The following is a 57,437-nucleotide window of genomic DNA, read 5'->3' as shown; positions in this document are numbered from 1 at the left end:
GGCAGGACCCGCAGCGGCGGCCGGGACGGGAACTCGTGGTCCGCGGCGACGCGTGCCGGTCGGACGTCCATGGTCCTCGCCCCCGCCCCGTACCCCGCGGCCGGCCGTCAGTGCCCGGCGTCGTGCCAGGTCGGCCCGGCGCCCACGGAGACGTCCAGCGGCACGTCCAGCTGCACCGCCGAGCCCATCTGGGTGCGCAGCACGTCCTCCGCGGCCTCCCGTTCGCCCGGGGCCACCTCGACGACGAGCTCGTCGTGCACCTGCAGCAGCAGCCGCGAGGCAAGGCCCCGCTCGTCCAGCTCGCGCTGCACGCCGAGCATCGCGACCTTGATGATGTCCGCGGCGCTGCCCTGGATCGGCGCGTTGAGCGCCATGCGCTCCGCCATCTGCCGCCGCTGCCGGTTGTCGCTCGTGAGGTCGGGCAGGTAACGGCGACGCCCGAGGATCGTCGCGGTGTACCCCGTGGCCCGCGCCTCCTCCACCACGCCCGTGAGGTAGTCCCGCACTCCCCCGAACCGCAGGAAGTAGTCGTCCATGAGCGACTGCGCCTCGCTGGTGGGGATGGTGAGCTGCTGCGACAGGCCGAAGGCGCTCAGCCCGTACGCGAGGCCGTAGCTCATGGCCTTGATCTTGGAGCGCATCTGGGCCGTCACGTCCTCGGGCGCGACCTCGAACACGCGCGAGCCCACGTAACGGTGCAGGTCCTCCCCCGACCGGAAGGCCTCGATCAGGCCCTCGTCGCCGGACAGGTGCGCCATGATGCGCATCTCGATCTGGCTGTAGTCGGCGGTCAGCAGCGTCTCGTACCCGTCGCCGACCCGGAAGGCCCGGCGGATGCGTCGTCCCTCCTCGGTGCGGATCGGGATGTTCTGCAGGTTCGGGTCGGTCGAGCTCAGGCGGCCCGTCGCGGCGATCGTCTGCTGGAAGGTCGTGTGGATCCGGCCGTCCGGCGCCACCGACTTGAGCAGCCCCTCGACGGTCGACCGCAGCCGGGTCGCGTCGCGGTGGGCCAGCAGGTGCTCGAGGAACGGGTGCTCGGTCTTGACGTAGAGGTCCTGCAGGGACGCCGCGTCGGTGGTGTAGCCCGTCTTGATCTTCTTGGTCTTGGGCATCCCGAGCTGGTCGAAGAGCACCTCCTGCAGCTGCTTGGGGCTGCCGAGGTTCACCTGCCGGCCGATCACGTCGTAGGCGTCCGCCGCGGCGTCCGCGACCATCTCCGCGAACTGGCGCTCGAGCTCGGTGAGGTACTCGACGTCCGCCGCGATCCCCGTGGCCTCCATCCGGCCCAGCACCACCGTGAGCGGCAGCTCGAGGTCCGCGAGCAGCCCGGCGGCACCGCGGTCGTCGAGCTGCCCCCGCAGGGCCTCCGCGAGATCGACGACCGCCGCGGCCCGCACCGCCGCCTGACGCGCGCGCGGGTCGTCGTCCGTGCCGTCGAGCGCGAGGTCCAGCGCGCCCTGCCCGCCCGCGTCGGCTGCCTCCCCGGCGGACAGCTCCCGTCCGAGCTGGCGCACCGTGAGGTCCGCGAGGTCGTAGCCGCGCTGGTCCGGGTAGCAGAGGTAGGCCGCGAGCTCGGTGTCGAAGGTGACGCCGTGCAGGTCGAGCCCGCGCCCTGCGAGCTCGTGCCAGGCCGACTTCGCCCCGTGCACGACCTTGCGTGCCGCAGGGTCGGCGAGCCACGCCGCGAGGGCGCGCTCGTCCTCGGGCGTCGCGTCCGCGAGGTCCACGACGGCGGCCCCGCCGTCCTGGGCGTCCTCCTCGCCGTCCGCGACCGCGACCTCCCAGGCGTCGCCCGCACCGGGCGTCGCCGTCCCCGTGACCTCGACGCCCAGCGGACGGCCCGCACGATCGGCGAGCCAGGCACCCAGGCCGCCCGGCGAGAGCGTCGCGAGGGCGACCTGCACGCCCGCCAGCTCGGCGGCCTCGGCCGGCTCGGCGGCCGGGTCCGCGGCGAGCAGCCGGTCGCGCAGCGTGCCGAACTGCAGGGTGTCCGAGACGCGGTGGACCGCCTCCCGGTCGAACCCGGCAAGGCTGAGGTCGCTCACGGCCAGCGGGAGCTCCACGTGGTCGAGGAGCGCGTTGAGCTCGCGGTTGAGGCGCACCTGGTCCAGCGCGTCCCGCAGGTTCCCCGCGGCCTTCCCTTTCAGCTCGTCGACGTGCTCGAGCAGCGGCTCGAGGCCCCCGTACGTGGTGACCCACTTGGCCGCCGTCTTGGGGCCGACGCCGGCCACGCCCGGCAGGTTGTCGCTCGACTCGCCGACCAGCGCCGCCAGGTCGGGGTACTGGTGCGGGGGCACGCCGTACTTCTCGGTGACCGCCTCCGGCGTCATGCGTGCCAGCTCCGACACGCCGCGCTTGGGGTAGAGCACGGTCACGTCCTCGGTGACCAGCTGCAGCGAGTCCCGGTCCCCGGAGCACACCAGCACGTCGAGGCCCGCCTCGGCGCCCTCCCGGGCGAGGGTGGCCAGGATGTCGTCCGCCTCGATGCCGTCGCGCTGCACGAACGGGATGCGCAGCGCCTCGAGCACCTCCTTGATGAGCGGCACCTGGCCGCGGAAGACCTCGGGCGTCGCGTCGCGGTTGCCCTTGTACTCCGGGAAGCGCTCCGTGCGGAACGTCACCCGGCCGGCGTCGAACGCCACGGCCGCGTGCGTGGGCCGCTCGTCACGCAGCAGGTTCGTGAGCATCGAGGTGAAGCCGTAGACGGCGTTCGTCACCTGGCCGCTCGAGGTCACCAGCGTGTCCGGCAGCGCGAAGAACGCGCGGTACGCCATGGAATGGCCGTCGATCAGCAGGAGGCGTGGGCGGGTCCCGGTTCGCGCGGAGGTCGTCACGGGTGCCAACCTATCGCCCATGTCCGACACCACGGCCGACGTGCCGCAGTTCCCCCGCACCCTGGAGCAGTGGGTCGCCGCATCGCGCGGCACGCTCATCGAGCGGCTCGGCATCGAGCTCACCGAGGTGGGCGCCGAGCGCACCGCGGGCACGATGCCGGTGGCCGGCAACACGCAGCCGGCCGGCCTGCTGCACGGCGGGGCGACGGCGTCCCTCGCGGAGACCCTCGCGTCCGTCGCCGCACAGCAGCACGCCGGGCCGGGCCGGGCGGCGGTGGGCCTGGAGCTCAACGCGACGCACCACCGCGGGGTGCGGTCGGGGACGGTGCACGGGGTGGCCGACGCCCTGCACCTGGGCCGGTCGACGGCCGCCTACGAGATCGTCGTCACCGACGACGACGGGCGCCGCGTCTGCACGGCGCGGCTGACGTGCATGATCCTCGACGCGCCCTGACCGGCGACCCGGGTCAGGACGGGACGGACTCGCTGGCCGCGCCGCGCTGTGGCACGACGCCCAGCGCCGTGACGCCGTCCGCGTCGACCTCGGGCCGGTCCGCTGCACGCTCGGCGGCCACGCGCAGGGCGGCGTCACGCTCGGCCTGGAAGGCGCGCAGGTCGACCGGGCCGGTGGGCAGGCCCGCGGCGCGGGCCCGGCGGCGCCGGGCGACCAGGTCCTCGATCGCGGCGCGGGTCGCCTCCCGGCGGCCCGCCCGCGCGACGACGCGCGACGCGCGAGGGTTCTCCTGCGCCAACCGGCGCTGCAGCGTCGCCGTGGCCACCACGCGGTGACCCGACGTCGGGGCGAAGCCGAGCCGGGCGAGGAACCGGTGCATGCCGCGCGCCCCGGGGGCCGGCGCGCAGTACACGTTCTCCGCTCCCCGCTGCCCGGCCACGGCAGCAGCCGCGGCCACCAGGGCGTGCCCGACGCCGCGGCGTCGGGCGGACGGCGAGACGAAGACCGCGTCGACGTACAGGCTCGTCGTGGTGGCGAACAGCATCGGATCGATGACACGCAGCACCGCGAAGCCGCAGATCTCGCCCTCGTGGGTCGCGACGAGGACCTGCCCGCCCGCGCCCACCAGGACGCTCAGGTGCTCCAGGAGGCGCGAGGCGTCCGCACGCGTCCCCTGCACGGCGGTCGGCGACTCCTCGACCGCGCGCTCGGCCAGGTGCGCGACGTCGACCATGTCGGCCTGCTCGGCCGGCCGGACCTCGACCGCTGCACGCATCGGCACCTCCTCGACGAAAGACCGTCTCCCGGCCCCGGTCCGCGGCAGGAGCTCTCCCCACCCGGCCTCGCAGGACCCCGTCCGGGACAGCCCCGGACTCACGATCGTTGAAGCATGAATATCACAGATTGGTTACGGCACCCAGGCGACGATAGCGACCCGCAGGCGCCCGCACAATGGGCGGTGGCCCGGTCGCAGGACTTCTCCTGCGACCGGGCCACCGGTGCTGCGGGTCAGGCCCCGCCGACCTGCTCGATCACGGCGTCCGCGACCTCGCGCATCGTGAGACGGCGGTCCATCGACGTCTTCTGGATCCAGCGGAAGGACTCCGGCTCGCTCAGGCCCATCTTGGTCATGAGCAGGCCCTTCGCACGGTCCACGCGCTTGCGCGTCTCGAACCGCTCGGCGAGGTCGGCGACCTCGGCCTCGAGCGCCCCGATCTGCTGATAGCGGGAGATCGCGATCTCGACCGCGGGCAGCAGGTCCGCCGGGGTGAACGGCTTGACGACGTACGCCATCGCGCCGGCGTCCCGCGCCCGCTCGACGAGCTCGGTCTGCGAGAACGCGGTGAGCAGGACCACGGGCGCGGCGTGCGCCTTGCCGATCCGCTCGGCCGCCGAGATGCCGTCCAGCTCGGGCATCTTGACGTCCATCACGACGACGTCGGGCTTGAGCTCGGTCGCGAGCCGCACCGCGGTCTCGCCGTCGCCGGCCTCGCCGACGACGTCGAAGCCCGCCTCGCGGAGCGTCTCGACGACGTCCATCCGGATGAGCGCCTCGTCCTCGACGACGACCGCGCGACGCGCGGGTCGCTCCGGCGTCTTCGGGGCTTCGGGCTCCTGGTCGATCAGGGGCGGCAGGTCGAGCGGCACCGTCGCCTCGGGCTTCGCGTCGTGGGGCTTCTCGTCGGTCACCCGTCCATCCTAGTGGCCGTGACGGGGCGCCGCGTCCCGTGCCCGGTGTGACGCGTGCGACGCACCCCTGCCGACCGCGTCGGCGAGCGCCCGGCCCGACGTCCCCGGCCCGCTCGAGACGGTTCGGTGCCCTCCCCACCCGTGTGGTTCGATGGGCCCCGCGCCCCGGTAGCCCAACCGGCAGAGGCAATCGGCTCAAACCCGATCCAGTGTGGGTTCGAATCCCACCCGGGGCACCTCTCGTCCTCGCGGCCTTTCCCGCCGCCCCGCTTTCGCCACCTCCCTTGCCGCCGACCACGGGTGTCGGTAACTTTCAGGAGCACGGCCCATCAGGGCAACCATTGACGAAACCGCGACGTGTCCGGCGCCGCTCGGTTCCCGCGACGAGGCGAGGACCCCGCGGCCCCATCGCGACGGCGACGACGCCGGCGCACCCCCGCAGGACGGTCTGTCGCCGACGACGAGGTCGGCCCGCCGTCCTGCCACCCGCACCGAGGCAGGAAGGACCCTGACGATGCGCAACGACCACCCCGAGGCCCGCGCCGCGGCCACCCGGGGACCCCGGCTCGACCGGCGCCAGCTGCTCACCGGCGCCGCCCTGGGCGCGGCAAGCGTCCCCCTCGCCGCGCTGGGCGCCCAGGCGCTCCCCCGCGGCGGCGTCCCGACCGCCGCCGACTACCCCGCCCGTCCCGTCGTCCCCGGCGCCGACCGGGCGCACGCCGCCGGGTGGGCCGAGCTCCGCGGCGACCGGGTCGGCGTCATCACCAACCCCACCGGCGTGCTGCGCAACCTGCGCAACGTCGTCGACGAGATGCACGAGTCCGGCGCTGTCGACCTCGTCGCCGTCTTCGGGCCCGAGCACGGCTTCCGTGGGACGGCCCAGGCCGGCGGATCGGAGGGCACCTTCGTCGACGAGCGCACCGGCCTGACCGTCTACGACGCCTACGGCGCAGGCGTCGCCAAGACGACCGAGCTGTTCCGCGCCGCGGAGGTGGAGACCGTCGTCTTCGACATCCAGGACGTCGGCGCCCGCTTCTACACCTACATCTGGACGATGTGGACGGCGATGCAGGCGGCCGTGGCGACCGGGGCGCGCTTCGTGGTCCTCGACCGGCCCAACCCCGTCGGCGGGACGGCCCGCGGGCCGATGATGACCAGCGGGTACACCTCGGGCGTCGGCGCCAAGGAGATCGTGCAGGCCCACGGCATGACGGTGGGCGAGCTCGCCCGTTTCTTCGACGGCGAGTTCCTCCCGGACGTCGCCGGCGACCGGCTGTCCCGCCTCGACGTCGTCGAGGTCGGCGGCTGGCGGCGCGACGTGGTGTTCGGCGCGACCGGCCTCGACTTCGTCATGCCCAGCCCCAACATGCCGACCCCCGACACTGCGCTGGCCTACCCAGGGACGTGCATGTTCGAGGGGACCAACCTGTCCGAGGGGCGCGGCACCACGCGCCCGTTCGAGCTGATCGGCGCGCCCTACGTCGACCACCGCTGGGCCGCGGCCCTGGGCGACGCCGGACTGCCCGGCGTCATCTTCCGGGAGGCCTACTTCAACCCGACCTTCTCCAAGCACGCCGGCACGGCGTGCGCCGGCGTGCAGGTCACCGTCGACGACCCGGCCCGCTTCGACCCGGTGCGCACGGGGGTGGCCATGCTGGTGACGGCCGCGTCGTTGTACCCCGAGTTCGCCTGGCGCCAGGACGCGTGGGACCCGCAGCGACCGTTCTGGATCGACAAGCTCACGGGGTCGCCCCGCCTGCGGCAGCAGATCGACGCCGGGGCCGGTACCGACGACGTCGTCGCGGCCTGGCAGGACGAGCTGGCCGCCTTCGACCGGCGCCGACAGCAGTACCTGATCTACCGCGGGCCGCGGGCATGAACGCCCGGGTGCGGCCCACGCCGCGCGGGCGCGGCCTGCTGACGGCGGGGCTGGCGGCCGTACTGGCGGCGGGGCTCGTCGCCGTCCCGCTCGTGCACGCGACGTCGGCCACGGCGGAAGGAGGGCCCGCCGTGCGGTTCATGCCTCCGTCGACCACGCTCGGCCTCGCCGAACCCTCGGACCTCGGCCTGGACCCGGGACCGATCGAGGCCGCGGTGGCGCAGGTGCGATCCCACGAGACGCCGGTGCCGGGCGCCGCCTACCCGATGTACCCCGGGGCCGTCGGCCTCCTGGGGTACCGGGGGAAGGTCGTGGCCACCGATGCCAGCGGCTGGGCCGTGGCGTACGGGGACGCCGGCGTTGCGCTGCCGGAGGACCAGCGCGTCCCGATGCGCGAGGACACGATCTTCGACCTCGCGTCGGTGACGAAGCTCTTCACGTCGATCGCCGTGGTGCAGCTCGTCGAGGAGGGCCGCGTCGGGCTGGACCAGCCCGTCGCCACCTATCTGCCCGAGTTCGCCGCCGGGGGCAAGGAGCAGGTGACCGTCCGGCAGCTGCTCACCCACACGTCCGGGTTCGTGGCGTGGCTGCCGCTGTGGAGCCGCTATCCCGACCCCGAGTCCCGTATCGCCGCGGTGATGGCGCAGCCCCTCGACGCGCCGCCCGGGACGCGGTACCTCTACAGCGACCTCAACCTCATCAGCCTCGGCGTGCTGGTCGAGCGGCTGCGCGGGGCTCCGCTCGACCAGGTCGTGGCGGACCGGGTCACCGGGCCGCTCGGCATGGGCGACACCGGCTTCAACCCCACCGCCGTGGACCGCACCGCCGCGACCGAGTACCAGGCCAGCCCGCCCCGGGGCGTGGTCCGCGGCGAGGTGCACGACGAGAACGCGTGGTCCCTCGGCGGGGTGGCCGGGCACGCGGGGGTCTTCTCGACCGCCGGCGACCTGGCCGTGCTCTCCCAGGCACTGCTCAACGGCGGCCGCTACGGGACGGCGCGCATCCTGTCCCCCGCCTCGGTGCGGCTCATGGTCACCGACTTCACCACCGCGTTCCCGGGCGACAGCCACGGCCTGGGGTTCGAACTCGACCAGCGGTGGTACATGGACGCCATGTCCGGCCCGCGGACCGCGGGCCACACCGGGTACACGGGGACGTCCCTCGTGATCGACTTCGAGTCGCACTCGTTCGCGATCCTGCTGACGAACCGTGTGCACCCCTCGCGGAACTCCGGCAGCATCAACGTCGCGCGCCGCGAGTGGGCGCACGGCCTGGCCTACGCCCAGGGGGTCGAGGCCCGGCGGGGCACGGACGCCTGGTTCTCGGGCGACGCGAACGCCACCACGTCCACGCTGACCACGGCGCTCGACGTGCCCGCCGCCGGCGGACGGCTCGCGTTCGACCTCTACCTCGACACCGAGGAGACGGACCTGCTGCACCTGGAGACCTCCGCCGACGGCGGGGCCACCTGGGCGCCGCTGCCGTTCGAGGTGCGCGACCGCGGGCCCGCGGTGGAGTGGGACGGCGTCGCGTCCGGGTCCGGCAACCGCCGGTGGGCGCAGGCAAGGGCCGACCTGCCTCCGGGCGAGCTGCTCGTGCGGTGGCGCGTCGTGACCGACCCGGGCTACCTGGGCCGCGGCGTGCTGGTCGACGGCGTCGTCGTTCGCGGACAGGGCGGTCTCCTGCTCGACGGCGAGGCGACGCCGGACGCGTTCGCGGCCGACGGGTGGCGGCTCGTCGAGCGCTGACCGGCCCCGCGCGCCCGGCCCGGAAGCCCCGGGCCGGGACCACGACGCCGGGGGCGTCCCGCAGGTCCGGCCTGCGGGACGCCCCCGGCGTCGTGGGTGGTGCGGGCGTCCGCCGCGCGGCCCGGTCAGACGTCCGAGTGGCTGCCCACCTGGTGCACGAGGATCGAGTTCGTGGTGCCGGGAACGCCCACGGGGGCGCCCGAGACGATCACGACGCGGTCGCCGGGCTCGGCGAGACCGTTCGCGCGCAGCGTGGAGTCGACCTGGCCGACCATGGCGTCGACGCTGTCGACCTTCGGCACCTGGTAGGTGGTGGTGCCCCACGTCAGCGCGAGGACGTTGCGCACGCTCTCCTCGGGGGTGAAGGCGAGCAGCGGGATCCCCGAGCGCAGGCGCGACATGCGCTTGGCGGAGTCGCCCGACTGGGTGAACGTCACGAGGTACTTCACGCCGAGCGAGTCGCCGATCTCGGCCGCCGCGCGGGTGATGATGCCGCCGCGGGTGTGCGGCGTGGAGCCGAGCGGCGCGATGCGCTCGCGCCCCGCCTCCTCCGTCGCCTCGATGATGCGGGCCATCGTCTGGACCGTGATGATCGGGTAGTCGCCGACGCTCGTCTCGCCGGAGAGCATCACCGCGTCGGCACCGTCCAGGACGGCGTTGGCGCAGTCGGAGGCCTCGGCGCGCGTCGGCGTCGGGCTGGTGGTCATCGACTCCAGCACCTGCGTGGCGACGATGACCGGCTTCGCGTTGCGGCGGGCCAGCTCCACGATGCGCTTCTGCACCAGCGGCACCTGCTCGAGCGGCATCTCCACGGCGAGGTCGCCGCGGGCCACCATGAAGGCGTCGAACGCGGCGACGACCTCCTCGAGGTTCTCCACCGCCTGCGGCTTCTCGATCTTCGCGACGACCGGGACGGTGCGCCCCTCCTCCGCCATGATCTGCGCGACGTCGTCGTAGTCCTTGGCCGACCGCACGAACGACAGCGCGATGATGTCCGCGCCCAGGCGCAGGGCCCAGCGCAGGTCGTCGGTGTCCTTCTCCGACAGCGCCGGCACGGAGACCGCGACGCCGGGAAGGTTCAGGCCCTTGTTGTTCGAGACCGGGCCGGGCACCTCGACGGTCGTCACGACGCGCGGGCCCTCGACGGCGGTGACCCGCACGCGGACCTTGCCGTCGTCGATGAGGATCGGGTCGCCGACGCGTGCGTCGTGCGGCAGGCCCTTGTGGGTGGTCGAGACCAGCTCCTTGGTGCCCTCCACGTCCTCCGTCGTGATGGTGAACGTGTCACCCTCGTTCAGGAAGTGCTTCTGGTCACCGGCGAACCGGCCGAGCCGGATCTTCGGCCCCTGGAGGTCGACGAGGACCGCGACGTTGCGACCGGAGTCCTTCGCCGCCGCTCGTACACCGTGGTAGACGGCCTCGTGCTCCGCCTGCTCCCCGTGGCTCCGGTTGATCCGGGCCACGTCCATGCCCGCGTCGACCAGCTCACGGAGCTTGGTCGGGGACGCGGTCGCGGGTCCGATGGTGCACACGATCTTCGCTCTGCGCATGTCTCCAGCCTCGTCGTCGATCCGCCCCGGCGCGAGCCGGGACGGGCACCGGGTGCCGATCGGCACCCGGTCTTCATACTTATCCTCGCAGCGCGACGGTCCGCGGGCCCACCGGCGCGGGCAGCTCGGAGCCGCCCTGCAGATAGGCGTCGACCGCGGCCGCCGTCGCGCGGCCCTCCGCGATCGCCCAGACGATCAGCGACTGCCCACGGCCCGCGTCACCCGTCGCATAGACGCCGGGCAGGCTCGTCGCGTAGTCGTCGCCACGCCGGACCAGCCCGCGGGTGGTGAGCTCCACGCCGGTCTGGGTCACGAGCTCGCCGGTCTCCGGACCGGTGAACCCCATGGCGATGAGGACCAGGTCCGCCGGGATCTCCCGCTCGGTACCTTCCTTGGGTGCCCGGCGGCCGTCCGCCAGGTACTCGGTCTCCGCGACCTTCAGGGCCCGGACGTTCCCGTCCTCGCCGCCCACGAACTCTACCGTCGAGGCCAGGTAGCTGCGCTCCCCGCCCTCCTCGTGGGACGTCGAGACCTCGAACACGATCGGGTCGGTGGGCCAGGGCTGGCTCGCCGGGCGGTCCAGCGAGGGCTTCTTGCCGATCGCCAGCGTCGTGACGCTGGCCGCACCCTGCCGCAAGGACGTGCCCAAGCAGTCCGAGCCGGTGTCGCCGCCACCGATGATCACGACGTGCTTGCCCTCGGCCGACGGGGCGCCGCCGACCGGGTTCCCCGCCGCGGCCTTGTTCGCCGGCGTCAGGAAGTCCATCGCGAAGTGGACGCCGCCCAGCTCGTGCCCGGGCACCGCGAGCTCGCGCGGCACTGTGGCGCCGGTGGCGACCACGACCGCGTCGAACCGGCGGCGCAGCGCGTCCCAGGTGATGTCGCGCCCGATGGCGACACCCGGGCGGAAGCGGGTGCCCTCGGCCTCCATCTGCTCCAGGCGGCGGTCGATGTGCATCTTCTCGAGCTTGAAGTCGGGGATGCCGTAGCGCAACAGGCCGCCGATCGCGTCGTCGCGCTCGTACACGACGACCGTGTGGCCGGCGCGCGTGAGCTGCTGCGCGGCGGCGAGGCCGGCAGGGCCGGAACCGACGACGGCCACGGTGGAGCCCGTGAGCCGCTGCGGCACCTGCGGCGTGACCAGGCCGCGCTCGAACGCCTCGTCGATGATCGAGACCTCGACGTTCTTGATCGTCACGGCGGGCTGGTTGATGCCCAGCACGCAGCTCGTCTCGCACGGGGCCGGGCAGACGCGACCGGTGAACTCCGGGAAGTTGTTGGTCGCGTGCAGGCGCTCGACGGCGTCGGCCCACTGGCCGCGCCACACCAGGTCGTTCCACTCGGGGATGAGGTTCCCGAGCGGGCAGCCCTGGTGGCAGAACGGGATGCCGCAGTCCATGCAGCGGCCCGCCTGCTCCTTGAGGAACGCCTGCCCCTCCTCGCGATGGGCGTGCGTGTCCTTCCAGTCACGCAGCCGCACCTCGATCGGGCGGTTCGGCGGGAGCTCGCGCTCCCGCACCTTCAGGAATCCGCGGGGGTCAGCCACGCGCCACCTCCATGATCTGCTCCCACATCGCCGGGTCGAAGTCGTCGCCCTCGCCCAGCGTCTTCCCTGCGGCCTCGGCGTCGGCCAGCGCGGCGCGCACGCGGGCCCAGCCCGCGGGCAGGACGCGCGAGAACCGCGCTCGGGCACCGTCGTCCTCGAGGAGCTCGGCCGCCACGGGCGAGCCGGTCTCCTCCAGGTGCCGCTCCAGGAGGCCGCGCACGCGGTCCCAGTCGGCGTCGTCCAGCGGGCCCACCTCGAGCTCGCCACTCGCCACCGCCTGGGTGTTCATCGCCACGTCGCGCAGGTTGAGCACGTACGCGACGCCGCCCGACATGCCGGCGCCGAAGTTGCGGCCCGTCGGGCCGAGCACCAGCACGGTGCCGCCCGTCATGTACTCGCAGCCGTGGTCGCCCACGCCCTCCACCACCAGCGTCGCACCCGAGTTGCGCACACCGAAGCGCTCGCCCACCCGGCCGCGCAGCAGCACCTCGCCCGACGTCGCGCCGTAGCCGATGACGTTGCCGGCCACCACGTTCGCCGCCCCCTCGAGCACCGCGGAGCGGTCCGGGCGGACGACGATCCGGCCGCCCGACAGGCCCTTGCCGACGTAGTCGTTGGCGTCGCCGAACAGGCGCAGCGTGACGCCGCCCGGCAGGAACGCGCCCAGCGACTGACCGGCCGAGCCCGTGAGGGTCACGTCGATCGTGTCGTCGGGCAGGCCGGCCCCCCGGTACCGCTTGGTCACCTCGTGGCCGAGCATCGTGCCGACCGTGCGGTTGACGTTGCGCACCGGCAGCTCGATCCGCACCGGCAACGCGTCCTCGAGCGCGGGGCGCGCCATCTCGATCAGGTGGTTGTCGAGCGCCTTGGCCAGGCCGTGGTCCTGCGTCGCCACCTGGTGCAGCGTCGTGCCCGGCGTGATCTCGGGCGTGGCGAGCACCGGGGCCAGGTCGAGGCCCTGCGCCTTCCAGTGGTCCACGGCCTTGCGGGTGTCGAGCGCCTCGACGTGGCCGACCGCCTCCTCGATCGAACGGAAGCCGAGCGACGCGAGGTGCTCGCGCACCTCCTGCGCGATGAACTCGAAGAAGTTCACGACGAACTCCGGCTTGCCCGTGAACCGCTTGCGCAGCTCCGGGTTCTGCGTAGCGACGCCCACCGGGCACGTGTCCAGGTGGCACACGCGCATCATGACGCAGCCCGAGACGACCATCGGCGCGGTGGCGAAGCCGAACTCCTCGGCCCCCAGCAGCGCGGCCACGACGACGTCGCGCCCGGTCTTCATCTGCCCGTCGACCTGCACGACGATGCGGTCGCGCAGGTTGTTGAGCACGAGGGTCTGCTGGGTCTCGGCCAGGCCGATCTCCCACGGCGTGCCCGCGTGCTTCAGCGACGTGAGCGGGCTCGCGCCCGTGCCGCCGTCGTGGCCCGAGATGAGCACGACGTCCGCGTGCGCCTTGGACACGCCCGTGGCCACGGTGCCGACGCCGAACTCGGAGACGAGCTTGACGTGCACGCGCGCCGCCGGGTTGGCGTTCTTGGCGTCGTGGATGAGCTGCGCCAGGTCCTCGATCGAGTAGATGTCGTGGTGCGGCGGCGGCGAGATGAGGCCGACGCCCGGCGTCGAGTGCCGGGTCTTCGCGACCCACGGGTAGACCTTGGGCCCGGGCAGCTGGCCGCCCTCACCCGGCTTGGCGCCCTGCGCGAGCTTGATCTGGATGTCGTCCGCGTTCGTGAGGTACTCGCTCGTCACACCGAAGCGGCCGGAAGCGATCTGCTTGACCCGCGAGCGGCGCTCCGGGTCGTACAGGCGCTCCGGGTCCTCGCCGCCCTCGCCGGTGTTGGACCGGCCGCCGAGGCGGTTCATGGCGATCGCGAGCGTCTCGTGCGCCTCCGCGGAGATCGAGCCGTACGACATCGCCCCGGTGTTGAACCGCTTGACGATCTCGGCGACCGACTCGACCTCGTCGATCGGCACCGGCTCCCGGTCGGGGGTGAACCGCAGCAGGCCGCGCAGCGTCATCAGCCGGCGCGACTGCTCGTCCACGCGCCGCGTGTACTGGCGGAAGATGTCCATCCGGCCGGTGCGGGTCGCGTGCTGCAGGCGGAAGACGGTCTCGGGGTCGAAGAGGTGCTCCTCCCCGTCCCGGCGCCACTGGTACTCGCCGCCGCTCGTCAGCCGCTGGTGCGGCGCGTGGTTGCCCGACGCCGGATACGCCTCGGCGTGCCGTGCCGCCACCTCCGCCGCGATGACGTCGAGGCCGACGCCGGCCAGGCGGCTCGTGGTGCCGGTGAAGTAGTCGTCGACCAGCTCGTGGGAGAGCCCGACGGCCTCGAAGATCTGCGCACCGCGGTACGACATGATCGTCGAGATGCCCATCTTGCTCATGACCTTGAGCACGCCCTTGCCGAGCGCCTTGATGAGGTTCGCGACCGCCTGCTCGGGGGTGACAGCCAGGTAGCCGCGCAGCGCGAGGTCCTCGACCGTCTCCATGGCGAGGTACGGGTTGACCGCGGCCGCCCCGTAGCCGATCAGGAGCGCGACGTGGTGCACCTCGCGCACGTCGCCCGCCTCGACGACGAGCGAGATCCGGGTGCGCGTGCCCTGGCGCAGCAGATGGTGGTGCACCGCGCTGGTCAGCAGCAGCGACGGGATCGCCGCGAGCTCGGAGTCCGAGTCGCGGTCGGACAGCACGATGTGCGTGACTCCGTCGGCGATCTCGGCGTCGACCTGGGCGAAGATCTCCTCCAGGCGGGCCTGGAGCGCGCGGCCGCCGCCGGACACCTCGTAGAGGCCGCGCACGATGCCGGCGCGGAACTCGCCCTCCAGGCGCGGGTCACGGTCGATACGGACGATCTTGGCGAGCTCGTCGTTGTCGAGCACCGGGAAGGGCAGGTCCAGCTTGCGGGCGTGGCCCGCGACCTCCTCGAGGAGGTTCGGCTCCGGGCCGATCGTGCTGTCGATCGCCGTGACGAGCTGCTCGCGGATCGAGTCCAGCGGCGGGTTCGTCACCTGGGCGAACATCTGCGTGAAGTAGTCGAACAGCAGCCGCGGGCGGCTCGACAGGACGGCGATCGGCGTGTCCGACCCCATCGCGCCGAGCGCCTCCGCCCCCGTGTCCGCCATCGGCGTCAGGAGGACCTTGAGCTCCTCGGTGGTGTACCCGAACGCGCGTTGCCGGCGCTGGACCGACGCGGCCGAGTGCGCCACGTGCTCACGCTCGGGCAGCGAGTCCAACGTGATCGTGTTGCCGGCGACCCACTCGCCGTACGGGCGCTGGGCGGCGAGCTGCGACTTGAGCTCGTCGTCCTCCACGATCCGCCCCTGGGCGGTGTCGACGAGGAACATGCGGCCCGGCTCGAGGCGGCCCTTGCGCACGATCGTCGCGGGGTCGATGTCCAGGACGCCGGCCTCCGACGCGAGCACGACGAGCCCGTCCTCGGTGACCCAGTAGCGGCCGGGCCGCAGCCCGTTGCGGTCGAGGACCGCGCCGATGAGGGTGCCGTCCGTGAACGTGAGGCAGGCGGGCCCGTCCCACGGCTCCATGAGGTTGGCGTGGTACTGGTAGAACGCGCGGCGCGCCGGGTCCATCTCGGCGTGGTTCTCCCACGCCTCGGGGACCATCATCAGCACCGCGTGCGGCAGCGAGCGGCCCGACAGGTGCAGCAGCTCGAGCACCTCGTCGAAGCTCGCGGAGTCGCTCGACCCCTCCGTGCACACGGGCAGCAGCGGGGACAGGTCGCCGAGCACCTCGCTGGCCATGGTGCTCTCGCGCGCGGCCATCCAGTTGCGGTTGCCCCGCACCGTGTTGATCTCGCCGTTGTGCGCCACGAGGCGGAACGGCTGCGCCAGTGGCCACGACGGGAACGTGTTCGTGGAGAACCGGGAGTGCACCAGGGCGATCTCCGACGCGTAGCGCGGGTCGCTCAGGTCGGGGAAGAACGGCTCGAGCTGCGCCGTCGTGAGCATGCCCTTGTACGTCAGGGTGCGGCTCGACAACGACGCGAGGAACAGGTCCAGCTCGTTCTGCGCCCGCTTGCGCAGGCGGTACGTGCGGCGGTCCAGCTCGAGCCCGGACAGCTCGCGCGACGGGTCCGCCACGACGACCTGCCGGAACAGGGGCATCGACGCGCGCGCCGTCGGGCCGACGAGGTCGGCCGTGACGGGAACGTCGCGCCAGGCGAGCACGTCGAGCTTCTCCTCCGCGGCGATCGCCTCGAACCGGCGCGCGCACGCGTCGGCCTCCGCGAGGTCCTGCGGCAGGAACGCCATGCCGATCGCGTAGTGACCGGCGGGCGGGAGCTCCGCGGCCACGACGTCACGGACGAAGGCGTCCGGGATCTGCGTGAGGATCCCGGCCCCGTCACCGCTGTTCTCCTCCGCACCCACCGCGCCGCGGTGGTCGAGGTTCAGCAGGGCGGTCAGGCCCGCGTCCACGATGTCGCGGCCGGGCGTCCCGCGCAGTGTCGCGACGAAGGCGACACCGCACGCGTCGTGCTCCGACGCAGGGTCGTAGAGGCCCTGGGCCGAGGGCCGCGCGACCCGATGCTGCGGCGTGGTCATCAACACCGTCCTCCTGCACGCCCGCACGCGGGCGCGTCATGCTCAAAGGTGGTCGGGACGTCGTCGGCCCGTCGGAAACATCAGGCGGCCCCGCCCGGGAGGTGTCCCGGTCGGTGTCGCCTCAGGCGCGGTCTGCCGGCCCCTGGTCGGGTCCGGCAGCGTCCGCGTCCGCACGTCTCGGTCCGCCGCCGCTGTCGCGGCCGTCGTCCCGGCCGGGGGCGCCTACGGCGGCCCCGGCGTGCGCGGTGCTCGTGGTGTCAAGCTCGGTGTCGTGCCGGTCGTCCCCGGCTTCCCGACCCCCCGCCTGCCCCTCGCGGGTGCGACCGGGCAGCTCGACACCGTCCTCGCGGTCCGGGTAGCGCCTGCCGATCACGACGAAGGCGACGAGGGCAGCAAGGCCCACGACGATCGACGTCCACACGTTCAGACGCAGCCCGAGCACGTGCTCGGCGGTGTCGATGCGAAGCATCTCGATCCACACCCTGCCCAGAGTGTAGAGCGCGACGTAGGCCCAGAATACCCGCCCATGACCGAGCCTGTACCGGCGGTCGAGCCAGACGAGAAGCGCGGCGGCCCCGAGGTTCCACAACAGCTCGTACAGGAACGTCGGGTGGAACAGCGTGCCCGCCACGAACGACGTCCCCGTGTCCGCGTTGAGCCGCTCGATGACCTCCGGAGAGATCTCGAGGCCCCAGGGCAGCGTGGTCGGGGCCCCGAAGAGCTCCTGGTTGAACCAGTTGCCGAGCCGCCCCACCGCCTGCGCGACGAGCAGCCCGGGGGCGAGCGCGTCGGCGAAGGAGCTCAGCCGCACGCCCTTGCGGCGGCAGCCGATCCAGGCGCCGACGGCGCCGAGCGCGACGGCGCCCCAGATGCCCAGGCCGCCCTCCCAGACGTACAGGGCGCGCACGGGGTCGCCGCCCTCGCCCCAGTACGGCTCCGGCGTGCTGATCACGTGGTAGAGCCGGCCGCCGACGATGCCGAACGGCACGGCCCAGAACGCGATGTCCAGGACGTCGTCGGGGTCGCCGCCACGGGCGACCCAGCGCTTGGTCGTGATCCAGATCGCGACGGCGATGCCCGCGAGGATGGCGAGCGCGTAGGCGCGCAGCGGCACGGGACCGAGATACCAGGTGTGCTGCGACGGGCTCGGGATCGCCGCCTGGACGGACGCGAGGATCGTCGGCGTCACGAGGCGGCCCCCGGGACCGCCCGGCGCGATCGCCGCACGCCGTCGGCGAGCTCCGCCACGGTGGACCGCAGACCGTCGAGCCGGTCGGCCCAGGGCCGGTCGGTCAGCAGCGGGCGCACGAGCGCCGAGCCCACGATCACCCCGTCGGCGAACCGGCCCACCTCGGCGGCCTGGTCGCCCGACGAGACGCCGAGCCCGACGCAGACGTGCTCGGCCCCGGCCGCGCGCGTGTCGGCGACCAGCTGCTCGGCCCGGTCGCCCACCTGGTCGCGGGTGCCCGTGACGCCCATCGTCGAGGCCGCGTACACGAAGCCGCGCGACGCCCGTGCCGTGAGCGCCAGGCGCTCCGGCGTGGAGCTCGGCGCGACGAGGAACACCCGGTCGAGGTCGTGCTCCCGCGAGGCCGCGATCCAGTCGGCGCCCTCGTCGGGGATGAGGTCGGGGGTGATGAGACCCGCACCGCCCGCGCCGGAGAGGTCGCGCGCGAACGCGTCCACGCCGTACCGCAGCACCGGGTTCCAGTAGGTCATCACGAGGGCGGGCACGCGCCCGCCGGAGCGCTCGGCCACGGCCTCGACGACGCGCAGCACGTCGCGCACGCGGGCGCCGCCCGCGAGCGCGGCCTCGGCGGCGCGCTGGATGACCGGGCCGTCCATCACGGGGTCGGTGTACGGGACGCCGATCTCCACGACGTCCACGCCGGCGTCGACCATGGCCAGCACGGCCTCGATCGAGCGCTCCACGTCCGGGAAGCCGACGGGCAGGTAGCCGACCAGGGCGGCGCGCCCCTCGGTGCGCAGCGCGTCGAGGCGCGCGCCGGTGGGCGAGGTGTCGGTCGCGGTGCTCACTGGTCCCCCTCCGGCGCGGTCGCCTGCTCGGTCGTGTCCTGCTCGTCGAGCAGCCCGAACCACGTCGCGGCGGTGGCCACGTCCTTGTCGCCGCGGCCCGAGAGGTTGACGAGGATCACCTGGCCGGTGCGCCCCGCCTCGGCGGCCTCGCGCCCGAGACGCTGGGCGCCGGCGAGCGCGTGCGCCGACTCGATCGCCGGGATGATCCCCTCGGTGCGGCACAGCAGACGGAACGCCTCCATGGCCTCGTCGTCGGTCACCGGCTCGTACGTGGCGCGACCCAGGTCGTGCAGCCAGGAGTGCGCGGGCCCGACGCTCGGGTAGTCCAGGCCCGCCGAGACGGAGTGGCTGGGCAGCGTCTGCCCGTCGTCGTCCTGCAGCAGGTAGGACCGGGCGCCGTGCAGCACGCCCGGGGCACCGCCCGAGAAGCGGGCCGCGTGCCGGCCGGACTCGATGCCCTCTCCCCCGGCCTCGAAGCCGTGCAGGGTGACGCCCTCGTCGTCGAGGAACGCGTTGAAGATGCCGAGCGCGTTGGACCCGCCGCCCACGCACGCCGCGACGGCGTCCGGCAGCCGTCCGGTGCGCTCGAGGATCTGCTCGCGCGCCTCCTCGCCGATGATGCGGTGGAACTCGCGCACCATCTCCGGGAACGGGTGCGGCCCCGTGACCGTGCCGAGCAGGTAGTGCGTGCTCTCGACGTTCGCGACCCAGTCGCGCAGCGCCTCGTTGATGGCGTCCTTGAGCGTGCGTGACCCGATGGTCACGGGCACGACCTCGGCGCCGAGCAGGCGCATCCGGGCCACGTTGAGAGCCTGGCGCCGCGTGTCCTCCTCGCCCATGTACACGACGCACTCGAGGTCGAGGAGCGCGGCGGCGGTGGCCGTCGCGACGCCGTGCTGGCCGGCCCCCGTCTCGGCGATGACGCGCGTCTTGCCCATGCGCTTGACCAGCAGCGCCTGGCCCAGCACGTTGTTGATCTTGTGCGACCCGGTGTGGTTGAGGTCCTCGCGCTTGAGGAACACCCGGTGCCCCGCATCGGCGCCGCCGCAGTGCTCCGCGAAGCGCGGCACCTCGGTCAGCGGCGACGGGCGGCCGGTGTACTCGCGGTGCAGGCGCGCCAGCTCGTCGGTGAACGCGGGGTCGCCGAGCGCCTTGCGGTACTCGGTCTCGAGCTCGTCGAGCGCGGCGATGAGGGCCTCGGGCACGAAACGGCCGCCGAACTGCCCGAAGTACGGGCCCTCGACGTCCGCGAGCCGGCCGAGCACCTGGTGCGCCAGGGTCTCGGTCAGCGCCTCCCGTACGGGCTGTTCGGGCACGGGTCCTCCGTCTCTCGTCGGCACCGCTCGGCGGGTCCGCTGCTGGGTCGTGGCGAGGGTACCGGTCGTCGGCACCTCGGCCGCCTGCGATGCCGTGTGGTGGTGTGCTGTGCGGTGTGTGTGTCGCCGGCGCGGCCCGACCTGGGCCGCCCGGGAAGGTCTTACGGCTGGGCCGCCGGGCGGACCGACCACAGGGCCGGGTGCTGCCCGGCCGCGACGAGGTCCGCCACCGACCGGCGCGGCGCGCCGTCGGTCACCAGCGCCTCGCCGACGAGCACGGCGTGCGCGCCGGAGCGGGCGTAGTCGAGCACGTCGTGCGGACCGCGCACGCCGGACTCCGCGACGCGCACGACGTCGTCGGGGATCAGGGGAGCGAGCCGCGCGAACGTCGTGCGGTCCACCTCGAGGGTCTTGAGGTCGCGGGCGTTGACGCCGACGACGCGCGCCCCGGCGTCCAGCGCCCGGCGCACCTCGTCCGCCGTGTGGGCCTCGACCAGCGCCGTCATACCGAGCGAGTGCACCCGCTCGATCAGGGAGGTCAGGACGGTCTGCTCCAGGGCGGCCACGATGAGCAGCACCAGGTCCGCACCGTGGGCCCGCGCCTCCCACACCTGGTACGGCGTGACGACGAAGTCCTTGCGCAGCACCGGGACGTCCACCCGGGCGCGCACCGCGTCCAGGTCGGCGAGCGAGCCGCCGAACCGCCGCTGCTCCGTGAGCACGGAGATCGCGCTGGCGCCTCCCCGGGCGTACTCCTCGGCCAGTGCTGCCGGGTCGGAGATCGGCGCCAGGTCGCCCTTGCTCGGGCTCGAGCGCTTCACCTCGGCGATCACGGCGACGCGATCCTCCGAGAGCAGGCGTCCGCAGCACTCGAGGGCCCCGGGCACGCGCGCCGCGCGCTCCTTGAGCTCGTCGAGCGACGTCCGCGCCTGGCGCACCGCGAGGTCCTCGCGGACTCCCGCGACGATGTCCTCCAGGACCGTCATGGTCTGCCTCCCCGTCCCTGACGCCGCACCGACGTCTGCCTGCCATCGTAGGCCCGTCCGCGAAGCGGTCCGGACACGTCTCCGACCGTGAGACGACGCCGCCGGAACGGCCCGGGCACGGCGACGGCGCGCCCCCGGTGGCGGGAGCGCGCCGTCGTCGTGGCGGCCGGTCGGCCAGGGCCTTCGCGGCCCGAGGGTCAGTGCCCGGAGGAGGTCCGGCGGGGCGTCACGCCGTCCTTGGTCTGGCCGAATCCCATGTTGCGCAGCACGAGGCCGAGCACGAGCGAGGCGGCGACGATCACGGCGCCGACCCAGACGACCGCGTCCGGGACCTGGGGCAGCATCCCGACGGCGCCGACGGCCACGCCCAGCATGATGCCGATCATCGCCGACCACGCGGCGGTCGTGTGGCCGTGGTTCGTGGGCGGGACGGCCGGGGGCAGGTAGGCGACCTCGGCGTTGCGGTTGTCGGTCATTGGAATGTGATGCCCTTTCGTGACGTGGTGCGCGGTCCAGCCTAGCGGTCCGCCGACGGGTCCGTTCCCCGGGAGAGCGCGTCCCACGCGTCGTGGGGGTCGTGCTGACCAGGAGCGGCGGACCCGCCCCCGGTCGCCGCCGGCCCGGCGCCCGGGTCCTCCCCGTCCGCGGGGAGGACGGCGTCGGCGCGCTCGTGCCGCCCGGACGTGGCACCCCAGGCGGGCGCCCCCACCACGGCGAGCGCCGCGACGACCACCGCCGCCGCGCCGAGCACGGCCGTCAGCCACGGCCACACCGCGACCACGACGGGCGACGTGAGGTCCGTCACCCCCGCGGTCTGGGAGGCCCCCGACGTCGCGGCGGGGAGCGGGTCGAGCAGCACGGCGGCGGCGGAGGCGGTGGCGAGCGCCCCCGCGAGCGCCACGACGACCAGAGCGACCCAGCGCGCCACGCGCCCGGCGATGGCCAGGGCCGCGCCTCCCGCGACGACCACGAGCGCGGCCGCGCCGACGGCGGGGGCCGCGGTCGTCCCGGTGACCGCGACGTCGACCGTGGGCTCCAGGGCCGTCGACACCGTCGTGCTCACCCAGGTGGGCGACGCCGTCGCGAGCGTGAGCCCGCCGACCGCCACCACCGACCACACCGCGCGCGACCGCGTGCGCAGCGGCCCGCGGCCCGGGGTGCGGCCCTCGCCCGGCGCCGTCCCGCGACCGGTCGCGCGGTCCCCGGTGCCCTCGCCGGCGTCGTGCGTGCTGCCTGCTGCGTCGTCGTCCATCGATCCGTCCTGCCCGTCAGTCGTGTGCACGGCTCACAGCGCCCGGAACCGCGCGGCCAGCTGCACGGCGCGCACCGCCGCGGCCGCCTTGTTGCGCGACTCCTCGTACTCGAGCGCGGGTACCGAGTCCGCGACGATCCCGCCGCCGGCCTGCACCCACGCCCGACCGTCGCGGATGCATGCCGTGCGGATCGCGATCGCCATGTCCATGTTGCCGCCGAAGTCGAAGTAGCCCACCGTGCCGCCGTAGATCCCCCGCGATGCCGGCTCGAGCTCGTCGATCAGCGCGATCGCCCGCGGCTTGGGCGCCCCCGAGAGGGTCCCCGCGGGGAACGTCGCACGCAGCGTGTCGAGCGCCGTCGCGCCCGCCCGCAGGCGGCCGACCACGGTCGAGCACAGGTGCATGATGTGGCTGAACCGGCGGGTGGCCATGAACTCGACCACCTCGACCGACGTCGGCTCACAGACCTTGACGAGGTCGTTGCGCGACAGGTCGACGAGCATGAGGTGCTCGGCGCGCTCCTTGGGGTCGGCCAGCAGCTCCTCCCCGAACGTCACGTCCTCCTCCACCGTCGCCCCGCGCGGCCGCGAGCCCGCGATCGGGTACGTCGTGACGTGACCGTCGGTCACCTTGACCAGGGTCTCCGGGCTGGACCCGACGACGGAGAACTCGCGCTCGTCCGGACCGGTGAGCCGGAAGTAGTACATGTACGGGCTCGGGTTGATCGTGCGCAGCGCCCGGTAGACGTCCAGGGGCGCAGCCGGGCAGTCCAGGCCGAGGCGCTGGGACAGCACCACCTGGAACACCTCGCCCTCGCGGATGGCCTCCTGGCCGGTGCGCACGGCGGCCTCGAACTCGTCGCGGGTGGACCGGAACTCCAGCGCCGGCTCGGCCACCTCGTCCGGCCCGCGCAGCACGGTGGGCTCGGGCGGGGCCGGCGACGCGAGCCGCGCCTGCATCGCGTCGAGCCGGGCGACGGCGTCGGCGTGCGCCTGGTCCACCCGCTCGTCGGTGCCGTCGCCGTTGATCGCGTTGGCGATGAGCCACGCGGTCCCCGTGTGGTGGTCGACCGCCACGAGGTCGGTCGCGAGGCTCAGCGCCACCTCCGGCACCCCGAGCTCGTCCGGGGCGTTCGCGGGGAGCGTCGGCTCCCAGTGCCGCACGACGTCCCAGCCCAGCGCACCCGTGAGCCCGCCGGTCAGCGGCGGCAGACCCTCGATCGGCGGGGTGCGCAGCGCCTCGAGCGCCGCGCCGAGCACGTCGACGACGTCGCCCTCGCGCGGGATGCCGGCGGGCACGTCGCCGTGCCACACGGCCCGACCGTCCTGCGCGGTGAGGGTGGCCCGCGAGTCCACGCCCACGAAGGACCAGCGCGACCAGCCGCCCGACGACTCCGCCGACTCCAGCACGAAGGTGCCCGGGCGGTCCTGGGCGAGCGTGCGGTACAGGCCCACCGGGGTGACGTCGTCGGCCAGCACGCGCCGCACCACGGGGATCACGCGGCGGTCGGCGGCCAGCGCCCGGAACGTGCCGAGACCCGGCCAGGTCGCGCCCCACGCCAGGTCCTCCGCCGAGGGGCCCGCCACGGTGCGCGGGGTCTCCGGGGCCGCCTGGTCGGCGGGCACGGCGGTGTCGGGGGGCGTGACGGCGGGGGTGGTCACCGGTCCTCCTGGGGAGCGTCGGGGCTGGTCGGGTTCGGGCTCACGGGCTTACGGGGTCGGCGCGTCGGGGCCGACGACGGCCCCCAGGTCGCCGCCCGCCTCGAAGCAGGTGCGGGTGCCGGTGTGGCACGCGGCGCCCACCTGGTGCGCGCGCACGAGCAGTGCGTCGCCGTCGCAGTCCAGCGCGACGGACCGCACCAGCTGCACGTGACCGGACGTGTCGCCCTTGCGCCAGTACTCCCCGCGCGACCGGCTCCAGAACGTCACCCGGCCCTCGGTGAGGGTGCGGTGCAGGGCCTCGTCGTCCATCCAGCCGAGCATGAGCACCTCGCCGGTGTCGTGCTGCTGCACGATCGCGGCGACGAGACCGTGCTCGTCGCGCTTGAGCCGGGCCGCGAGCGCGGGGTCGAGGGGCGAGCCGGGAAGGGCGGGCGTGGTCACCCGAGCATCTTGACACGTCGGCGGCGGCCCTCGGGCACGGGTCCGGCGGCGGGCGGGCGGGCGGTGCGGGTCATCGGGTCTGCGCCACCCAGCTCGCGTGCATCCGCGCGTACACGCCGCCCGCAGCGGCGAGCTCAGCGTGGCCCCCGACCTCCACCACGCGTCCCTCGTCGACGACGATCACGAGGTCGCTCGCCTCCGCCGTCGAGAGCCGGTGCGCGATCGTGATGGTGGACCGGCCCGAGGTGAGGGAGTCCAGCGCCCGCGCGATCCGCACCTCGGCCGCCGGGTCGACGGCCGACGTGGCCTCGTCGAGCACCAGCAGGTCGGGCGCCGCGAGGTAGGCGCGCGCAATCGCGACCAGCTGCCGCTCCCCCGCGCTCAGCGCCTCGCCGCGCTGCCCGACGGGCGTGTCCAGGCCCTGCGGCAGCCCGGCCACCCAGTCCGACAGGCCGAGCGACGCGACCGCCTGCGCGACGCGGGCCCGGGTCTCGACGGCGCCTGCCGACGGCTCCGGCCGCAGCCCGTAGGCGACGTTCTGCTCCACCGTGCCGTCGAAGAGGAAGCCCTCCTGCGGCACGAGGACGACGCGCTCGCGCAACGAGCCGAGCGTCAGGAGGCGCAGGTCCACGCCGTCGAGCAGCACCTGCCCCGCCGTGGGGTCCATGAGCCGGGCGACCAGCTTGGCGACCGTCGTCTTGCCCGACCCCGTCCGCCCCACCACGGCGACCTTGCGCCGCGCGGGCAGCTCCAGGTCGACCCCGTGCAGCACCTCGGGCCCGTCGGGGTAGGCGAACCGCACGCCGCGCAGCGTCACCGCGGCCGGGCCGCGGGGGCTCGCCGTGGCGTCGTCGGCCTCCGCCACGTCGACCGGCGTCTCGAGCACCGCGAGCACGCGACGCCAGCCCGCGACGGCGTTCTGCAGCTCGTTGAGGATCTCGGTGGCCTGCTGCACCGGCCCGGTGAACAGCTGCACCAGGAACAGGAACGCGACCACCTGCCCGGCCGTCAGGCCGCCGCCCACGCCGAGCAGCGTGCCCACCACGACCACCACGGCGAGCACCAGGTTGGCGACCAGCACCCCGCTCGAGAACACGGACGAGACGAGGAGCTGGGCACGGGCCTGCGTCGCCCGCGTGTGCTCCACCGCCGCGTCGACGCGCCGCCCCGTGCGACGGGCCACGCCGTAGGCGCGCACCGTCTCGGCACCCACCACGGCCTCGGAGATCGCGCCGAGCATCGCGCCGACGGCCTGGCGGACGGCTGCGTAGGCCCGGTTCACCGACCCCTGCGCGCGGCGCAGCACGAGGAAGAGCGGCACGAAACAGGCCCAGACCACGACGGTCAGCTGCCACGAGTACACGGCCATGAGCCCCGTGGCGACCAGCACCTGCAGGGTGGACACGAGCAGCTGGATGCCGCCCCACTGCACGAACAAGGAGATCGTGTCGACGTCGGAGGTCACGCGTGACACCAGCGCGCCGCGTCGTTCGGTGCCCTGCGCCAGCGTGGACAGGTCGTGCACGTGCCGGAACGCCTGCACCCGCAGGGCGGCGAGCCCCGCCTCGGTACGGCGGAACAGGCGCACGTTGACCACCGCCGTGCACAGCCCGGCGATGACGACGGCCCCCGCCGCGAGGCCCGTCAGCAGGGCCACCTGCCCGGCGTCGGGGCCGCCCGCAGCGAGGATGCCGTCGTCGATCGTGCGCTGCACGGCGACCGGCACGACGACGCGGCCCGCGGCCGCCAGGACGGCGAGCGCCAGGGTGAGCCACATGCCGTCGACGATCTGCGGGGAGATCTGCACGCCACGGCGCAGCGTCGCGAGCACGCCGAGCTCGCTGGCGGCGGCGATCCGGGTGGCGCTCACGGCGTGTCCTCCAGCGACGTCTCGTCCGGCACCAGGTCGTCCGCGGTCGTCAGGCCCGGCACCGCTTCCCCCGCGGCCGCCTCGTCCGCGAGCTCGCGCGCCCGGCGCGCGGTCTCCCGCTCATAGGCCGTGGCGAGGGCGCGGTACCCCGCGTCGCGGGCCAGCAGGTCCGGGTGCGGACCGACGTCCACCACGCGACCGCCCTCGAGGTGCACGACGACGTCCGCCAGCGCCACGGAGGACATGCGGTAGGCGACCATGACGACGGTCGTGGCGCCGCGTGCCCCGTCGCCGCGCGCCGCCGAGAGGGAGCCGAGGATCTCCCCCTCCACCCGCGGATCGACCGCCGACGTGGCGTCGTCGAGGACGAGCAACCGGGGGCGGCGCACGAGCGCCCGCGCCACGGCGAGCCGCTGCCGCTGCCCGCCGGACAGGTTGGCGCCGCGCTCCCCCAGGGGCGCGTCCAGCCCGCCCGGGAGGTCGCGCACGACGTCGTCGACCCGGGCGACGCGCAGCGCGTCCCAGACGGCGGCGTCGTCCGGGGCGCCGTCGTCGCCGGGGTCGGCGAGCGTGACGTTGGAGCGCACCGTGTCCTCGAAGACGAACGTCTGCTGCGTCACGAGCGCCACCTGCGCGGGGATCTCCCCCGCGGCCAGGTCGCGCACGTCCACGCCGTCGAGCAGCACGCGGCCACGGGTCGGGTCGCTGAGCCGGGCGAACAGCGAGACCAGCGTCGTCTTGCCGGCCCCCGTGCTCCCGACCACGGCGACGGTGGCCCCCGGCGCGACCTCGAGGTCGATCCCGTCGAGCAGCGTGGCCGTCGCGCCGGCCGCAGGGACGTCGACCCCGACGCCGTCGAGCCGCAGCGCCAGTCCGCCGGCGCCGCGCGGCAGCGCCGCCGCGCCGGGTACGAGCGACGCCGGGGCGTCGAGGATGCCCGCGATCCGGTCGTAGCCGACCAGGGCGCGCGGCAGCTCGCCCAGCACCCAGCCGAACGCGCGCACCGGCACCGCCATGAGCGTCAGCAGGTACGCGGCCGTCACGACGTCCCCTGCGTCGACCGCGCCCGTGGACGCCCGCCACGTGCCCACGCCCAGCACGGCCAGCGTGCCGAGGGAGGGCAGCAGCTCGATGACGGGATCGAACACGGCCCGCACGGTGCCCACGCGCACGTTGGCCGCGCGCAGCGCGTCCGTGCGCTCGGCGAACCGGCGCTCCTCGCGGTCGGCCGTGCCGAGCGACGTCACCAGGAGGGCGCCCTCGAACGACTCGTGCGCCACGTCCGCCACCTCCGCGCGCAGCTGCTGGGCGCGCGTCACGGCGGGCGTCATGTGGCGCTGGAAGACGACGTTCGCGGCGACGGCCGCGGGCACGACCAGCAGGGCCGCGACGGCGAGCCAGACGTCCACCGCGAGCAGCATTCCCGTGGCCACGGCGATCATCACCACGACCCCGAGGGCGAACGGCAGCGGGTTGAACACGCCGGTGGCGGCCTCGACGTCGGCGCTCGCCGCCGACAGCAGACGCCCCGCCGGGTGGGCGCGGTGCCACGAGACCGGCAGGTGGAGGTACTGCCGCGACAGCCCGCGCCGGTGGTGCGCCTGGATCGAGGCGAAGCCGTATCCGGCCCAGATGCGCCGGCCGGCCACGCCGAGCGCGAGCGTGAACGCCACCGCGGCGAGCACGAGGCCGGCGACCCAGATGCGGTCCTGCGCGGCCGGGTCGCCCGCGATCGCCGGGACGACGACCGCGTCGGTAGCCCAGCCGACCGCGCGGCTCACCGCCACCGTGGCGGCGCCGAACACGGCCGACGCGCCCACGGCCAGCACGTACAGGCGCGGCTCGGAGCGCATGCCGCGCCACACGAGCGTGGCCGAGCGGCGCAGCCTCGACCCGGTGAGGGTCGTCTGGCCGGTACCGGCCCGGCGGGCGCCGCCGGGGGCGGGTCTGCCGCTCATCGACAGCCGCTCACTGTCGCACCTCGATGCCCGCGGCGGCGAGGGCCTCTTTGACCTGGCCGATCGACAGCGCGCCGAAGTGGAAGACGCTCGCGGCGAGCACGGCGTCCGCACCCGCCCGGGCCGCGGCGACGAAGTGCTCCGGGACGCCCGCGCCACCCGACGCCACCAGCGGCACGTCGACCTTCTCGCGCACGGCGGCGAGCATCTCGAGGTCGAAGCCCGACGTGGTGCCGTCAGCGTCCATCGAGTTGAGCAGGATCTCGCCCGCGCCCAGGTGCGCGGCCCGCGCCGCCCACTCGACGGCATCGATCCCGGTGCCGCGGCGGCCGCCGTGCGTCGTGACCTCGTAGCCCGACGGAGTGACCGTCTCCCCCGTGACCCGGCGGGCGTCCACCGACAGGGTGAGCACCTGGCGCCCGAACCGCGCCGCGATCTCCGCGACGAGCTCCGGCCGCGCGATGGCGGCGGTGTTGACGCCGACCTTGTCCGCGCCGGCGCGCAGCAGGCGGTCGACGTCGTCGGTCGAGCGCACCCCGCCGCCCACCGTGAGCGGCACGAACACCTGGTCGGCGGTGCGTCGCACGACGTCGACCATCGTGGCGCGGTCGCCCGAGGACGCGGACACGTCGAGGAACGTCACCTCGTCGGCGCCCTCGCGGTCGTACCGGGAGGCGAGCTCCACGGGGTCCCCCGCGTCGCGCAGGTTCGTGAAGTTGACCCCCTTGACGACCCTTCCGTCGTCGACGTCGAGGCACGGGATCACGCGGACGGCCACGGACATGCGGGACTCACCCTTCCTTCTGCTGCTGTCGTCGCTGCTCTCGCCGGCTACTCGCCGGTGGTCTTCTCCGGGTCGCCGCCGTCGTCGCCCTTGCCCTGGCCGGTCGACTCGTCCTCGGTGACCTGGAAGTGCGCGTCCAGGATGTCCACGACGTAGACCAGGGTCTCGTCGGCGAGGTCGCTGCTGGTGCCACCGTAGCCGAGGCTCGGGGGCACCACGAGAAGCACCTGCGACCCGACGGTCTGCTCGACGAGCCCCTGGTCGAGGCCGTCGACCAGCTGGCCGATCCCGACCGTCGCGGACTGCGGCCGCGTGCCGGGCGTCCAGGTGGTGTCGAACTGCCGACCGTCGCTCCACCGCACCGCGGTGAAGCGCATGGTGACCACCTGACCCACCTGCACCTGCTGCCCCGTGCCCCGCAGCAGGGGTTGCACCTGCAGGTCCGAGGGCGGGTCGGACTTCTTCGGCACCCGGACCCGGGGCGCGCCGTCGTCGGCCCGCTCGACCGTCGGCAGGTCGTCGGCCACGGCCACCTCGGCGCCCGCGGCGTGCGTCGGCAGCACGTCGACGACGAGGATCACGGGCACGCCGTCGTCCTCCTCGAGCAGGAGCATGCGCGCGCCCACCTTCTGGCCCCGCAGCGTGTCGTAGAGGTTGGAGCCGAGCGACTCCGGCGACATCGTGTACCACGCCGGGGCGTCGATGTACGTGGAGGAGATGACGGAGCCGTCGCGCCCGTCCTCCGCGTACATGTTCAGCAGCACGGGCTCGCCGTCCACCACCGGCTCGCCGGATCCCGGCCACACGGTCCGCGCGCCCTGGCGCGTCACGTCGTACGGCTGGTCGTAGTGGAGGGACGGCGGCTCCCCCACCGCGCCCGACACCTGCACGGGAGTCGCTGACGGCGCCGTCGTCGGCACGTCCCCCAGCAGCGACGAGCCGCACCCGCCGAGCACGAGAGCGCCGCCGAGCAGCAGCGAGATCAGGAGGGTGAGACGGCGGAGCACCGCGTCATCTTGCCATGCCCGCCCGACGAGAGAGGTGCCGGTCCGTCCCCGCTCGCCCGGCCCGCCCGACGCGGCCCGACCGACGCGGCCCGACCGACGTCACATCGACTCGATCAGCCGATCCACTCTCTCGTCGACGTTCTTGAACGGGTCCTTGCACAGCACCGTCCGCTGCGCCTGGTCGTTGAGCTTCAGGTGCACCCAGTCCACGGTGTAGTCCCGCCGCGCCTCCTGGGCGGCGCGCACGAAGTCGCCGCGGAGCTTGGCGCGCGTGGTGGGCGGCGGCACGGCCGTGGACTCGAAGACCTCCAGGTCGGTCACTACGCGCTCCACCATGCCGCGGGCGGCGAGCAGGTTGTACAGCCCCTCGGTGCGCGAGATGTCGTGGTACGCCAGGTCGAGGCGGGCGATGCGCGGGTCGTCCAGCGCCAGGTCGTGCTTGGCCTGGTAGCGCTCGATGAGCCTGAGCTTGATCACCCAGTCGAGCTCGCGGTCCACGAGCGTCAGGTCGCCCGACTCCAGGGCGCGCAGCCCGCGCTCCCACAGGTCGAGGACCTGCTTGACGACGGGCGTCGCCCCGGCGTGGGCGTCCACGTGCTCGCGCACCCGGTGGAAGTACTCCCACTGGATGTCGACGGCCGTGGCGGTGCGCCCGTTGGCGAGCTGCACGGGGTGCAGGCCGGTGCGGTCGTGGCTGATCTCGCGGATGGCGCGGATCGGGTTCTCGAGCGTGAGGTCGCGCATCGGCACCCCCGCCTCGACGAGCCGCAGCACGAGGTCGGTGGCGCCGACCTTGAGCATCGTCGTCGGCTCCGCCATCGACGAGTCCCCCACGATGACGTGCAGCCGACGGTAGCTCTCCGCGTCGGCGTGCGGCTCGTCGCGCGTGTTGATGATGGGCCGGGACCGGGTGGTGGCGCTGGAGACCGCCTCCCAGATGTGGTCGGCGCGCTGGGAGAGGCAGTAGACGGCGCCGCGCGGCGTGGCCAGGACCTTGCCGGCCCCGGTGAGGACCTGCCGGGTGATGAGGAACGGCACCAGCACCTCGGACAGGCGGGCGAAGTCGCCCTGCCGGCGCACGAGGTAGTTCTCGTGACAGCCGTAGGAGTTGCCCGCGGAGTCGGTGTTGTTCTTGAACAGGTGCACCTTGCCCGACAGACCCTCGTGCTCCAGCCGCTGCTGCGCGTCCGCGACCAGCCCTTCGAGGATGCGCTCCCCGCCCCGGTCGTACGCCACGAGCTGGTGCACGTCGTCGCACTCCGCCGTCGCGTACTCGGGGTGCGACCCGACGTCGAGGTACAGGCGGGAGCCGTTGCGCAGGAAGACGTTCGACGACCGCCCCCACGCCACGACCTTGCGGAACAGGTAGCGCGCCACCTCGTCGGCGGACAGGCCGCGCCCGTCGTCCGCCGCGCACGTCACCCCGTACTCGGTCTCCAGCCCGAAGATCCTGCGGTCCACGGTGCCCTCCACTCTGCTCGGCCCTGCTCACGACCCGTCTTGCTCAGCCCTGGTCGGGCCCGTTCCCGCCGTCCGGCCGCTCGAGCAGGCCGGCCAGCGTGGCGCCCTGCAGCCGCCGGAACGCCCGTCGCCGGCCCGCACGCTCCAGCACCGCCACCTCGAGGCCGGTGGGCGCGATCTCGCGCTCCTCGCCCTCGGCGGCCACCGAACCGTCCGTGCCCACCGCGCCGAGCGTGCGCACCGCCAGCGCGAGCACCTCGGTCAGCGACATCCCCTCGTGCCAGGCCGCCGTGACCCGCGCGCCCAGCTGCTCTGCCTGCCCGCCCATCACGACGTGCCCGTGCTCGTCCGCCACCGACCCGTCGTACGACAGCCGGTAGATCTGGTCGGCGGCGGGGGTGGCCCCGACCTCCGCGACGACGAGCTCCACCTCGAGCGGCTTGGACTCCGTGGTGAACACGGTGCCCAAGGTCTGGGCGTAGGCGTTCGCGAGCCCGCGCGCGGTGACGTCGGTGCGGTCGTAGGAGTACCCGCGCAGGTCCGCATAGCGCACACCGGCCACGCGCAGGTTCTCGAACTCGTTGTACTTGCCCACCGCGGCGAACGCGATGCGGTCGTAGATCTCCGAGATCTTGTGCAGCGCACGCGACGGGTTCTCCGTGGCGAACGCGATCCCGCCCTCGTAGGCGAGCACGACGACGGACCGGCCCCGGGCGATGCCCTTGCGGGCGAAGTCCGCCCGGTCCTTCATCAGCTGCTCGGGCGAGACGTAGAACGGCATCGTCATGCGCGCGCACCTCCTTGCTGTCCCGAGCGGACGCCGCCGCCGGCCGGGCGATCACCGTGGGCGGCGCGGTGGGCCGCCCCACGCTCGGCGACGATCCGCTCGACCGTCGCCGCCAGCTCGTCGTCGTCCGTCCGGCGCACGCCGTCGGCGGTCACCACCGTCACCACGGGCCAGATCTGGCGCACCGGGTCCGGTCCACCGGTCGCGCTGTCGTCGTCCGCCGCGTCGTACAGCGCCTCGACGGCGACCGCGACCGCGGCGTCCGCGTCGAGCCCGGGACGCCACAGCTTCTTCAGCGCGCCGCGGGCGAAGACCGAGCCCGAGCCCACCGTGTGGTGGTCGTGCTCCTCGTACCGGCCGCCGGTGACGTCGTAGCTGAACAGGCGCCCGTACCCCCGGTCGAGGTCGTAGCCGGCGAAGAGCGGCACCACCGCGAGCCCCTGCAGGGCGAGCGGGAGGTTGCCGCGGATCATCGTCGACAGGCGGTTCGCCTTGCCGTCGAGGGACAGCAGCGAGCCCTCGATCTTCTCGTAGTGCTCCAGCTCGAGCTGGAACAGCCGGACGAGCTCGATCGCGACGCCCGCCGAGCCGGCGATGCCGACCACGGAGTAGGCGTCCGCGGCGAAGACCTTCTCCATCTCCCGGCTGGCGATGAGGTTGCCAGCGGTGGCCCGGCGGTCGCCCGCCATGATCACGCCCCGGCCGCCCTCGTCGGTGCCGAACGTCAGGGCCACGATGGTGGTCGCGTGCGGCGCCAGGCCCTCGGCAGACACGCCGGCGCCGCCGATGTCCCGGCGCCCGGGCAGCAGGTCGGGCGCGTGCCCTGCGAGGAAGTCCACGAACGAGGACGAGCCGGGACGCAGGAACGCGTCCGGCAGGCGTCCCGAGGTGTCAGCGCTGGTCATGGGCGATCACTGACCGCCCTTCTGCACGAAGCCCCGGACGAACGACTCGGCGTTGGTCTCGAGGACCTCGTCGATCTCCTCCAGCAGGGCGTCCACCTCGGCGTCCCGCTCCGTCGCCGCGGGGGCCACCGGGGCGGGGGTGTCCGCGTCGTCGTCGGGTGTGCGGTCCTCGTGCTGCGGGTTGATCCGTTCCTGACCGGCCATGGTCCGCCTCCTTTGCTGCTGCGGAGCCCCCGACGGGAGGTTCCGGGAGAGTCTCGCGACGCCAGCCTATGCGCTGCGGGCGACACCGCGCGGCGACGTCCACGCCGGTTGCGCCGAGGGCTGAACGAGTCCACCCGCGGACCCTGCCCGGTGTCGTCGGAGGGCGTCTTTGCCGGTCAGCCGCCGTCAGCCGCCGATCAGCCACCGGTCGGGCGGAGGCCGGCCCGGATAGCGCGCGCTCAGCCCCCGCCGCGGAGGCCCTTGAGCAGCGCCGCCGCGTCGGGGCTGGCGTCCAGGAGCGCGCCGATGTGCGCCCGCGTGCCGCGCGACGGGTCGAGCATCGGCACCCGCTGCAGGGCGGCCGCACCCGGGACGTCGAAGATCACCGAGTCCCAGCTCGCCGCGGACACCTGGTCCGCGTAGCGGGCCATCACCTCGCCGCGGAACCACGCCCGCGTGTCCGCCGGCGCATGGTGCACCGCGTCCGCGACGCGCTCGTCGTCCACGAGCCGCTCGACGGCCCCCGACGCGACGAGGCGGTGGTAGATGCCGCGCTCCGGCCGCACGTCGGTCCACTGCAGGTCCAGGGTGTGCAGCCGGGGGTGGTCCCAGGCCAGGCCGTCCCGCGACCGCATCCGCTCCAGCAGGCGCCGCTTCGCCACCCACTCGACCTCGCGGGCGCACGTCGCCGGGTCCGTCGCCAGCCGGCTCAGCACCGAGCGCCAACGGTCCAGCACGTCGCTCGACTCGTCGTCGACCGTCCCCTCCGTGCCCGCGAGCGCCGCGAGCGACCGGGCCGTCACATCGGCGTACGCCTCCTGGACCTCCAGGGCCGTGAGCCGGCGGCCGTCGGCGAGCTCGAGGGTCGCGGCCAGGCTCAGGTCGCGCGACACCCGCTGGACGTCCGCCACCGGGTCGGCCAGCCGCAGGGCGGCCAGCTCGGACCGCGCGGGGACGCCCGCCTCCGCCAGCTCGTCGAGGTGCTCCAGCATCCAGAGCACCAGGGAGGTGGTACCGAGCTTGAGGAAGGTCGCGACCTCGAAGAGGTTGGCGTCGCCGATGATGAGGTGCAGGCGCCGCCACCGGGTGCGGTCCGCGTGCGGCTCGTCGCGGGTGTTGACGATCGGGCGGCGCAGGGTGGTCTCCAGCCCCACCTCGGCCTCGATGTAGTCGGCGCGCTGGGAGAGCTGGAACCCGGGCTCCGCGCCCGTCGCCCCGAGCCCGACCCGGCCGGACCCGGTGAACACCTGGCGGGTGACGAGGAACGGGGTCAACAGCTCGACGAGCGTGCCGAACGGCAGCGCGCGGTCCACCAGGTAGTTCTCGTGCGTGCCGTAGCTGGCGCCCTTGCCGTCCACGTTGTTCTTGTAGAGCACCACCTCGCCGCCGGGCACCTCGGCGAGCGCCCGGACGGACGCGAGCATGACGTGCTCTCCCGCCACGTCCCACAGGACCCCGTCGCGCGGCCCCGTGACCTCCGGGGAGGAGTACTCGGGATGGGCGTGATCCACGTAGAGGCGGGCGCCGTTGGTGAGGATGCAGTTCGCCGCGCTCGGGTCGTCGTAGTCGTCGGCGGCGGGCCGCTCGACCTCCTCCGGCTCCTGCCGGGCCGGGCGCGCGGCCCGGCCCCGGGCGGACCCGCCCGGGATGCCGGCCGCGGACGCCACCTGGGCCGACGCCGGCCCGTCGCCCGCCGGACCGGGTCCCGGGCCGGACGACGTCGGACCGGACGGCGCCGGACGGGACGGGTCGTCGGTGAGGAGCGACGGATGGGCGGAGGCGCGCTGCAGGTGGAACCCGCGCGCGTCCTGCAGCGGGTCCTCGTCGTCGTAGTCCCAGCGGGCGGGCGGGCGGGCGCCGGCACGCGCCACCAGGGCGCGGTACGTCATGACCACCTGCGAACTCATGAGCATCGGGTTGGCCATCGGCCGCCCCGGTGCCAGCACGCCGTACTCGGTCTCGATCCCCATCACGCGACGAACGCTCACGCCACCACCCTAGGTGTCGACACACGAGATCGAGGTACCCGTCTCGGATCCAGCGCGGGTGGACCGGTGCCGGGTACCTCGATCTCGCGGGGCTCTCGGGGTCGCGCGCGTGCGCTACAGGTACTGCCCCGTGCTGGTCACCGTGTCGATGGTGCGCGGCGTGCCGTCGCCGCCCTTCTTCTGGACGATCGTGCGGATGAAGACGATGCGCTCGCCCTTCTTGCCACTGATGCGCGCCCAGTCGTCGGGGTTGGTGGTGTTGGGCAGGTCCTCGTTCTCCTTGAACTCGTCGACGCACGCGCTCAGCAGGTGCTCCACCCGGATGCCCCGCTGACCGGTGGCCAGGAGGTCCTTGATCGCCGACTTCTTGGCCCGGTCCACGACGTTCTGGATCATCGCACCGGAGTTGAAGTCCTTGAAGTAGAGGGTCTCCTTGTCCCCGGAGGCGTAGGTGACCTCGAGGAACTGGTTCTCCTCGTCCTCGGAGTACATCCGCTCCACGACGCTGTCGATCATGGCGGTGATCGCGGCGGACTCGCTGCCACCGTGCTCCGCCAGGTCGTCGGGGTGGATGGGCAGCGCAGGGGTGAGGTACTTGCCGAAGATCTCGGTGGCCCCCTCGGCGTCGGGCCGCTCGATCTTGATCTTCACGTCCAGCCGGCCGGGGCGCAGGATCGCGGGGTCGATCATGTCCTCGCGGTTCGAGGCGCCGATGACGATGACGTTGTCGAGCCGTTCGACGCCGTCGATCTCGGCGAGCAACTGCGGCACGATCGTCGTCTCGACGTCCGAGGAGAGCCCGGTGCCGCGGGTGCGGAACAGCGACTCCATCTCGTCGAAGAAGACCACGACGGGCATCCCCTGCGTCGCCTTCTCGCGGGCGCGGGCGAAGATCAGGCGGATGTGCCGCTCCGTCTCCCCCACGTACTTGTTGAGCAGCTCGGGGCCCTTGACGTTGAGGAAGAAGCTCTTGGCGGCCGGGTCGCCGCCCCGGGCGGTGGCGACCATCTTGGCGAGCGAGCTCGCGACGGCCTTGGCGATGAGCGTCTTGCCGCACCCGGGCGGGCCGTACAGCAGCACGCCCTTGGGCGGGCGCAGCCCGTGCTCGCGGAAGAGGTCGGGGTGGGAGAACGGCAGCTCGACGGCGTCGCGGATCTGCTCGATCTGCGGCCCGAGCCCACCGATGTCCTCGTAGGCGATGTCCGGGACCTCCTCGAGGACGAGCTCCTCGACCTCGGACTTGGGCACCACCTCGTAGACGAAGCCGCTGCGCACGTCGACCGTGAGCGCGTCGCCGACCCGCAGCGCGGCGTCCGCGACAGACCCCGCGAGGCGCACGACACGCTCCTCGTCGGCCCGTCCGACGACGAGCACCCGCTCGGCGTCGAGCACCTCCTTGACGGTCACCAGCTCGCCGGTGCGCTCGTAGCCGCCGGCCTCGACCACCGTCATGGCCTCGTTGAGCTTGACCTCCTGGCCCGGCCGCAGTCCCTCGACGTCCAGCCCGGGGCTCGCCTGCACGTGCATCTTGCGGCCCGCCGACGAGATGTCGACCGAGCCGTCGTCGTGCGCGGCGAGGAACGTCGCGTACGTGCCGGGGGGCTTGGCGAGCTCGTCGATCTGGCCCTTGAGCTCGACGATCTGGTCGCGGGCGGCGCGGAGGGCCTCGGCGAGCCGTTCGTTCTTGGCGGCGAGGAGGGCGAGCTGTGCGTCGTGGCTCGGTCCGGTGGGCAGCGCCGGCTGCTCCGGTCGAGACTCCGGGCGGACAGGGTTGTCGGACATCGCATCCCCTCTCGTGCGGCCCGGGTGACCACCTCCCCGGGCGGGAAGGAATCCCCGGAGTACAGCACCCTAGACATCAACGCGGGCGTCCGGGGGTTCATTTCACGGAGCGGTCGCGAGGTTCACACGACCGAGACCTCCCGGTGACCTGCCGCGACCCCGCAGGGCCGTCCGCGCGCCGCGCCGTCGGGCCCCGGCGTCTCAGCCCTGCGCGTCCTCGGGCGCGACGCCGAGGTCGCGGCGCACGCGGCGGATCTTCTTGTCCGACACGGCGCGCTCGCCCAGCTCCTCCTCCGACCAGTCGGCGTCGGGTGCCGGGTAGGAGCCCTTGGCGGGGCGGCGGGTGCGCTCGGGCGGGGTGACGCCGTCCGCGAGGCGCCGCGCGGTGATCAGGAAGCCGGTGTGGCCGATCATGCGGTGCTGCGGGCGCACCGCGAGGCCCTCCAGGTGCCAGCCGCGCACCATCGACTCCCACGCCTGGGGCTCGGCGAACCGGCCGTCGGCGCGCAGGTCCTCGGCGGTGCGCGACAGCTGGGTGGCGGTCGCGACGTAGCAGACGAGGACGCCGCCGGGCGCCAGCGCGCGGGCCACCGGGTCGACGTTCTCCCAGGGCGCGAGCATGTCGAGCACGACACGGTCCACCGTGCCGGGCTCGGCGACCGTGGGGAGCACGTCCGCGAGGTCGCCGACGGACAGGCGCCACGCCGGGTGCTCGCCGCCGAAGAACGACTCGACGTTGCCGCGCGCGATGGCGGCGAAGTCCTCGCGGCGCTCGATGGAGTGCAGGTCGCCCGCGTCGCCGACGGCGCGCAGCAGGGACATCGTCAGCGCGCCCGAGCCGACGCCCGCCTCGACGACGCGCGCGCCCGGGAAGATGTCGGCCATCTGCACGATCTGGCCGGCGTCCTTCGGGTAGACGACGGCTGCGCCACGCGGCATCGACAGCACGTAGTCGCTCAGCAGCGGCCGCAGCGCCAGGTACTCGATCCCGGCGGTGTTGGTCACCACCCACCCCTCGGGGCGGTCGATGAGGTCCTCGTGGCGGAAGTAGCCCTTGTGCGTGTGGAAGGTGCCACCGGGCTTGAGCGTGATGGTGTGCAGACGGCCCTTGGGGTCGGTGAGCTGCACGCGGTCGCCCTCGCGCAGCGGGCCGCGGCGCAGGTCCGCACCGGTGGCGCCGCCGGTCGGCGCGGGGGCCGGGTCGGCGGTCGGGCGGTTCTCGGGCACGGGGGCGTCGGCGGAGGTCACGACCGGCGAGTCTACCGGCCGTGCGTCGACGCCGGCCGACCCGTCGAGACGTCCTGCCTACTGACGCAGTGCGGCGGCGACGCGTGCGACGTCGAGCACCCCGGTGAGCCGGCCGGCGTCCACGACCGGGACCACGCGCGCCCCTGAGGATCCCCGGGCGAGGCGGTCGAGCAGCTCGTCACCCTCGAGGTCCGGGGTCACGGCGGACCCGGGCGGGAACGGGACGACGACGGCCTCCACCGGGGTCGTGCCTGCCTGGTCGGCGGGCACGCTCGCGACCGCCCCGGGGTCCACCCAGCCCACGGGCTCGCCGGACGGCCCGACGACGGCCACGACCGCCCCGGCGTGCCGCGCGGCCGCGTCGGACACGCCCGCGACCGACGTGGACACGGGGACGACGACGGCCGGCACGGCCAGACCGCGCGCCGTCAGGCCCGCGACCCGGGCCCGCGCCCGGGCGCCCTTGATCGCGTCGCCCGCACCCGACCACAGGAACGCGCCGATGAGCGCCGCCCACATCGCCGTCACGAGCGACGGCGACCGGCCCTCGAGCAGGGGCCACAGCAGGGCCCACGCAAGGACGCCGACCGCCACCGCACGGCCCACCCACCCGGCGGCCAGCGTGCCCCGGGCGCGCGAGCCGGTGGCGCCCCACACGATCGACTCCAGGACCTGACCGCCGTCCAGCGGAAGGCCGGGCAGCAGGTTGAAGATCCCGACGAACGCGTTCGAGAACGCGCCCGCGAACAGCAGCATGGAGGGCACGGTCGCGGCCGGCTGCAGCTGGTAGGCGACCCAGAACGCGGCCGCCAGGGCGAGGTTGGTCAACGGCCCGACAACGGCGACCAGCGCGCCGTCGAGCGGGCGGGCCCCCGACCCCGTGTAGGCGGTGTGGCCGCCCCAGAGCGTCACGGCGAGCTCGGTGACGCGGTGCCCCCGGGCGCGGGCGACGAGCGCGTGCGCCACCTCGTGCAGGAAGACGGACGCGAACAGCAGCAGGACGAAGGCGAATGCGACGAGGACGACGCTCGCCCCGGGCAGGAGCGGCGCGAACGCCCGGACCGTCGGGGTGAACAACGCGGTGAGCACGACGGCGCCGAGGAACCACGAGGGGGTGACGAGGACCGGTGCGCCCGCGATGCGGCCGACCACCCATCCCCGGGAGCGAGAGGTCACGCGGTCAGGCTATCCGGCGCCGCCGCGCTGAGGGTCGTCCCGGGCCTGTCCGAGCCCGCCCGTAGGGTGGCGCGCATGACGACGACCACCGCGCCCGACGCGTCTCCGGCGGCGCTGCGGGCCCCGGCGCTGTCGCCGTCGCGGGCGAGCGACTTCATGCGCTGCCCGCTGCTGTTCCGGTTCCGCGTCGTGGACCGCCTGCCCGAGCCGCCGGCGTCGGCCGCCGCGCGGGGCACGCTGGTGCACGCCGTGCTCGAGCGGCTCTACGACGCACCGCGCGGCGAACGGTCCCGCGAGGCCGCCGAGGCGCTGCTGCCCGTCGAGTGGGACCGGCTCGTCGAGGCGGAGCCACGGTATGCCACGCTGTTCGACGAGGGCGGCGACGCCGCGGGCACCACCCCGGCCGCGTGGCTCGGGCGCGCCCGTCGGCTCGTCGGCACGTACTTCACGCTGGAGGACCCCAACCGTCTGGAGCCCGCGGCGCGGGAGCTGCGCGTCGAGACGCCGCTCGACGACGGCCCGGTGCTGCGCGGGATCGTCGACCGCCTCGACGTCGCGCCCGACGGCGCGCTGCGGGTGGTCGACTACAAGACCGGCCGCGCGCCCGGGCCCGGGTTCGAGGCGTCGGCCCTGTTCCAGATGCGGTTCTACGGCCTGGTGCTGTGGCGCGAGCGGGGCGAGCTGCCGCGCATGCTGCAGCTGCTGTACCTGGGCGACGGGCAGGTGCTGCGCGCCGAGCCGGGCGAGCGTGAGCTCGAGGCCACGGAGACCAAGGTGCGGGCGCTGTGGTCGGCGATCCAGGACGCGGCCCGGACGGGCGACTGGCGCCCGCGGCGCAGCCGCCTGTGCGGGTGGTGCGCCCACCAGGCGCTGTGCCCCGAGTTCGGCGGCACGCCGCCCGTGATCCCGCCGGGCGCGCTGCGCGAGCGGCTGGGGGTCGACGAGCGCGCGCCCGGCCCGTCCACCGCCGAGCCCGCGGACGGGCCGGCCGTCGGAGCCGTCAGAGCGTGAGGTCCACGACCTCGCCGGCGCCGATGCGGGCGATGGTCGCCACGTCGACCTTCTCCAGGGACGCCGCCCGGCTGAGGCCGTCCAGGTACGGCACGGGGACGACCGCCTCGACGCCGAGCGTCGCGATCCCGGCGGCCCGCGCCGAGGCGATGCCGGTGGGCGAGTCCTCGATGGCCACGCAGGCGCCGACGTCGACCCCGAGGCGTTCGGCGGCCGTCAGGTAGGGCTCCGGGTCCGGCTTGCCGCGGGACACCTGGTCGCCCGTGACCATCGTGACGAACGCGCCCGCGGGGCCGCGCGAGACGACCTCCTCGGCGAGCGCCGCGTAGCTCATCGTGACGAGCGCGCACGGTACGCCCGCGTCCGCGAGACCGGTGAGCAGCTCGAGCGCGCCGGGCTGCCACGGCACCTCCCGGCGCACCTGCTCGACGACCCGCCCGAGCAGGCGGTCCACGATCGCGTCGAGCGGCAGGGCCACCCCGCCCTGGTCGCGCAGGATCGCGGCGGAGACCGTCAGCGCGTTCCCGACGAGCTGGAGAGCCTGCTCGTGGCTCCACGTGCCGCCGTGCTCCGCGACGAGCTCCTGCTCGGCCTGGATCCAGTACGGCTCGGTGTCCACGAGGGTGCCGTCCATGTCCCACAGGACGGCCGCAGGCAGGGTCGGCGTGGTGGTCTGCAGGGCGGGGGCGAGGGTCTCGGGCACCCGTCCATGGTACGGACCGGCCGCCGGGAGCCGGTGCGCGGGACCCCGTGAGATGGGGCACGCGGCCTCCCGCCGCACGGGCCCGCGCTGTATACGCTGGACGAATGACGACCGAGCCGGAGACCACCGGGCGCCACGCCGCGCGGCAGACCGTGATGATCGCCGCGTTCGAGGGGTGGAACGACGCCGGCAGCGCCGCCACCGCAGCCCTCACCCACCTCGCCCACGTGTGGGACGCCCGCCAGGTGCGCGAGCTCGACCCCGAGGATTACCACGACTTCCAGGTGAACCGGCCCGTGATGGAGACCTCCCCGGACGGGGAGCGCACCATCACGTGGCCCACGACCACGGTGTCCGTCGCCGAGCTGCCGGACCGCACGGTGGTGCTGGTGCACGGCATCGAGCCGTCGTTCCGCTGGCGCTCCTACTCCGCCGAGCTCTTGGACCTGGCCGCCGAGCTCGACGTCCGCACCGTCGTGACCCTGGGCGCGCTGCTGGCCGACGTACCGCACACCCGCCCCATCCCCATGACGGCGACGACGGAGAGCTCGGGGCTGCAGGCCGTGCTCGACGTCGAGCCCAGCACGTACGAGGGCCCCACCGGCATCGTCGGCGTGCTGCAGCACGAGGCCGCCCGGCGCGGGTTCCAGGCCGTGTCCCTGTGGGCGGCCGTGCCGCACTACGTGGCCAACCCGCCCTCGCCCAAGGCCACGCTCGCGATCCTCACCCGCGTGGAGGAGCTGATCGCCGCACCGGTCCCCCTCGGCGACCTGCCGGAGGATGCCGAGGCGTGGCAGCACGGCGTCGACGAGCTCGCGTCGGACGACGCCGAGATCGCCGAGTACGTGCAGCAGCTCGAGGAGGCCAAGGACACTGCGGACCTGCCCGAGGCGTCGGGCGAGGCGATCGCGCGGGAGTTCGAGCGCTACCTGCGCCGGCGCGACGTCGGCGGCGACAAGGGCGGCGACAAGGGCGGCGACAAGGGCGGCGACAAGGGCGACCGCGGCTAGGCACTGCCGACGTCGCCGCCGTCCTCACACGGCGAGCACGGTACCGGCGAGCGCCTCCAGCTGCCCCCAGACCCGCGCGGCGAGGTCCCCGCCAGGGGCGGCCGTGCGGGGCAGCGGGGCGATGCGCACGGGCCGGCCACGCAGCGCGCCGGTGGGGGCGTAGTACTCGCCGCCGCGCGCCTCCGGGTCGCTCAGCGCGCGGACCCCCGACCAGGCGGCGGTGTCCTTGCCCTGCGCCCACGGCGCGGAGGGGTTGCGCTGGTACGGCGTCGTCGCGTCGCGCACGCCGGCACGCTCCGGCGTCTTCGCGTCGACCCCGACCCCGGGCCTGCTGACGATCGACGCGACGGGAAGCGCCTGGGCGCGCAGCCGCCGGTCGAGCTCGAACGCGAAGACCTCCGTGACGGTCTTGGCCTTGACGTACGCGGCGATGGCTGTCCGCGGGACGGCCGCCACGTCGTCGACCCGGGCCCTGGCGCGCGCGACGAATCCCGTCGAGGCGTGCACCACGCGCGGGACGGTGCCGTGCTCGCGGCCGGCGGTGGCGAGGGCGGGCAGGACGCTCGCGACCAGGGCGAAGGCGGCGACGGTATGGGTGCCGAGCATCATCGGCAGGCCGTCGTCCGTGAGATCGCTGCGGCCCATCGCCATGCTGCCGCCGTTGAGGAACATCCCGTCGATCCGAGGCAGCCGGGCGAGCTCGCCGGCGGCGCGACGCACCGACGCCAGGGACGCGAGGTCGAGGCCGACGACGCTCGCCTCGGCCCCCGGCACCGTGTCGCGCAGCGTCCGCAGGACGCGCTCCCCCTTCGGGGCGGAGCGGGCGGTGAGGACGACGCGGGCGCCGGCAGCGGCAAGCTGTTCGGCCGCGAAGTAGCCGATGCCGGCCGTCGCGCCGGTGATGACGAACGTCCGGCCGGTCAGGGCGGGCAGGCGACCGGGGTCCCAGGGCATGGTGCTCCTTCGATCGGATAACCTATCCACTTGACGGTATCACTCAACCGGATAGGTCATCCTCTTACTCCCCTAAGGTGGACGCGTGACAGCCAGACGCTCGGACGCCGCCCGCAGCCGCGAACGCATTCTCGAGGTCGCCCGTGGCCGCGACGCCGGCGAGCTGCGGCTCAACGAGGTCGCCCGCGACGCCGGCGTCGGCGTGGCCACCGTGTACCGGCACTTCCCGACGGTCCACGCCCTGGTCGAGGCGCTCTCGATGGAGCGCCTGGAGCTGCTCCGGGACCTCGCACGACGCGTCTCCGCCCAGCAGCCGGCGATCGACGGGCTCGATATGTTCGTGCAGGGAGGGCTGGCCCTTCAGCTCGAGGACGGGGGGCTCCAGCAGGTCCTGCTCGCGTCGCACGACGACTCCGACCGCGCCCGCGACCTGAAGCGGGAGATCCGGGCGTCCTTCACGGACCTGTTCGAGCGTGCTGCGTCCGACGGCGCCCTGCGGCCCGGGCTCACCACCGAGCATGTCCAGCACCTCGTGTGCGGGGTCGAGCACGCCGTGCGAATCGGGCAGCCCGAGGACCGCGGACCCCTCCTGGCCGTCGCTCTCGCCGGGATCCGCGCGCCACGCTGACGGCTGCCGACGGCTGCTGACGGCTACAGGCGGACGCCGAGCAGCGCGTTCACCGCGCGGGCCAGCACCCCCGGCGCACCCTCGTGGTCGGCGTCCGTGTCCCGGCCGGGCTCGAGCGCACGGTCGGCCCAGGCGTCCACGGCGGCCAGAGCCGCCGGGCCGTCGAGGTCGTCCGCGAGCGCGGCGCGCAGCGCGGCCAGGGTCGATGTCGCGTCCGGGCCCCCGTTGCCGGAGAGGGCGGTGCGCCAGCGCTCGAGGCGGGCGATGCCGGCCTCGAGGTCGGCATCGGTCCACTCCCACTCGGTGCGATAGTGGTGGGCGAGGAGCGCGACGCGGATCGCCATCGGGTCCACCCCGGCGCGGCGCAGCGCGGAGACGAACACGAGGTTGCCGCGCGACTTGCTCATCTTCTCGCCCTGGTAGGCGACCAGGCCGGCGTGGACGTGCACGCCGGCCCCGCCGCCGCCCAGCAGGCGGTCGTGGGACGTGGACATCTCATGGTGCGGGAACAACAGGTCCGCTCCCCCGCCCTGCAGGTCGAACGGCAGGCCGAGCCCGTCGCGGGCGATGACGGCGCACTCGATGTGCCAGCCCGGACGGCCGGTGCCGAGCGTCGCGCCGTCCCACGCCGGCTCGCCGGGTCGCTCGCGCCGCCACAGCAGCGGGTCCAGCGGGTTCTTCTTGCCCTCGCGCTGCGGGTCGCCGCCGCGCTCGGCGAACAGCTCGGTCATCGCCACCGGGTCGAGGCGGGCGACCTGGCCGAAGTCGGGGTCGGCAGACAGATCGGCGTACACGTCGCCGAGACACGGGTCGTCCCCGCCGGCGCCGGGTTCGACCGGCACCCGGTAGGCGGCGCCGTCCTCGAGCAGCCGCTCGACGGCGGCGACCACGGCGGGCACGGACTCGACGGCCCCCGTCCAGGTGGCGGGGGGCACCATGCCGAGCGCCGTCATGTCCTCGCGGAAGAGCGCGACCTGGTCGGCCGCCAGGTCCCGCCAGTCGACGCCGGTGGCGTCGGCGCGCTCCAGCAGGGGGTCGTCGACGTCGGTGACGTTCGAGACGAACGTCACGTCCATGCCGGCGTCCAGCCACGCCCGGTGCAGCAGGTCGAACGCCAGATAGGTGTTCGCGTGCCCCAGGTGGGTCGCGTCGTACGGCGTGATGCCGCAGACGTAGTAGCGGGCGGTGTCCCCCGGGGCCGGGTCCACGAGCCGTCCGGTGGTGCTGTCGTACACCCGGACGGGCGTGCGACGACCGTCGGCCGGTGCGGGGAGCTCAGGGATCTGCGGGGCGGGCCAGGAACGCACGCGCCCAGGCTACCGGCCGTCTCACCCGGTCAGGTCACCCGTTCAGGACGGCGTCCGGGTCTCCCGGGTCCCGCGACCCGGTCAGACGACGATCCCGCCGTTCGCCGTGAGCACGCCGGTCAGCAGCAGGACCACGACCACGGCTGCCAGGCCGAGGCGGTACCAGACGAACGGCATGAACGAGTGCGTGGTGATGAGCTTGAGGAACCCGATGATGACGACGTACCCGACGACGAACGCGACGAGCGTCGCGACAAGGGTGGCCCCGGCCCCGGGCGACCCGGGCGCCGGGTCCTCGCCGACCGACTTGGCGAGCTGGTAGAAACCCGACATCAGGACCGCGGGGATCGCGAGCAGGAACGAGTAGTCCGCGGCGGCCTTGCGGGTGAAGCCCATGAACAGCCCGGCGGTGATCGTGCCGCCCGAGCGCGACACGCCCGGGACGAGCGCGAGCGCCTGCGCGAACCCGAACCCGATCGCCCGCTTCGGGTTGAGCTCGTCGAGCCGGCGCGAACGGCGGCCGATCTTGTCCGCCCAGCCGAGCAGGAGGCCGAAGACGACCAGCGTCGTCACGGTGATCCAGAGGTTGCGCAGGTACGTCTCGATCTGGTCCTGGAAAAGCAGCCCGAGCACGCCGATCGGGATCGAGCCGAGCGCGATGTACCAGGCCATGCGCGCCTGGTCGTCGTGGGCGCCCATCCGGGAGCGCCAGTCGCTGCCGTGCGTGCCCACGAGGGACTTCCACCAGGCGACGCAGATGTCCCGGATCGTGCGGCGGTAGTAGAGCAGCACGGCCGCCTCGGTGCCGATCTGGGTGATCGCGGTGAACGCGGCCCCGGGGTCCGTCCCGCCGAGCAGCTCCCCGACGATGCGCAGGTGCGCGCTCGAGGAGATCGGCAGGAACTCGGTCAGGCCCTGGACCAGGCCGAGCAGGATCGCTTCCCAGGCATTCACGGGCGGTCACACTACCCGGACCAGCAGGGTTTCCCGGTAGCCTGGCCCGCCATGGAGCGTCGTCAGGTGGGCCGTACGGGCCTGCGCGTGTCCGAGCTCGGCCTGGGGACGATGACCTGGGGACGGGACACCGACGACCTGGACGCGGCGGAGCAGCTGCGCGACTTCGTCGACGCCGGCGGCACCCTCGTCGACACGGCCGCGACATACGGCGACGGCGACGCCGAACGCGTCATCGGCTCCCTGCTGGAGGGCAAGGTCGCGCGCGACGACGTCGTGCTGTGCACCAAGGGCGGCGTCCGCGCCGGACGGTCCGGTGCCCGCGTCGACGCGTCGCGGGCGGGTCTGCTCGCCGACCTGGACGCCTCCCTGGCGCGGCTCGGCACCGACCACGTGGACCTGTTCCTCGTCGCGTGCCCCGACCCGGCGACGCCGCTCGCCGAGACGGTGTCGGCGCTACGCCTCGCGGTGACGTCCGGGCGGGCCCGCTACGTCGGCCTGTCGAACCATCCCGGCTGGGCGTCGGCGCGGGCCGCGACGCTCCTGGAGGCGGACGGGACCGGGCTGAGCGCCCTCGAGCTGGAGTACTCCCTGTTGCAGCGGGGCGCGGAGCGCGACGTCGCGCCCGCCGCGGACGCCCTCGGGCTCGGGATGCTGGCCTGGTCCCCGCTCGGACGCGGCGTGCTCACCGGCAAGTACCGCCGCGCCATCCCGGCGGACTCCCGCGCGGCGTCGGCGCACCTGGCGGCCTTCGTCGATCCCTACCTGGATGCCACCGCGTCGTCCGTGGTCGAGGCGGTGGCCACCGCCGCCGACGGCCTCGGTCGCGCGCCGCTCGAGGTGGCGCTCGCCTGGCTGCTCGCCCGCGACGGCGTCGCGAGCGCGATCGTCGGGGCGCGCACGCCGGCCCAGCTGCGCGCGTCGCTCGCGGCCGTCGACCTGGACCTGCCGGGCGAGGTGCACGCCGCGCTCGACGACGTCTCGGCCCCGGAGATCGGCTACCCCGAGCGCTGGTAGGCCTGCCCCGGGGGCTCGGCGTCCGCCGACCGCTCGATGGCCGGACCGTGACCCTCGAGATCGGTGTCCAGCTCCGCGTCGAGGTCGTCCTCGTCGTCCCCCTCGTCGCCGTCGTCCTCGTCGTCCTCGTCGTCGCCGTCGTCGAGGAAGAACGGCGTGACCTCGGAGTAGACCTGGGCGAGCGCGTCCTCGTAGACCTCGAACGCGTCGGCCAGGACCTCGTAGGCGTCGTCGACCGCGGGGTCGTCGTCGCCCCGACGGGTCGACACCGCGTGGTAGTGCGCCTCCAGCGCGGCGACGAAGCGGTCCAGCGCGGCACGCGGGTCTGCGGTCATGCTCTGACGGTAGCGCCCCGAGGGGCACAATGGGCAGACGAAAACCGCCCGCCAGCACTTCGGGAGGACAGCGGATGGCTTCGATCTCGTCGACGACTCAGGCAGGGGCGCGCTCCGGCGCCCCGTCCGCCTGGCGCAAGCACGGACAGTACGAGTACCGCGTGCTGACGATCGACCGGGACACCAGCGTCCCGGACGCACGCAAGATGCTCACCGACGAGGCCGAGTACGGCCGGTGGGAGCTCGCCCGCAGCCGCCTGTACCTGGGCGGCGAGCGTCGGGTGTGGCTGCGCCGCAAGATCATCAAGGTCAACCCCACGTTCTGATCCGGCCGGGCACGGTCGGAACGAGCACGCAGAGAGCACGCATGGTCGACGCCTTCCGCAAGTCCCGGCCGGACGCGCCGCCCGGGTTCTTCGCCACCGAGGCCGCCGGGCTGCGCTGGCTCGCCGTGCCCGGGGGCCCGCGGGTCGCCCGGGTGCTGGACGTCGGCGCGGGGCACCTCGACCTGGAGCGCGTCCCCACGGCCCGCCCCACACCCGACGCCGCACGCGACCTCGGCCGCCGGCTCGCCGTCCTGCACGGCGCGGGCGCGGACGGGTTCGGCGTCCTTCCGCCGGGGGCGGCCGCCGGCTGGTTCGGCCCGCTCGACGACCCCCTGCCGCTGGTCGCGGGGACGTGGGGCGACTGGCCGGCGTTCTACGCCCACGCCCGGCTCCTGCCCGTCGTCTCACAGGGCCGCGAGCGGGGCGTGCTCACCGGGCGGGACGCCGCCGCCGTCGACCGCGTGTGCGGCCGCCTCGGTGCCCTCGCCGGCCCCGCGGCCCGCGAGGCGCCCGCCCGCGTGCACGGCGACCTGTGGTCCGGGAACGTGCTGTGGGGGCCCGGCCCGGCGGGTTCCGCCGAGGCGGTGCTCATCGACCCCGCGGCCCACGGCGGCCACCGGGAGGCCGACCTCGCCATGCTCGCCCTCTTCGGGGCCCCGCACCTGGACGAGATCGTCGCGGGCTACGACGCCGCGCGGCCGCTGGCCCACGGCTGGCGCGAGCGGGTCGCGCTGCACCAGCTCTACCCGCTCGCGGTGCACGCCGTGCTGTTCGGCGGCGGCTACGTCGAGCAGACCCGCCGACTGCTCGCCCGGCTGGGCGGCTGACGCCGGCGCGTCCGCCGACGCCGTTCAGCAGTCGTTCAGCAGGCGGTCAAGCACCCGGGTGCCGAAGCGCAACGACTCGGTCGGCACCCGCTCGTCCACCCCGTGGAACATGCCGGAGAAGTCGAGGTCGGCGGGCAGGCGCAGCGGCGCGAACCCGTAGCCGGTGATGCCGAGCCGCGAGAGCGACTTGTTGTCGGTGCCGCCCGACAGCGTGTACGGCAGCACCGCGGCTCCCGGGTCCTCCGCGAGGAGGGAGGCGACCATCGAGTCGACGAGGTCGCCGGAGAACGGCACCTCGAGCGCGGTGTCCTGGTGGATCGGCTCGATCCGCACGGCCGGGCCGGCCAGCTCGCGCAGCGTCGCCATCCCCTCCTCCTCGTGCCCGGGCAGGAGGCGCACGTCCACGGTGGCCTCGGCGCGCCCCGGGATGACGTTCGCCTTGTAGCCCGCGTCGAGCTGGGTCGGGTTGGACGTGTGCCGCACCGTGGCGCCCACGAACTTCGCCGCCGGCCCCAGCGCCGCGACGAGCGCGTCCACCGCGGCCGGGTCCTCGCCGTCGAAGGGCAGGCCGGTGAGGTCGGACACCCCGCGCAGCAGCCTCTCCACCGTCGGGGTGAGCGTGTACGGCCAGGGGTGCCGCCCGATCCGCGCGACCGCCGCGGCGAGCTCGGTGACGGCGTTCTCCGCGTTCACCTGGGAGCCGTGGCCAGCGCGCCCGTCGGCGACGAGGCGCAGCCACGCCAGTCCCTTCTCCGCGGTCTGCAGCAGGTACGCGCGACGCCCGCCGACCTCGACCGAGAAGCCGCCCACCTCGCTGATCGCCTCGGTGGCGCCCTCGAACAGCTCCGGCCGGTGGCGCACCGCCCACTGCGCGCCGCGCACGCCGCCCGCCTCCTCGTCCGCGAAGAACGCGACGACGACGTCCCGCGCCGGACGCCGCCCCTCGCGGACCATCTGCCGGACGACGGACAGGATCATCGCGTCCATGTCCTTCATGTCGACGGCGCCGCGACCCCACAGGAGCCCGTCGATCTCCTCGCCGCCGAACGGGTCGACCGACCAGTCGGCGGCCGCGGCCGGCACCACGTCCGTGTGCCCGTGCAGCACCAGCGCTGGACGCGTCGGGTCCGTGCCCTCGAGCCGGGTCACGACCGACGTGCGTCCGGGCTCCGACTCGAACAGCTCTACCTCGAGACCCACGTCGGTGAGCAGCCCGGCGACGAGCTCCGCCGCGCGCCGCTCCCCCGGGCCCTCGCCGTTGCCGTAGTTGGACGTGTCGATCCGCAGCAGGTCGCGGCAGATGCCCACGACCTCCTGCTCGGCGGTCGGCGTCGTGGGCGGCGTGCTGGGGCGCGGGGCGATCGGCTGTGACGTCACCGGGACACCGTACCGGCGCCTCCGCGCGTGGCACCGTGCCCCGGCGGCACCGTCCGCAGGGTGGACGACGCCCGGTCCGCGGCTACCGCCGCCGCTCGGAGAACGCCCCGTCGGCGGCCAGCACCAGCTCGGTGTCGAGGCCCAGCCGGTCGAGGAACGCCCGGTCGTGACTCACCACGAGCAGCGCCCCGCGGTACGCCGACAGCGCCTGCACCAGCTGGTCGGTGCTGGCGAGGTCGAGGTTGTTGGTCGGCTCGTCGAGCACGAGGAGCTGGGCGGGCGGGTCGCCGAGCAGCAGCCGCGCCAGGGTGACGCGGAACCGCTCGCCGCCGGACAGCGTCGCGACCGGGCGGCCGACCTGGTCGCCGCGGACCAGGAAGCGCGCCAGCCGGTGGCGCAGCTCGCCCGGCGCGACGTGCGGCGCGCCGGCCTGCACGGCCTCGAGCACCGTCTGGTCGTCGTCGAGCACGTCGAGGCGCTGCGGCAGGTACCCGACCCGGTCGGTGAGCGCCTCGGCACGTGCACCGGTGCCGACGCCGTCCGGGAGCCCCGGGACCGGTCCGTCGGGCGCCGCCCCGACGAGCCGCTCCAGGAGCGTCGTCTTGCCGACGCCGTTGGGGCCGGTCAGGGCCACGCGCTCCGGCCCGGCGAGGACGACCTCCCGCCCGTCGGTGCCGCGCAGCACGGCGAGGCGGCGGCCCGCGGGCACGCCCGGGTCGGGCAGGTCGACGACGATGCGGTCGTCGTCGCGCACCGAGTGCCCGGCCTCCTCGACCGCCGCACGCGCCGCCGCCTCCTTGTCGGCCGCGGCCCCGCGCCGCGTGCCCTGCGCCTTCTGGGCGGAGTTGCGCCGGTCGTTGACCACGGCCTTCACGTACCGGCTGTTGGCGGCGTCCTTGCGCCCCTGCCGCTCGGAGTGCGCGATGCGCTCCTCCGCCTCGATGCGCTGCCGCTTCTCGCGGCGCAGGGTCTGCTCGGCGTCGCGCAGGGCGGCGCGGGCCGCCTCCTGCTGCGTGGCCAGGTACTCCTCGTACTGCGTGTAGGTACCGCCGAAGGTCGTGAGGCCGCCCGTACGCAGCTCGGCCGTGTCGTCCACGAGCTCGAGCAGCTCCCTGTCGTGGGAGACCACCACGAGCGCCCCGCGCCAGGTGCGCACGATCTCGTGCAGGCGCTCGCGGGAGTCGCCGTCGAGGTTGTTGGTGGGCTCGTCGAGCAGCGCGACGTCGGCGCCGCGCAGCCGCACGCCGGTGACGGCGACCAGCATGGCCTCGCCCCCGGAGAGGGTGCCGACGCGCCGGTCGAGGACGCCGTCCGAGGCGGGCAGGCCGGCGGTCGCGAGCTCGGCGAGGGCGCGCTCCTCGACGTCCCAGCCGTCGCCGACGACGTCGAACAGCGGAGCGAGCTGCTCGGGCGGCACGTCACCCCCCGTGATCGCGCGCACGGCGTCGACGACATCGCGCACGCCCAGCAGGTCGGCGACGGTGGCACCGGTGTCGAGGGTGAGGCGCTGCGGCAGGTAGTCCGCGACGCCGGACACGCTGATCGACCCGGACGTCGGGCGCAGCCGGCCGGCGACGAGCCGCAGCAGGGTGGACTTGCCCGCGCCGTTGAGGCCGACCAGGCCGGTGCGGCCGCGGGAGAACGCGCCGGAGACGTCGGAGATCGGGGTGGCCCCGTCGGGCCAGGAGAAGGTGATGTCGTGCAGGACGACGGAGGGGTGGGTGACAGGCACTGAGGACTCCAGCGGGGTGGGGTACGGCGGACGGCGGGTGCGTCGACGCCGCTCCCCCGGGCCGGTTCGTGCCGGCGGGGAGCCTCGGGGTCGACGCGGTCAGGCGGTCGTCCGGATACCCGTCATCGCTGTGGTGCGCCTCTCGTCCTGGGGCCGTCCCCTCTCACGCGCGGCGGAGGCCGCGGGGACGGCGACGACGATGTCACGTCCCCGCGGGGCTCGGCAACCCGAATCCCGGAGGAGTCAGGCGGCGGGGGCCTCGGCGGGCCACGGCTCGCTGGGATCGCGCGGGTCGCCGGGCACGTAGGACGCGACCCACGAGTCCTGCAGCACGCCCCGCTGCGCCCCGAACCGGCGCAGCAGCCCCTCGTACCGGAAGCCGAGCTTCCACGCGACGCGGCGCGACGCCCAGTTGCCGACGTTCGCACGCCAGCGCACGACGCCGAGGCCCAACCCCTCCGGGTCGACAGCCCAGTCGACGACGAGGCGCGAGGCCTCCGTCGTCAGGCCCCGACCGCGTGCGTCCGGGGCGCACCAGAAGCCCAGCTCGCCGGCCGGCTGCACGCCCGGCGCGCCCTCCCGCGACATACCGACCATGGCCAGCACCGGGCCGTCGACGTCCCCGGGGGCGCGCACCGCCCAGGTGAAGTCCTTCTCCTGCGCCCAGCCGCCCGCGACGAACGTCTCGACGAAGCCCACCGCGTCGTCGCGCGTGTACGGCGACGGCACCGTGGTCCAGCGCGCGACGGCGGGATCGGCGCAGACCTCGGCGATGCGGTCGACGTCGGCAGCGGTCGGGACGGACAGGCGGACGCGGTCGGTGGCGAGGACGAACGGCTCCATCGGGGCATCGTGGCACGTGGCCGCGCCGGGCCTCACGCTATTTGTCCGGCGTCTCCTCGGATGCGTCGGAGGGCGTGCGACCGCCCGGCGCGGGATCGGCGGGGGGCACGTCGACCACCGGGGCGACGGCGAGCGGACCGTCTCGGAGCCCGGACGGCTCGTCGTCGAGCTCGGGGTGCGGCCGGTCGCCCCGCAGCGTGGAGAAGACCGTCCACGCGACCGCCATGAGCGGGACGGCGATGATCGCACCGAGGATGCCGGCCAGGACGGTGCCGGCCGTGACGCCTAGGCCGATGACCAGCGGGTGCAGGGCGACCTGCTTCCCCATGATGAGCGGCTGGAGCACGTGCCCCTCGAGCTGCCCGATGAGCGCGATGCCGATCGTGACGATGAGCGCCGTGACGATCCCGTTGGCCGCGAGCGCCACGACCGCCGCGATGATCATCGCCAGCGGCGCGCCGATCAGCGGGATGAACGCACCGATGAAGACCAGCACCGCCAGGGGCGCCGCGAGGGGCACGCCGAGGATGGTCAGCAGCACGAACGCCAGGACGCCGTCGACGAAGGCGATGATCACCGTGCCGCGCGCGTAGCCCGAGAAGCTGTACCAGCCGGCGCCGGCCGCCGCCTGCCACCGGGTGCGGTGCTGCGACGGGATCTGGTCCAGGAACCAGCGCCACATCTTGCCGCCCGACGCGACGAAGAAGACCGTGCAGAAGATCGAGAGGGCGAAGATGGCGAAGCCCTCGAACACCGAGCCGGCGCTCTGCGCGGCCTGGCTGACGAGCGAGTCGGCGTTGTCGGTCAGCCACTGCCGGCCCTGGTTGATCCACTCGTTGATCTGGTCGACGGTGACCGACAGCCCGAACGGCCCGCTCTCGAGGTACTGGAGGATCTGCTGCACGCCGGTGTCGAACTGGCCGGCCAGCTGCTCCCACTGCCCGGCCACCGACGCGACGACGTAGGTGAGCAGGCCGCCCAGCACCAGGAACGCGCTGAGGATCGCGAGCGCGGTGGCCAGCGGGCGCGGCATGACCTTGGCGTAGAAGTCGGCGACGGGGTTGAGCACCGACGCGAACACCAGACCGAGGAAGACGGCGACGAAGACGAGCTGCACCTGCACAGTTGCCCAGAACACGAGCGCCACCGCCGCGGTGAGGGCGATGAGCCGCCACGACCACCCGGCCGACGTCCGCAGCCACGCCGGGACGTTCTCGTTCGCCCGCTTCGCCACCCGTGCACCCCTCTCGCGATCGTCCGCCCAGTCTGCCGCACCGCACCCGCCCGGCGAGGGAGGACGGGGCCGCCGGTCGACGGGGTGAATTCCGCACTCCCGGTGACCGGCGCGATGCGGGGCGGCCACCACCGCCCGAGGATGAGTGCACCTCGACCGGCGACAGGAGGAGCCCACCATGGACGGGACGTCCACGCAGCCCCGCGACCCGAGCGGGTCGTCGCCGTCCGCGACGGTGCCGTCGACGCCTGTGCCCGCCTACGACGCGGACACCCTGGTCGCCGTGCTCGCTCTCCTGCCGGGCGTCGACGACGTCGAGCTCAAGCTCACCGTGCCGGCGGCGGACCACCGGCGCGTGCTCGCCCGGCTGGGCATCGACGCGCTCGACGCGACCATCCGGCAGGTCGCCTTCCTCGACACGCCCGCGCTCGACCTGTCCGCCGCCGGACTCGTCGTGCGCGCCCGGCGCACCCAGCGCAAGGACGGCGACCTCACGGTGAAGGTGCGCCCGATGCTCCCGGCGGACGTCCCGGCACGCGTCCGGCGCGCGGACGGCTTCAAGGTCGAGGTGGACGCCTCGCCCGCCGGGTTCACCTGCTCGTGCTCGTCGACCCGCCGCGTGCCGGACCGCGACGTCCGGGCGCTGCTGGACGACGTCGGCCGGCTGCCCGACCTCCTCGACCGGTCGCAGCGAGCCCTGCTCGAGCCGCGGCTCCCGGCGGGCGTCGCGCTCGCGGACCTGCACGCGCTGGGCCCGACGACCCTGCTCAAGGCCCGGTTCGCGCCCGCCGGGCTGCCCCGGCGCATGACCGCCGAGCTGTGGTTCCTCCCCGACGGCGACCGCATCCTCGAGCTGTCGACCAAGGCCGCGCCCGGCGCTGCGTTCCAGGCTGCGGCGGAGACCAAGGCGTTCCTGGCGAGCCGGGGCGTCGACCTCGGTGCGCCGCAGGAGACGAAGACGCGGACGGCGATGGCCGCGCTCGTCGCTCGTTCCGCCGAGCCGCGTTGACACCTCAGGACACGACGAAGGCCCCCCGTTGTGGACCGGGGGGCCTTCGTCGTCGCTGTCTCAACGAGTGTCCGGAGGGGGACCTATCCGAAATCCTCACGCCTGATTCACGTCCCACATGCCGCCTGACCTGCGAAGACGCTGGCAGAGCGATCGCTCCGTTCGCGTCCATCGCGGGGGTCGTGGGGGTTCTTCCACCTTCGAGAGTAAACACGATGACAACCCCGGGAGCGGGTCTCCGGCCGAGGCTGTGAAAGGCCTGAGACAGCGAGACGCCCCCGCGTTGTGGAGGTCGCGGGGGCGTCTCGATCCGCTGTCTCATTCGGATCCCGCCGGCGCTCTCGCACCGGAAGTCTTCATCGATCCTACCTGGCCCAGCATCCGTCCCGCGCCCCGCGGGGTTGCAGCCGAGGACCTCCAACGCGGGGATCTCAACCCGACCGCCTAGCGGCCCTGCACTAGGCGATCGAGGTCAAGTCCCCGGTAGTGGTGTAGCGCTCGGTGATCCTGGTGAGTTCAGGCGCTGAGTTCGAGGACGGGGTCGGTGTTCACCTCCGTTCCCGGCTGCGTGACGGTGGTGAGGCGGCAGCGGTTCAGGACCTCGAGGCCGAGGTAGCGGCGGCCTTCGGCCCATTCGTCGGTCTGCTCGGCCAGTACGGCACCGACGAGTCGGACGATCGCGTCGCGGTTGGGGAAGATGCCGACCGAGTCGGTGCGGCGGCGGATCTCCTTGTTCAGGCGTTCGGAGGGGTTGTTGGACCAGATCTGGGTCCACACGTCCTTCGGGAACCCGGTGAACGCGAGGATGTCCGCTCGTGCGGTGTCGAGGTGTTCGCCAACGGCGGGCAGCTTGCCCGCGACGTAGTCCAACAGCCGGTCGAACTGCGCGTCCACGGCGGCGGCCTCGGGTTGGTCGTAGACGCTGTGCAGCATCGCCTTCACGGCGGGCCACAGGCTCTTCGGGGTGATGCTCATGAGGTTCGCCGCGTAGTGGGTGCGGCAGCGTTGCCAGGTCGCCCCGGGCAGGTTCGCGGCGATGGCCTCCACCAGGCCGGCGTGGGCATCGCTCGTGACGAGACGGACTCCCGCGAGGCCGCGGGCGACGAGGTCGGCGAAGAACTCGTTCCACGCGGTCTTCGTCTCGGCGGTCGCGACCCGCATGCCCAGCACCTCGCGGTGCCCGGGATCGACGCTCGCAAGGCATTGACCGACACCCAGATCCGCACAATCGCCGACTCGCGCACCAGGGCCTCCGACGACGCGCCGACAGCGACGATCCGCAGTGAAGCCAGGCGCCTGGCTAGATCCGTTCTGGCAGCCACCGAGGACCTCATCACCAACCGCCGCGCGTTGGCAGCTCACTCAGGTGAGCTGATGCCTGGGCTGCTGGAGATCCCCGGAGTAGGGCCGGTCACCGCTGCGATCATCCTGAGCGCGTGGTCACACCGCGGCAGGGTGCGCTCCGAGGCCGCGTTCGCTGCTCTCGCCGGAGCAGCGCCCCTGCCTGCGTCCTCAGGCAAGACGGTCCGCCATCGACTGTCCCGCGCTGGCGATCGGCAACTGAACCGCGCCCTGGACGTCATCGCCCGAGCCCGCATCCTCACCGACCCGACCACCCGCGAGTACGTCGAACGCCGAACCACCGAAGGACGCACCCCACGCGAGATCCGCCGCATCCTCTGAATCGCCCTGGGTCTGATGGAGGCTCTGGTTATTTGATCTCGGCCAGGGCCCTCGACCCCTGCTGGGTAGCGTAGAGGGCGCTCTCGAACTCGGCGGGCGGGACGTCACCGAGGTAGCCGTGCAGGCGCTCGGTGTTGTGCCAGTGGACCCACCCCAGGGTCGCGAGCTCGACGTCCTCGACGCTCTTCCACGGTCCGGGTCGGGCGGGTCCGCGGATGAGTTCGGCCTTGTAGTAGCCATTGACGGTCTCGGCTAACGCGTTGTCATACGAGTCGCCCACCGTCCCGATCGACGGAACCGCGCCGATCTCGGCCAGTCGTTCGCCGTAGCGCAGGCTCGTGAACTGAGATCCGGCGTCGCTGTGACACCTCAGTCCCTCGAGGTGGGTGCCGCGAGACCACCGGGCCATCTCGATCGCGTCCAGGACCATCGTGGTGCGCATGTGCGCCGCGACCCGCCATCCGACGATCATGCGCGAGTAGGCGTCGATGATGAAGCACACGTAGGCCACGCCGGCCCAGGTCGGCACGTAGGTCAAGTCGGTGACCCACAGCTCGTTCGGCGCCATGGCGTTAAAGTCCCGACCGACCAGGTCCGGATGCCGCGGCACGCCCTCGGCCGCCTTGGTGGTGCGGACCCGCTTGGTCCGCCGGGCACCTTCGATGCCCTCGGCGCGCATCAACCGGGCAACCTGGTCCCGACCGATCTCCAGCCCGGCCCGGCGGGCGGCCTTCCACAGCTTCCGTGCGCCGTAGACCCGGTAGTTGTCATCCCACAGCGCCCGCAGCCGCGGGCGCAGCTCGGCGTCACGCAACGCCCGCGCCGAGGCAGGGCGCTTCTTCGCGGCGTAGTACGTGCTCACAGCCACCTGCACCCCTGCCGCGCGCAGCACGGTGCAGATGGACTCGACTGTGAGCCGCGCCCCGTCGACGACATCGCCACGGTTGGCGTCGATGAACGCCACTACCTCTTGTGCTGGCGGTCGAGCTCCGCCCCGAAGAAACTCGCAGCCCGCTTCAAGATCTCGTTCGCGCGCCGCAGCTCCCGGTTCTCCTGCTCCAGCTCCTTGATCCGCCGGGCCTCGCTCGCGGGCACCCCGGGCGCGTAGCCGTCGTCGATCTCGGCCTGCTTGACCCACTGGCGCACCGACTCCACGCCGTAGCCCAGCTGCGAGGCGACCCGCTGCACCGTGCCGTGCTCGGTCCCCAGCTCCGCCCGCAGGGTGCGCACCATCCGCACCGCCGCGGCCTTCTCCTCATCCGAGTACCGCCGCGTCTGCGGCTTCCCGGGCGTCTGCTCCTTCGGCATGGCTCCATCCTCGTTTCCAAGGTCAGGAGCCTCCAAGAAACCCAGGGCGATTCA

Annotated in this window: 48 protein-coding genes, 1 tRNA gene and 1 pseudogene (1 of these 50 running past the window's edge); 12 read left to right on the top strand and 38 right to left on the bottom strand. The window is 74.0% G+C overall.

The window, feature by feature from the left end:
- Nucleotides 1-71, bottom strand: the 5' portion of a protein-coding gene (locus B5Y66_RS13780; RefSeq protein ID WP_079575089.1) for a hypothetical protein. It extends 115 nt beyond the left edge of the window; 71 of the gene's 186 nt are visible here — the first part of the coding sequence; the start codon lies at nucleotides 69-71; its stop codon lies off the left edge, out of view.
- 36 nt (nucleotides 72-107) lie between these two features.
- Nucleotides 108-2,855 (bottom strand): DNA polymerase I, encoded by a 2,748-nt coding sequence (gene polA, locus B5Y66_RS13775; protein WP_079575088.1) that lies wholly within the window; start codon nucleotides 2,853-2,855, stop codon nucleotides 108-110.
- Here polA and B5Y66_RS13770 point away from each other — a divergent pair.
- The gene (locus tag B5Y66_RS13770; RefSeq protein WP_079575087.1) at nucleotides 2,854-3,288 is read left to right on the top strand and encodes a hotdog fold thioesterase; all 435 of its coding nucleotides are present in this window, start codon (nucleotides 2,854-2,856) and stop codon (nucleotides 3,286-3,288) included. The genes polA and B5Y66_RS13770 overlap by 2 nt on opposite strands.
- Nucleotides 3,289-3,301: 13 nt before the next feature.
- Here the strand turns inward: B5Y66_RS13770 and B5Y66_RS13765 are convergent, their stop codons facing one another.
- Nucleotides 3,302-4,063 carry a GNAT family N-acetyltransferase gene (locus tag B5Y66_RS13765; RefSeq protein ID WP_079575086.1) on the bottom strand — a complete coding sequence of 254 codons (762 nt, stop codon included), beginning with the start codon at nucleotides 4,061-4,063 and terminating at the stop codon, nucleotides 3,302-3,304.
- Nucleotides 4,064-4,296: 233 nt separating this feature from the next.
- Nucleotides 4,297-4,923, bottom strand: coding sequence for an ANTAR domain-containing response regulator (locus B5Y66_RS13760; protein WP_245807167.1), 627 nt, complete (start codon nucleotides 4,921-4,923; stop codon nucleotides 4,297-4,299).
- A gap of 216 nt (nucleotides 4,924-5,139) precedes the next feature.
- On the opposite strand from B5Y66_RS13760, the gene B5Y66_RS13755 reads away from it, so the two are divergent.
- The 3 genes from B5Y66_RS13755 (at nucleotide 5,140) to B5Y66_RS13745 (ending at nucleotide 8,604) form a co-directional block, all read left to right on the top strand.
- Nucleotides 5,140-5,213, top strand: a tRNA-Leu gene (locus B5Y66_RS13755).
- 278 nt (nucleotides 5,214-5,491) lie between these two features.
- Nucleotides 5,492-6,856: an exo-beta-N-acetylmuramidase NamZ family protein gene (locus tag B5Y66_RS13750; protein ID WP_079575085.1), complete on the top strand. Its 1,365-nt coding sequence runs from the start codon at nucleotides 5,492-5,494 to the stop codon at nucleotides 6,854-6,856.
- Complete coding sequence (locus B5Y66_RS13745; RefSeq protein ID WP_079575084.1) at nucleotides 6,853-8,604, top strand: serine hydrolase domain-containing protein; 1,752 nt, start codon at nucleotides 6,853-6,855, stop codon at nucleotides 8,602-8,604. The genes B5Y66_RS13750 and B5Y66_RS13745 overlap by 4 nt, the downstream gene beginning before the upstream one ends.
- Before the next feature lie 125 nt (nucleotides 8,605-8,729).
- On the opposite strand, the gene pyk is transcribed toward B5Y66_RS13745, so the two are convergent.
- The 23 genes from pyk to B5Y66_RS13630 form a co-directional block, all read right to left on the bottom strand.
- Nucleotides 8,730-10,154: a pyruvate kinase gene (gene pyk, locus B5Y66_RS13740; protein ID WP_079575483.1), complete on the bottom strand. Its 1,425-nt coding sequence runs from the start codon at nucleotides 10,152-10,154 to the stop codon at nucleotides 8,730-8,732.
- Nucleotides 10,155-10,233: 79 nt separating this feature from the next.
- A complete protein-coding gene (locus tag B5Y66_RS13735; RefSeq protein ID WP_079575083.1) occupies nucleotides 10,234-11,700 on the bottom strand; it encodes a glutamate synthase subunit beta in 1,467 nt (488 codons plus the stop codon).
- Nucleotides 11,693-16,261, bottom strand: coding sequence for a glutamate synthase large subunit (gene gltB / locus B5Y66_RS13730; RefSeq protein ID WP_079575082.1), 4,569 nt, complete (start codon nucleotides 16,259-16,261; stop codon nucleotides 11,693-11,695). The genes B5Y66_RS13735 and gltB overlap by 8 nt, the downstream gene beginning before the upstream one ends.
- A gap of 121 nt (nucleotides 16,262-16,382) precedes the next feature.
- The gene (gene lgt, locus B5Y66_RS13725; RefSeq protein WP_079575081.1) at nucleotides 16,383-17,450 is read right to left on the bottom strand and encodes a prolipoprotein diacylglyceryl transferase; all 1,068 of its coding nucleotides are present in this window, start codon (nucleotides 17,448-17,450) and stop codon (nucleotides 16,383-16,385) included.
- On the bottom strand, nucleotides 17,447-18,298 hold the full coding sequence (gene trpA, locus B5Y66_RS13720; RefSeq protein ID WP_079575080.1) for a tryptophan synthase subunit alpha: 852 nt from the start codon (nucleotides 18,296-18,298) through the stop codon (nucleotides 17,447-17,449). Before trpA ends, lgt begins: the two co-directional genes overlap by 4 nt.
- The gene (gene trpB, locus B5Y66_RS13715) at nucleotides 18,295-19,614 is read right to left on the bottom strand and encodes a tryptophan synthase subunit beta (RefSeq protein ID WP_079575079.1); all 1,320 of its coding nucleotides are present in this window, start codon (nucleotides 19,612-19,614) and stop codon (nucleotides 18,295-18,297) included. Before trpB ends, trpA begins: the two co-directional genes overlap by 4 nt.
- A gap of 161 nt (nucleotides 19,615-19,775) precedes the next feature.
- Nucleotides 19,776-20,600 carry an indole-3-glycerol phosphate synthase TrpC gene (gene trpC / locus B5Y66_RS13710; RefSeq protein WP_079575078.1) on the bottom strand — a complete coding sequence of 275 codons (825 nt, stop codon included), beginning with the start codon at nucleotides 20,598-20,600 and terminating at the stop codon, nucleotides 19,776-19,778.
- A gap of 197 nt (nucleotides 20,601-20,797) precedes the next feature.
- Entirely contained in the window at nucleotides 20,798-21,076 is a 279-nt protein-coding gene (locus B5Y66_RS13705) for an HGxxPAAW family protein (protein WP_079575077.1), read from the bottom strand.
- Between the two features lie 41 nt (nucleotides 21,077-21,117).
- A complete protein-coding gene (locus B5Y66_RS13700; protein ID WP_079575076.1) occupies nucleotides 21,118-21,852 on the bottom strand; it encodes a Trp biosynthesis-associated membrane protein in 735 nt (244 codons plus the stop codon).
- A gap of 33 nt (nucleotides 21,853-21,885) precedes the next feature.
- Complete coding sequence (locus tag B5Y66_RS13695; protein ID WP_079575482.1) at nucleotides 21,886-23,439, bottom strand: anthranilate synthase component I; 1,554 nt, start codon at nucleotides 23,437-23,439, stop codon at nucleotides 21,886-21,888.
- A 123-nt stretch (nucleotides 23,440-23,562) separates the two neighbouring features.
- The gene (gene hisI / locus B5Y66_RS13690; RefSeq protein WP_079575075.1) at nucleotides 23,563-23,955 is read right to left on the bottom strand and encodes a phosphoribosyl-AMP cyclohydrolase; all 393 of its coding nucleotides are present in this window, start codon (nucleotides 23,953-23,955) and stop codon (nucleotides 23,563-23,565) included.
- 70 nt (nucleotides 23,956-24,025) lie between these two features.
- Entirely contained in the window at nucleotides 24,026-25,825 is a 1,800-nt protein-coding gene (locus B5Y66_RS13685) for an ABC transporter ATP-binding protein (protein WP_079575074.1), read from the bottom strand.
- Nucleotides 25,822-27,783: an ABC transporter ATP-binding protein gene (locus B5Y66_RS13680; protein ID WP_079575073.1), complete on the bottom strand. Its 1,962-nt coding sequence runs from the start codon at nucleotides 27,781-27,783 to the stop codon at nucleotides 25,822-25,824. The genes B5Y66_RS13685 and B5Y66_RS13680 overlap by 4 nt, the downstream gene beginning before the upstream one ends.
- Nucleotides 27,784-27,793: 10 nt before the next feature.
- Nucleotides 27,794-28,567, bottom strand: a complete 774-nt coding sequence (hisF, locus tag B5Y66_RS13675) for an imidazole glycerol phosphate synthase subunit HisF (RefSeq protein WP_079575072.1) — start codon at nucleotides 28,565-28,567, stop codon at nucleotides 27,794-27,796.
- Nucleotides 28,568-28,614: 47 nt separating this feature from the next.
- Nucleotides 28,615-29,574 (bottom strand): FKBP-type peptidyl-prolyl cis-trans isomerase, encoded by a 960-nt coding sequence (locus B5Y66_RS13670; protein WP_079575071.1) that lies wholly within the window; start codon nucleotides 29,572-29,574, stop codon nucleotides 28,615-28,617.
- Nucleotides 29,575-29,673: 99 nt separating this feature from the next.
- Nucleotides 29,674-31,035, bottom strand: coding sequence for a Pup--protein ligase (gene pafA, locus B5Y66_RS13665; protein ID WP_079575481.1), 1,362 nt, complete (start codon nucleotides 31,033-31,035; stop codon nucleotides 29,674-29,676).
- Nucleotides 31,036-31,078: 43 nt separating this feature from the next.
- Nucleotides 31,079-31,822, bottom strand: a complete 744-nt coding sequence (gene prcA / locus B5Y66_RS13660; protein ID WP_079575070.1) for a proteasome subunit alpha — start codon at nucleotides 31,820-31,822, stop codon at nucleotides 31,079-31,081.
- Nucleotides 31,819-32,727, bottom strand: a complete 909-nt coding sequence (gene prcB / locus B5Y66_RS13655) for a proteasome subunit beta (RefSeq protein WP_079575069.1) — start codon at nucleotides 32,725-32,727, stop codon at nucleotides 31,819-31,821. The genes prcA and prcB overlap by 4 nt, the downstream gene beginning before the upstream one ends.
- Before the next feature lie 6 nt (nucleotides 32,728-32,733).
- Complete coding sequence (locus B5Y66_RS13650; RefSeq protein WP_079575068.1) at nucleotides 32,734-32,931, bottom strand: ubiquitin-like protein Pup; 198 nt, start codon at nucleotides 32,929-32,931, stop codon at nucleotides 32,734-32,736.
- A 239-nt stretch (nucleotides 32,932-33,170) separates the two neighbouring features.
- Nucleotides 33,171-34,901 (bottom strand): depupylase/deamidase Dop, encoded by a 1,731-nt coding sequence (gene dop, locus B5Y66_RS13645; RefSeq protein WP_079575067.1) that lies wholly within the window; start codon nucleotides 34,899-34,901, stop codon nucleotides 33,171-33,173.
- 132 nt (nucleotides 34,902-35,033) lie between these two features.
- Complete coding sequence (gene arc, locus B5Y66_RS13640) at nucleotides 35,034-36,701, bottom strand: proteasome ATPase (RefSeq protein WP_245807113.1); 1,668 nt, start codon at nucleotides 36,699-36,701, stop codon at nucleotides 35,034-35,036.
- Nucleotides 36,702-36,902: 201 nt separating this feature from the next.
- Nucleotides 36,903-37,949, bottom strand: coding sequence for a tRNA (adenine-N1)-methyltransferase (locus tag B5Y66_RS13635; RefSeq protein WP_079575066.1), 1,047 nt, complete (start codon nucleotides 37,947-37,949; stop codon nucleotides 36,903-36,905).
- 57 nt (nucleotides 37,950-38,006) lie between these two features.
- Nucleotides 38,007-39,125, bottom strand: coding sequence for a site-2 protease family protein (locus B5Y66_RS13630; protein ID WP_079575065.1), 1,119 nt, complete (start codon nucleotides 39,123-39,125; stop codon nucleotides 38,007-38,009).
- 75 nt (nucleotides 39,126-39,200) lie between these two features.
- On the opposite strand from B5Y66_RS13630, the gene B5Y66_RS13625 reads away from it, so the two are divergent.
- Complete coding sequence (locus B5Y66_RS13625) at nucleotides 39,201-40,136, top strand: RecB family exonuclease (protein WP_079575479.1); 936 nt, start codon at nucleotides 39,201-39,203, stop codon at nucleotides 40,134-40,136.
- On the opposite strand, the gene B5Y66_RS13620 is transcribed toward B5Y66_RS13625, so the two are convergent.
- Entirely contained in the window at nucleotides 40,126-40,839 is a 714-nt protein-coding gene (locus B5Y66_RS13620) for an HAD family hydrolase (protein ID WP_281252007.1), read from the bottom strand. The genes B5Y66_RS13625 and B5Y66_RS13620 overlap by 11 nt on opposite strands.
- Nucleotides 40,840-40,943: 104 nt before the next feature.
- On the opposite strand from B5Y66_RS13620, the gene B5Y66_RS13615 reads away from it, so the two are divergent.
- Nucleotides 40,944-41,849 (top strand): PAC2 family protein, encoded by a 906-nt coding sequence (locus tag B5Y66_RS13615; RefSeq protein WP_079575064.1) that lies wholly within the window; start codon nucleotides 40,944-40,946, stop codon nucleotides 41,847-41,849.
- Between the two features lie 24 nt (nucleotides 41,850-41,873).
- On the opposite strand, the gene B5Y66_RS13610 is transcribed toward B5Y66_RS13615, so the two are convergent.
- Nucleotides 41,874-42,803: an SDR family NAD(P)-dependent oxidoreductase gene (locus B5Y66_RS13610; protein WP_079575063.1), complete on the bottom strand. Its 930-nt coding sequence runs from the start codon at nucleotides 42,801-42,803 to the stop codon at nucleotides 41,874-41,876.
- Nucleotides 42,804-42,888: 85 nt separating this feature from the next.
- On the opposite strand from B5Y66_RS13610, the gene B5Y66_RS13605 reads away from it, so the two are divergent.
- Nucleotides 42,889-43,431, top strand: coding sequence for a TetR/AcrR family transcriptional regulator (locus tag B5Y66_RS13605; RefSeq protein ID WP_079575062.1), 543 nt, complete (start codon nucleotides 42,889-42,891; stop codon nucleotides 43,429-43,431).
- A 23-nt stretch (nucleotides 43,432-43,454) separates the two neighbouring features.
- Here the strand turns inward: B5Y66_RS13605 and mshC are convergent, their stop codons facing one another.
- Both mshC and B5Y66_RS13595 read right to left on the bottom strand, forming a co-directional pair.
- Nucleotides 43,455-44,738, bottom strand: coding sequence for a cysteine--1-D-myo-inosityl 2-amino-2-deoxy-alpha-D-glucopyranoside ligase (gene mshC, locus B5Y66_RS13600; RefSeq protein ID WP_079575061.1), 1,284 nt, complete (start codon nucleotides 44,736-44,738; stop codon nucleotides 43,455-43,457).
- Nucleotides 44,739-44,819: 81 nt separating this feature from the next.
- Nucleotides 44,820-45,692 carry an undecaprenyl-diphosphate phosphatase gene (locus B5Y66_RS13595; protein ID WP_079575060.1) on the bottom strand — a complete coding sequence of 291 codons (873 nt, stop codon included), beginning with the start codon at nucleotides 45,690-45,692 and terminating at the stop codon, nucleotides 44,820-44,822.
- Nucleotides 45,693-45,743: 51 nt separating this feature from the next.
- On the opposite strand from B5Y66_RS13595, the gene B5Y66_RS13590 reads away from it, so the two are divergent.
- Nucleotides 45,744-46,709 (top strand): aldo/keto reductase, encoded by a 966-nt coding sequence (locus B5Y66_RS13590; protein WP_079575059.1) that lies wholly within the window; start codon nucleotides 45,744-45,746, stop codon nucleotides 46,707-46,709.
- On the opposite strand, the gene B5Y66_RS13585 is transcribed toward B5Y66_RS13590, so the two are convergent.
- The gene (locus tag B5Y66_RS13585) at nucleotides 46,691-47,044 is read right to left on the bottom strand and encodes a primosomal protein (protein WP_079575058.1); all 354 of its coding nucleotides are present in this window, start codon (nucleotides 47,042-47,044) and stop codon (nucleotides 46,691-46,693) included. The two genes, B5Y66_RS13590 and B5Y66_RS13585, sit on opposite strands and share 19 nt — an antisense overlap.
- Nucleotides 47,045-47,118: 74 nt before the next feature.
- Between B5Y66_RS13585 and B5Y66_RS13580 the strand changes: the two genes are divergently transcribed.
- Nucleotides 47,119-47,370 carry a DUF5703 family protein gene (locus tag B5Y66_RS13580; RefSeq protein ID WP_079575057.1) on the top strand — a complete coding sequence of 84 codons (252 nt, stop codon included), beginning with the start codon at nucleotides 47,119-47,121 and terminating at the stop codon, nucleotides 47,368-47,370.
- 41 nt (nucleotides 47,371-47,411) lie between these two features.
- Nucleotides 47,412-48,197, top strand: coding sequence for a fructosamine kinase family protein (locus tag B5Y66_RS13575; protein ID WP_079575056.1), 786 nt, complete (start codon nucleotides 47,412-47,414; stop codon nucleotides 48,195-48,197).
- A 24-nt stretch (nucleotides 48,198-48,221) separates the two neighbouring features.
- Here the strand turns inward: B5Y66_RS13575 and B5Y66_RS13570 are convergent, their stop codons facing one another.
- The 4 genes from B5Y66_RS13570 to B5Y66_RS13555 all read right to left on the bottom strand — a co-directional run bounded on the left by B5Y66_RS13570 (nucleotide 48,222) and on the right by B5Y66_RS13555 (nucleotide 53,383).
- The gene (locus B5Y66_RS13570; protein WP_079575055.1) at nucleotides 48,222-49,574 is read right to left on the bottom strand and encodes a M20/M25/M40 family metallo-hydrolase; all 1,353 of its coding nucleotides are present in this window, start codon (nucleotides 49,572-49,574) and stop codon (nucleotides 48,222-48,224) included.
- Nucleotides 49,575-49,656: 82 nt separating this feature from the next.
- Nucleotides 49,657-51,306 (bottom strand): ABC-F family ATP-binding cassette domain-containing protein, encoded by a 1,650-nt coding sequence (locus B5Y66_RS13565; protein WP_079575054.1) that lies wholly within the window; start codon nucleotides 51,304-51,306, stop codon nucleotides 49,657-49,659.
- A 243-nt stretch (nucleotides 51,307-51,549) separates the two neighbouring features.
- On the bottom strand, nucleotides 51,550-52,149 hold the full coding sequence (locus tag B5Y66_RS13560) for a GNAT family N-acetyltransferase (protein ID WP_079575053.1): 600 nt from the start codon (nucleotides 52,147-52,149) through the stop codon (nucleotides 51,550-51,552).
- A 37-nt stretch (nucleotides 52,150-52,186) separates the two neighbouring features.
- A complete protein-coding gene (locus B5Y66_RS13555) occupies nucleotides 52,187-53,383 on the bottom strand; it encodes an AI-2E family transporter (protein ID WP_245807112.1) in 1,197 nt (398 codons plus the stop codon).
- A gap of 178 nt (nucleotides 53,384-53,561) precedes the next feature.
- Here B5Y66_RS13555 and B5Y66_RS13550 point away from each other — a divergent pair, with 178 nt between their 5' ends.
- Nucleotides 53,562-54,392 (top strand): CYTH domain-containing protein, encoded by an 831-nt coding sequence (locus B5Y66_RS13550; protein WP_139820891.1) that lies wholly within the window; start codon nucleotides 53,562-53,564, stop codon nucleotides 54,390-54,392.
- 516 nt (nucleotides 54,393-54,908) lie between these two features.
- On the opposite strand, the pseudogene B5Y66_RS13545 reads toward B5Y66_RS13550, so the two are convergent.
- A pseudogene (locus B5Y66_RS13545) lies at nucleotides 54,909-55,574 on the bottom strand (IS256 family transposase); the annotation flags it as partial.
- Between the two features lie 3 nt (nucleotides 55,575-55,577).
- Between B5Y66_RS13545 and B5Y66_RS22985 the strand changes: the two are divergent.
- Nucleotides 55,578-56,075 carry an IS110 family transposase gene (locus tag B5Y66_RS22985; protein ID WP_245807165.1) on the top strand — a complete coding sequence of 166 codons (498 nt, stop codon included), beginning with the start codon at nucleotides 55,578-55,580 and terminating at the stop codon, nucleotides 56,073-56,075.
- 28 nt (nucleotides 56,076-56,103) lie between these two features.
- Here the strand turns inward: B5Y66_RS22985 and B5Y66_RS13535 are convergent.
- Nucleotides 56,104-57,383 (bottom strand): IS3 family transposase gene (locus B5Y66_RS13535; RefSeq protein WP_139820890.1). Its coding sequence is split into 2 segments (ribosomal slippage): nucleotides 56,104-57,080 and nucleotides 57,080-57,383, totalling 1,281 coding nucleotides; the frame shifts between segments, so codons are not numbered across the junction.
- Nucleotides 57,384-57,437: the final 54 nt, after the last annotated feature.

Source organism: Krasilnikoviella flava, from assembly GCF_900167525.1.
Classification (GTDB): Bacteria; Actinomycetota; Actinomycetes; order Actinomycetales; family Cellulomonadaceae; genus Isoptericola; species Isoptericola flavus.
The sequence above is the reverse complement of the archived record's forward strand: the minus strand, read 5'-3'. Positions and strand labels throughout refer to the sequence as shown.

Excerpts from the sequence above, each read along its gene's own strand:
- B5Y66_RS13770 (WP_079575087.1), top strand. The coding sequence starts at position 2,854 with ATGTCCGACACCACGGCCGACGTGCCGCAGTTCCCCCGCACCCTGGAG.
- polA (WP_079575088.1), bottom strand. The coding sequence starts at position 2,855 with ATGGGCGATAGGTTGGCACCCGTGACGACCTCCGCGCGAACCGGGACC.
- B5Y66_RS13765 (WP_079575086.1), bottom strand. The coding sequence starts at position 4,063 with ATGCGTGCAGCGGTCGAGGTCCGGCCGGCCGAGCAGGCCGACATGGTC.
- B5Y66_RS13750 (WP_079575085.1), top strand. The coding sequence starts at position 5,492 with ATGCGCAACGACCACCCCGAGGCCCGCGCCGCGGCCACCCGGGGACCC.
- B5Y66_RS13745 (WP_079575084.1), top strand. The coding sequence starts at position 6,853 with ATGAACGCCCGGGTGCGGCCCACGCCGCGCGGGCGCGGCCTGCTGACG.
- pyk (WP_079575483.1), bottom strand. The coding sequence starts at position 10,154 with ATGCGCAGAGCGAAGATCGTGTGCACCATCGGACCCGCGACCGCGTCC.
- gltB (WP_079575082.1), bottom strand. The coding sequence starts at position 16,261 with ATGACCACGCCGCAGCATCGGGTCGCGCGGCCCTCGGCCCAGGGCCTC.
- trpC (WP_079575078.1), bottom strand. The coding sequence starts at position 20,600 with ATGACGGTCCTGGAGGACATCGTCGCGGGAGTCCGCGAGGACCTCGCG.
- B5Y66_RS13705 (WP_079575077.1), bottom strand. The coding sequence starts at position 21,076 with ATGACCGACAACCGCAACGCCGAGGTCGCCTACCTGCCCCCGGCCGTC.
- B5Y66_RS13700 (WP_079575076.1), bottom strand. The coding sequence starts at position 21,852 with ATGGACGACGACGCAGCAGGCAGCACGCACGACGCCGGCGAGGGCACC.
- B5Y66_RS13680 (WP_079575073.1), bottom strand. The coding sequence starts at position 27,783 with ATGAGCGGCAGACCCGCCCCCGGCGGCGCCCGCCGGGCCGGTACCGGC.
- hisF (WP_079575072.1), bottom strand. The coding sequence starts at position 28,567 with ATGTCCGTGGCCGTCCGCGTGATCCCGTGCCTCGACGTCGACGACGGA.
- prcA (WP_079575070.1), bottom strand. The coding sequence starts at position 31,822 with ATGACGATGCCGTTCTACGTCTCGCCCGAGCAGCTGATGAAGGACCGG.
- prcB (WP_079575069.1), bottom strand. The coding sequence starts at position 32,727 with ATGACCAGCGCTGACACCTCGGGACGCCTGCCGGACGCGTTCCTGCGT.
- B5Y66_RS13650 (WP_079575068.1), bottom strand. The coding sequence starts at position 32,931 with ATGGCCGGTCAGGAACGGATCAACCCGCAGCACGAGGACCGCACACCC.
- dop (WP_079575067.1), bottom strand. The coding sequence starts at position 34,901 with ATGGGGATCGAGACCGAGTACGGCGTGCTGGCACCGGGGCGGCCGATG.
- arc (WP_245807113.1), bottom strand. The coding sequence starts at position 36,701 with ATGTCCGACAACCCTGTCCGCCCGGAGTCTCGACCGGAGCAGCCGGCG.
- B5Y66_RS13625 (WP_079575479.1), top strand. The coding sequence starts at position 39,201 with ATGACGACGACCACCGCGCCCGACGCGTCTCCGGCGGCGCTGCGGGCC.
- B5Y66_RS13615 (WP_079575064.1), top strand. The coding sequence starts at position 40,944 with ATGACGACCGAGCCGGAGACCACCGGGCGCCACGCCGCGCGGCAGACC.
- B5Y66_RS13610 (WP_079575063.1), bottom strand. The coding sequence starts at position 42,803 with ATGCCCTGGGACCCCGGTCGCCTGCCCGCCCTGACCGGCCGGACGTTC.
- B5Y66_RS13590 (WP_079575059.1), top strand. The coding sequence starts at position 45,744 with ATGGAGCGTCGTCAGGTGGGCCGTACGGGCCTGCGCGTGTCCGAGCTC.
- B5Y66_RS13585 (WP_079575058.1), bottom strand. The coding sequence starts at position 47,044 with ATGACCGCAGACCCGCGTGCCGCGCTGGACCGCTTCGTCGCCGCGCTG.
- B5Y66_RS13580 (WP_079575057.1), top strand. The coding sequence starts at position 47,119 with ATGGCTTCGATCTCGTCGACGACTCAGGCAGGGGCGCGCTCCGGCGCC.
- B5Y66_RS13575 (WP_079575056.1), top strand. The coding sequence starts at position 47,412 with ATGGTCGACGCCTTCCGCAAGTCCCGGCCGGACGCGCCGCCCGGGTTC.
- B5Y66_RS13560 (WP_079575053.1), bottom strand. The coding sequence starts at position 52,149 with ATGGAGCCGTTCGTCCTCGCCACCGACCGCGTCCGCCTGTCCGTCCCG.
- B5Y66_RS13550 (WP_139820891.1), top strand. The coding sequence starts at position 53,562 with ATGGACGGGACGTCCACGCAGCCCCGCGACCCGAGCGGGTCGTCGCCG.